Raw genomic sequence first — 57671 nt, 5'->3', positions numbered from 1 at the left:
GCGGTCGTGGATCTGCTGACCGGTCGGCTCGCCCCGCAGAACGTCGAAAGGCTCGAGTAACATCATGGCTTCTCTGCCGCCAGACCGCGTCGTCGTCATCAACGATCGCTCCACCAAGGTCGGTGGCGCCACGAATATCGCCATCCTGTCGGCAGAACTGCTTCAGCAGCGCGGTATACCGGTGACATTCTTTGCCGGCGACGGCGCGCCAGCCAACAAGCCGGCAGCCGATACGATCAACCTCGGCGCCGTTCCCCTGCTGGAGCGGCGGCGAAGCGACGCGCTGCGGCTCGGCCTTTACGACCCGCCCGTCTATGAGAGACTGAGCGGGTTAATCTCCAGCCGTGACACGCCGTCGACGATCTACCATGTCCATGGCTGGTCGAAGATCCTGTCGCCGGCGATCTTTCGGGCGCTCGCGCCCGTGCGGGATCGCGTCGTTCTCCACGCTCACGATTACTTCCTGGCCTGCCCCAATGGTGGTTTCGTCAATTTCCAGACCCATCGTGTCTGCGAGTTGAAGCCGATGTCGGGTCGTTGCCTGACGACTCAATGCGACAAACGCGGCCTGCACGAGAAGGCCTGGCGCACCGCGCGGCACATGCTGCGGGAGCAGTTCTTTCCAACCAAGCGAATGGCGGCAAACATCGTCGTCGTGCACGAGAGGATGCGGACTTACTTCGAGCGTGCCGGCATAGACGGCACCCGGATCGAAACGATCCGCAATCCAGTCCTTCCCTTTGTCGCCCCAGGGCTCCAGCCCTGGACCAACCGCAACTTCGTGTTCGTCGGCCGGCTGGAACCCGAAAAGGGCTTCGAGGATGCGGCGAAGGCGGCGAAGCTGGCCGGGTTGCCACTTCACTTCGTCGGCGACGGTGCCGGGCGCGCGCTCATCGAAACACGGTTTCCCGACGCAACGGTTCACGGTTGGAAGACCAAGGACGAGATGCGGGATATCATTCGCAGCGCACGCGCCGTCGTGGTTTCCTCGCGTGTGCCGGAACCGTTCGGGCTCGCTGCGCTCGAAGCCGTTTCATGCGGAATACCGGTCATCCTGCCTGACGCGGCATTGCTCGCCGACGAGATCGTCGCGCTGGGGTGTGGGCTCAAGTTCCGGATCGCCGATGTGGAGCATCTCGCAACCGCGATGCGGTCCATCGCCGCCGACGACGCATTGGTGCACAGGATGAGCGACAACTGCCTGAGAGAGGCAGCCGGGCTAGCGCATTCACCGGAAAGCTGGGCGGACGAACTGATCGCTCTCTATGGCCGCGTGCTGCAACGCGCCAACCGGAGCCCGAGCGATGTCGTGCGACGGCGCCTGGCAACAGTTGGGACCGCACACGATCTGCACGATGGAGGCGTTCGATGAAACGGCATCGGTCGTCACTGCAAACCATCGGTCGGCAAGGGACACGCTCAGCCGGTGATACCGGCGGGCATACGGTCCCGCGATTAGCAGGTTTACCCGGCTGCGCTTTAATCCTGCCCGGCGCGTACCTCCATTGGACTAGGCCTTGCCCATCAGGATCGATTGTAAATCCGAGCGCCCACTGGCAGCCTGTTAGAGGCAAACGGTGTTGGGAGGGGTGAGAGATATGCTGTCTGTTTCCGATGGCGCTGCACGCCAAGGACACCCCGCGCGCGGAACCATCGCAGCACGACGCGGCAGCAGGTCCAAGCGATTGATCGACGTGACCGTATCGGTCCTGGCGCTCGTCTTCCTTGGGCCGGCACTCGCATTGATAGCGATAGCCCTTGTCATGGTCGATGGCCGGCCGATCATTTTCCGACAAGCCCGCGTCGGTGCGCAGGGCAAAATGTTCGAGTGCCTCAAGTTCAGAACCATGCGCCGCGATGCGGCGGAAAGGCTTGCCGAACTTCTGGCCACCGATCCCGAACGAAACCGGGAGTGGATGGAAAAACGCAAACTCGTCGGCGACCCGCGCGTCCATTGGCTCGGCAAGATCCTCAGGATGACCTGTCTCGACGAGTTGCCGCAGTTCTACAACGTGCTGCGCGGCGACATGAGCCTTGTCGGACCTCGCCCGATCTCGCTGGAAGAAACGGAAAAATACGGCCCGAACCTGCACTACTACACCAGCCTGAAGCCGGGCATCACCGGCATGTGGCAGGTGCGAAGACGGCCGGAGACCACCTATGACGAGCGGGTTCAGTTCGACATCGACTACTATCAGTCCCGGTCCATCTACCTCGACATCGTGATCATCGTAAAAACGGTGGGCGTCGTCCTCTTTGCAACAAACGAGATCTGACGGGGGCGTTTACCAGATGAAAAAGATCACGGTCGCCCAGAAGACAAGGCACAGCACGACCACGGACCAGCGAATGGCCAGCTTCGTGTTCCATGAAGACCGATTGGTCATGGCGCCCTCTTTGTCCAACGAGATCCGTCTTAACATCGACTGCGAGCCCCCCTTTCCCGCACGTACCCCCGACTTATCCGCGTCTGCAACACGCCGTCGAATTCAGGCGAACGGCGGGCGCCAAAGTCCGTGCCATAGCGCACCCTACCGTAAAAACCGGGCAAAACCCGAATCACGGTTTCAACGCACACCATACCGTACGAGTTTCGAATTTTCAGCCAACCGGGGTTTTTTCCCGAAAGTCGGCAGGCAAACATTCGCCCGCCCGATCGGACCGCCCACGCCCGCACCTCCTCCTCAATGTCGCTTACCCCCAGTCGTGGTGCAATGATGCCCCGCTGGTTCGAGACCGCAACCCTCCCATTGCGACGGGTGTCCTCCGCCTTCCCCAGTTCATTGCGCTTACCGCATCTGATCGGCGACGGCTTTGCCGCCCTGTGCGCCAAAGTCATCTCACAGGCCGCACAACTATCGATCTTCATCGTTGCGGCGCATGTGCTTGCGGCCGCCGAATTCGGCTTCTTTGCCTTCGCATCCTCCTTCGCCATTTTCGTTCTTGTCGTCGCCGAGGGTGGATGGGGAGAGTTCATCATGAAGGGCGGCGCCGACAAGACGGACGTCGATCAGCTTGCAACCCTGTCGCTGCTATCCGGGCTTTTAGCCACGATCCTCGGCCTTTCCACCGCTGCAGCCATGTTCATGCTGGGGCACGGTTGGAACGCGCTGCTGGTCGCCCTCTTCAGTTCCTGGTACCTGCCGGCGTCGCTGTCGACGGTTTACGACGGCATTCTCATTTCGCAAGGGCGCCTGAAGAGCCAATCCATCATCCGGATTGCGGCCGAGATCATCGGGCTGTTCGTGGCGATCGGCGGGCTTTCGCTGGGGTGGAACATCGTGGCGCTCATCTGCGGGCGATTGGCGCAACAACTGACGATCCTTGCCGCCTCGATGATCATGCTACGGTGGCTGCCACGCCTGCGCCTGCACCGCGCATATGCCGCACAAGTGCTGGAGTTTTCCCGCCATATCGTCGCCAACCGGCTTGTGGTGTTCTTTCGCTCCTACGCCGGCACGCTGGTGGTCGGCAGCTTCCTCGGCCTGGCCGAGGCGGGCTACTACCGCGCCGCCGAACGGATCGTTGCCGCCTTCTCAGAGCTCATGGGCGAACCGGCCCGGATGCTCGCCTGGATCCTCTTCGGCCGCGCCGCGGGCAAGGACAAGGACAAGGGCGATGCCGACCGGGCGGCGATCGGGACGACGGCCACGACCTTCATGACGGTGCTGATGGCGATCTCGACGCCGATCTACCTCGGTCTCGCGCTGATTTCGGCAGAACTCATCGACGTCGTCCTGGGCGACAAATGGGCGCCTGCAGCGATCCTCGTCGCAATTCTCGCCGCAAAACAGACACTTCTGATCCCGGGCTATGTGACCGAGCCGTTGTTGTCGCTGAGCGGCAACATTCACAGGATGCCGAAAGCCGTCATGTTGAACGGCGCGATCTCCGTCGGGCTGATCATTCTGCTGACGCCGTTCGGCGCGGTTGCGACAGCGCTGGGGCAATGCGTCGCCGCGGTGTTCTCGTTCAACATTTCGATGCGGCTGCAGTCACGCGAGGGTGGGCTTGCCTGGAACCGCGTCCTTCGCGACTGCGGCCTGGTAGCAATCGCCGTCTGCGCCATGGCGGCCGCCGTCTTTCTGTTCGGCCGGATAGCCGAAGCGTCGTCGCTGAGGCAGATGTCGACGATCGCCCTGCAAGTGTTCGCCGGCGCGGCAATCTATGTGGCGGCACTCGCCATCCTGCAGCGATGGAGCGATGCCTTGCGGCCCATCTTCGCGTTCGGCCGTCACGGATGAGGGACAAACCAAACAACACAAGCGCGACAATCAGGGGAGATGCATCGTGCTGACCAGCGACATCAAGAACACCGCGTATCCACTTTTGCGCAGCGCCGTGCGCAGCCTCAACAAGTCTCTGACGCCGTTGAAGGCGGCGAGCGGGCGGCTGCGCTATCTCTCACCTTTTCCGCAGCGCTTTACCGGCGCCTATGGATCGTTCGAAGACGCAATCGCTGTGGCCCGCTCCAATGGGCTGGCCGGCTATGACCACGAAGAAATCGCTGAGGTCGCCTTCGAAAAGATGTGCCAGGTGGCGCCCTGGGACTACCCGGTGCTCTTCTGGATGCGGCAGGTGATGGGTGAGGTTGACGGTCTCGTCGATGCCGGCGGACATATGGGCACGAAATACCGGGCGTTCCGCGACCTTCTCTCCCTCGAAGGGTCTTTCCGCTGGGTGGTCTACGATCTACCGGCCATCGTGCAAGCGGGCCGGCGCAGGGCCGAGCAGGACAAGCTCGACAATCTGCATTTCGTTGACCGTATCGCCGATGCCGGCCCTGTGCCGTTGTTTCTGGGCTCCGGACTGCTGCAATATCTCGATATTCAGCTGTCAGACCTCCTGGGGCGGATGCCCGCCCTGCCCCGCCACCTCCTGCTCAACAAGGTGGCGCTGCGAAAGGGGAGCCCCGTCGTGACGCTGGAGCGCATCGGCAAGGCGATCGTGCCCTACCAGATGCGCAACGAAGATGTCTTTTGCAGTGACGTCGAAAGGCTCGGCTATCGCCTTGTCGACCGCTGGTCGATCCCGTCACTCGCACATGTGATCGAGACACATCCCGAGTTGGGGCCGAGCGAAAGCGCCGGCTTCTATTTCCGGCTGCAATGACGATCGGGCAGCTTTGCTGCCGAAGTCCTCAAGCTGGATTCGATTTAACGAATTATGCAGCAAATTTAACGCGTTACAGCGCTTCGCGTCATATATTCCGAGCGGCACTGTCGCCGAAGGGGTCTGGCGTCACGCTCCGGAGGCGGCAGCTGCTTCCTCAGTAACCACACGCGGCGTCGCGGCAGGAACCGAACGCCTTTCCAATCGCGTCTTCAGATGGTCGGCAAGACGCATCGCCAGGCCAAGCATCATCAAGGTCGGGTTGGCGTGACCTGGCGTGGAAAAGACAGAGCTTCCGGCAACAAAGAGCCCATCGACACCATGCACCATCGCATCCGGATCGACGACGCTTGTGGCCGGATCGCTGCCCATGCGTGTGGTGCAGGACGGGTGCGCCATGTCTGTGAACGCAGCTCTGTCGTCTTCGTCCCAGGCAATCCAGTCAACCAGGTGCGGTTGGGGAAGCGCATTGCGTCCGAATTCGGAGACGAGTGCACGCGCCAATCGCTTGACGCTCCGGACCTCCGTCGAGCCAATTTTCCAGGCGACGCGGGGCATCGGCACACCGTACCGGTCAAGCCGATCCGACAGGGTCACGCGGCTCTCCGCATCGAGCTTCTGCTCGACCATGACATCGAACCGCAGCTCGTCGGATCTGTGCATCATCCCTCGTTTTTGTATCATCCGCCGGAAAGCGCCCTTTGCCAGAAAGCCGGGAGACCGCGCGACGACGGCAAGATCGCCAGCCAGCCGCGTGTGATCGCCCCGCATCAGCCGTTTGAGCGCGGCCCAGGGGTCGCCGGGCGAATGGATCTGCACGGGATAGGCCGCGCAATTGACGAGCTCTTCCCGTCTTTGCACGGTTGGACCGAGGCGCAGGCCGTGAAGATAGAACTGGGTCCTGCCGTGATCCACGAGACCGTAGAAATTGAAGTGCCTCGCAACGGCATCGATACCCTGCCAGTCGAAGCGCAGAAGTGTCGAGCGCGGGTGATCGGCAAGGTAGCGTCCAACGACACCCCTGGCGTTGCCGACGCCGCCCGCCATCAGCGATCTGGAAGCCAGCAGGAGGCGGGCGTTTTCGATGCCCCCGGCGCAGAGGACGACCGTTTCGGGCCATACCGTTGCGCAACCACCGTCAACGCTGCGCAGATCGAGCGACGCGACGCGCCTGCCGCTCGTATCGAGTTGAATCTGCGTGACCGTGGCATGCGTCAGGATATCGATGTTCGGGGCGACCAGCTCGGCTGCCACATGGGCAAAGCGCATGGGTTCGCCGTGCTGATCACGTTCATGGCTGAACTGCCAGAAGAAAGGGCGAAGCAGATCACGGTCGAAGCCGAGTTCGTCCGGAGGCGAATGCAACCGGCCAAAGAGCCTCTCATCGTAGAGATTGGGGCCGAGATTGAGCAGGCGTGCCGCGCGATCGAGCGCCGGCGCCAGACTTTCGCGGGTCATCGGCCAACCGGAGACCGGCAGCCAGGACCGGCGCTCAAAGTCGATTTCGTCGAAACTTGCGCATTTGCCGATCCAGGTATGTGTGCTGCCGCCGAGCCCCCGATTGCGCAACTCGAAGGGCGCTATATCATTCAGCCATGAGAGGCTGCCGTTATATCCCCTGCCCGGGCTTTCGACGCCATCTCGGGCAATCGGCTCGCCGACATTTTCAACGGCATTCAAGGTCTGCTGCGCTGCCTCGAAGTCGGCACTGCCGCTTTCGATAACGAGCACCCGGCAGCGGCTGTTGGCCAGCTCGCGCGCGATCGTCAGGCCGACGGGACCGCCGCCGACGATGGCCACATCAGGACGAAACTCGGTGCCCGTGGGGGCTGATCGGAGATCACGGATCGGCATGAAAAGAACTCCCGCGTGCTACATACCGGTCGTAGCACCAGCGCTTTCGCACCGAAATCTCCCAATATGCATAGGGGAGTAGGGCAACTACTGATTTCGGCTAGTTGCAGCCTGCACACTTTGTTCAGCAGCTGGCCGGATGTCCATTTTGAAACGGTGCCGCGAGGCGACTAGGCTTAATCATTGGGGCCGGTACCCAGCAGGCGATTTGTCCTTATCCCCGGACGCCGATGGTCGGCGAGCGCGGAGAGCCGGCAAGGATCGGAGACTGAGGCATGGCGCGTGTAGGTATGAGAGAATGGCTGGCACTTGCTCCTGTATTTGCATCGGGCAAGCTGGCCCGCTTCAGCAGCGACGGCAACGGGCCACTCACGCGTTTCGAAGCGGATTTTTCCGCCAAGTTCGGCGTCGAACATGTCCTGACGGTCAGCAGTGGCACAGGCGCGCTCATAGCAGCGCTTGCGGCAGCCGGCGTCGGACCGGGCGATGAGGTGCTGGTGCCCGCCTACACCTGGATTGCAACGGCGGGCGCGGCACTTGCCGTCGGTGCGGTCCCCATCATCGTCGACATCGACGAGACCCTGACGATGGATCCGGCAGATATCCTGCGAAAGATAACCCCCTATACGCGCGCCATCGTTCCCGTGCACATGGCCAACATGGTGTGCGACATGGAGCGCATCATGCAGATCGCCCGCGACCACGGGCTCATCGTCGTCGAGGACGCCTGCCAGGCGGTCGGCCTACCTTACAAGGGCGTGCGCGTCGGCACGATCGGCGACGCCGGCGCCTTCAGCTTCAACCAGTTCAAGAACATCAACATCGGCGAAGGCGGCGCAGTCGTGACCAACGATGCCAGGCTCTTTGCCAGGGCGCGCATGTATCACGATATCGGCGCGCTGTTTCGCGGCCACCTCGACAATGCCAACGAGCCGCCCATGCTCGGCATCAATCTCAAGGCCAGCCAGATCCAGGGCGCCATGCTCAACGTGCAGCTGAAGAAGCTGGATCCGATGATCCGCCGCATGCGTCGTCGCTACGACGCGATTGCCGAAATCCTGTCGTCCAGCAACGCGATGCGCATCGGTCCGCACAACGATCAGGACAATGCCGCCGGCCTGCATGTCATCTTCGACACGGCCGAGGAGGCGCAGGCCTTTTCCGCCGAGAACAAGCGCGGCGTCTACCGCCTCTACGATTCCAGCCGCCACGTCTACAGCAACTGGCTGCCGGTGCTCGAACAGCGCACGGCAAATCCCAAGATGAACCCTTATGCCTGGACCTCCCGCAAGATCGAATACGCGCCGGATATGTGCCCGCGGTCGCTCGATATTCTCAAGAGGACATGCCGCATCGGGCTCGGCGAGAACTATCCCCTGCCGCTCATGACCTATTTCGCCCGACGCATGGCGCGCCAGCGACCGGCCGCCAAAGGGAGCCTCGTCTATGCGACCTAGTCTGGACCGGATCGGCCCCAACTTCATCGATATCTGGCGCTGGGACCTCGACCAGACCGAGCGGGAAATCGATCGCCTGTTCCCGATATTGAGCGGCGAGGAAAGGGCGCGAGCCTCGCGTTTCGTCTATCCGCAACATCGACAACGCTTCATTGCCGGCCGCGCCGGCCTGCGCCTGGTGCTCGGCCACTACCTCCACCTTCCGCCGCACCGCATCGGTCTCGCCTGCAACGTCTTCGGCAAGCCGCGCATCGCCGGCGCATCGGAATTGCTGCAGTTCAATCTCAGCCACAGCGCCGACGTGGCGATGCTGGCGATTTCCGACCATTACCCTGTCGGCATCGATGTCGAAGCGATCAAGCCACTGAAGGAGGATATTGCCGGGCATTTCTTCTCGAAGCGCGAGTGCGACGCTCTGGCCGCATTTGACGGCGACGACTATATGCACGCGTTTTATCGCTGCTGGACGCGCAAGGAAGCCTTCGTGAAGGCCCATGGCGCAGGGTTGTCGCTACCACTCGCGTCCTTCGACGTCACCGTCGACGCGGCCTCCCGTCCAAAGCTCGAATCGCTCGATGGAGATCGGGACGCGCCGCTGAACTGGAGTCTGTTCGACCTCGCGACGCCGCCCAGTTTCGCCGGCACGTTGGCGGCGCTCACCCTCGGCAACGCCGTGCATCTTCGATATTGGAATGACGATGTGCTTGCGCTCAAAGCGTCAGTCGCGCATCCAGCACATAACGATCCCCGGCCGCGTCAAAGTGGTGGCAACCGAGCAAGCCCGGCTTGAAATCGGGCTTGATCGTCCTGATGCACCGTTCGCGGTAGTTCTCCAGGTCCAGTTGCTCGATCTCCATGATGTTCAGCCCATAGCCGTAGATCCCGTGCGCATTGTGCTGAGACGGGCGGAAGACACGTCCTTCCCGCGCGAAAATACGGCCGGCATTGCGTGCAACCGTGCTCCCGAGGACCACCGGATTGCGCTTGTGCGGTGTGATGCGTGCGAGCCCCGGGCCATCGACTTCAAAGACGTGGAGTTCGCTGCAATGGTCCTCGTAGGCGTGAAACTCCGACAGGTTCGTAAACAGCCACCACCGCCCCTCGTGACGTGTCAGTATGCTGTCAGCGGCGGACAAACCGTTGAGTGCCGTTGCGTGCAGCTCCCACTTCAACGGAAATTCGACGCAGCGCCAGATCTCGATGCGCTTGGATTGATGCGTCTCGGGCATCATGAAGATGTCGTCGCCATCGCGAAAAACGAACGGATAGGACAGATGGTAGTCGCAATTCAGCGCCACGCCCACCGGCTCGAGCCGGTCGCCGTCAAAACGACCGACCGCGATATGCGCCTTGCGGTCGCCATCGGCATAAGCTTCGTAGAACAGGTAGCATTGGTCCTCATGCTGGAGCAGAAACGGGTCCGCCTTGATATCCGTCGCCGTCGGTGGGATCTCGACGGAACCGCCCGGCTCGAAATCGTCGATCCGGCCGCTGCCGGTAAAGAGTGTCCAGACGGCAGCCCCTGTCCCGGCCTTGTGCTGCACGGCCTTCTTCACCCGTGCGACAAGGTGACCACTCAGGATGCCGAGATATCGAGCCAATTCGTCGATCGACGGCGGCGAGGCTTGGCTGCGCGCCGGCAGTGGCGTGGTGATCAGCTCGCCTGTATCGGCCAACCGCGAGAGTTCGCGCAATAGAAGGGTAGCCGCACGCTCCTTGACGAAGTTGATGTTCCTGACCGCGCTGAACTTGATGTTGAAGGACGACGACGCAATCGCAACGGACGAGGCAGACACGCCGAGCCGAACATAGAGCGCCAGGTCGACGGACGGCGCGCCGGTTGCCACCTCGAGGTAGCTGAACCACTCACCAGCTCCCGATTTCTGATCGGAGAAGGACAGTGCCCATTCGCCATAGGGCAACTCGCGCACGGCGTCGTCAGGCAGACCATTCGGCGTCATGCGGATCACCAGATCGAGACCAAGCTCCGCCACTTGCGCCTGCGCCGCACCAGGTTCCGCCGATGCCAATGGCACGATGCGTTGCTTATGCGCATCGAAGTTGCACGGATTGTACGCCGCCTGGCGGCCGAACGCCGTCTGCTCCAGCCGATGAGCAAGCTTGAAGAACACGGAACTCCGACCGGCCCCATAGGGCGCGGGATGAACGAGCAAGGCAGTCAGGGCATATCTTGGATCCGCAACGATCCGGTCAAAGACCATCAGTTGCCAATTCTCGAAGCTCTCGTTCTGCTCGACCAGGATGCCGATACGCAATGGGAGGCTTGTGACACGCATGGATGTTGCCTTCGTACGCCGCGTTCAGCTCTCTTGATGAGAGCGGAATCTGTTGATGACAATCGTCGCCAGGGCCTGAATGCTGTTGCTGTTCAGGCTATCCTCATGCCAGCCCTCAAGGTCGAAGACCTCGCTGTCTTCAGCGATTGCACCACCCCAGCCGAAGAGCAGCTTGCGGGCCCGGCGGTGGGTGGCTTCGCTTCTAAACAGCAGAACGGACTTATCGTTCGTCGCTGCCGGGCGGTAGCGACGGGCTGCGTTGACCAGCAGATCGGTAACATCGGCATTGACGGCTTCTTCGGGAGAATGGGTGCCGGCCGGTAGCCCCAGGCGCTGGAGGAAGGCAAGCGTGAAGCTGAACTCCCTGAGATAGTCGACAAAACCGAGGCGGCCGGAAAAGAGCTTGCGGGTGAAGTAGCCGATGCGCTTCAGGCGGCGCTCACCGTTCCAACGCAGGCGCCGCAGCCGGGACTGCGACCTGACATAGCCCGGCGCCCAGGCATCGATGACGGCCGTGAAACGAAGATCTGCACCGCGCTGGCGCAGCTGACGGGCAATTTCGACCGCCAGCACGCCGTTGACGCAAAGCCCCATGACGCCAACCGGCCCTTTAAGAATGTCTGCGCCCATGCTGTCGACGGCGTGCCCGGCGATCTCCTCAAGTGACATCGAGGCGAGATCGCCGGTGAGGTCCGCATGGAACATGTTGGCGTTGTAGACCGACACGGTATCGCCGAGGTCGGTGGCAAGTCTGTAGTAGAGGAACGGATGGTTGAGGGTGTAGAGCGTATAGGGCGCATCGGTGCGCCCGCAGGCACTGACGGACCAGGGGCTTGCACTCGGGCCTTCCAGTTCCGTCCCTCTCGGTTCCGTTTCGCCGAACAGCGCCTTGGCAAAGCCGCCAAATGTCGGCTCCTTGAAGAGCAGCTCCAGGTCGGCCTTCGCACCAAGCTTCGATCGGGCGCCGGAGAGCATGCGCAATGCCAGAAGCGAGTGGCCGCCCAGCGCGAAGAAGTTATCGTCCGGCGCGATCGTCGGGACGCCGAGCACCTCTGCCCAGATCGCCGCAAGAGCCTTGGTCTGGTCGGGTTGCGCCGGGGCCGGCACCGGAGTGTTCGCCGGATCGAGGCGGTCGGCGACCACCGTGGCAACAGCGGTCGGCGGTACGGGAATGCGCAACGCGGTGCGATCGACGGTACCGCTGGCATCGCGCGGGAAATTGAGGAGTACGCTGATGCCGCCGGGCATGGCGGATTGGGACAGTTGCCTGCCCAGATAGTCCATCAGATGCTCCGGCAGGCGATCGAGCGGTTCCGTGGTCGTCGGGGCCGGTGTGACGAAGGCATGGGCGCGTTTTCCATCCTCTTCGAGCAGGACCACAGCCGAACCAACAGATGGATTGGCGGCTAGCATCTGTTCGATCGCCGTCGCACGCCCCGTCTCGACCGGCTGCGTCTTGATCTCCCGCGGGGGGATGGTCAGGGCAGAGAGCGCAGCCGTGGGCTGCTCCAGCGCCATTTCATAGGCTTCCTGCCAGAGCCGCAGCAGGGATTCGATCGTCGCCTTTTCGAACAGGTCGGCATTGTATTCGATGGACATGCGCCATCCGCTCGGCCTGCCGATCATGATGAAGCTCAGATCGTAGATGACGCCAGGGGATTGCGACGGCGCGCTGAGCAACTCGAAACCGCCGTACTGATGGTCTTCCAGGAAGGCCTTCTGCAGGTTGAAGTTCACTGAGATCAGCGGATTGCGCGAGGGGTCGCGGACCGGATTGACCAGTTCCACCAGCTTGTTGAACGGCATTCTGTGGTGGTTGAGCGCAGCGGTCACCGTTGCGCCTGCCGATCGCACATGCTCGGCAAAGGTGATGTCGCTGCCCATGTCGAAGCGCAGAACGACATTGTTGATGAAGACTCCGATGAGGTTCTCCAGGTCCGTCTCGTCACGCCCGGCGACCTGCGAGCCGAACATGACGGTATTCTTCCCGGTGTAACGCTGCAGCAAGGCGCTGACGACGGCGGCACCGAAGCTGTAGAGCGACACCCGGTGAGCGCGTGCCGCAGCATCGATCCGCTCGCTGAAATCGCCTGTGTTGTTGACAGAGAGGATGTTGCCGCGACTGGTCTTGACCGGCCCTCGCGGCGTATCCGGAACAACCTCGAAATATGGTGCGCCGGTCAACTGCTCGCGCCAGAACGACTTCTCGGTCTCGAAACCATAGCTGCCCAGATACTCCTGCTGCCACAGCGAGAAGTCGCCGTATTGCAACGGCAGTTCGGGTACGGTCGGCTGCCGTCCGGCATCAAGCGCCGATGCGATCTCACCGACCTCGCGGCCCAGCACGCGGATCGACCAACCGTCGAAGCAGCTCTGGTGGGCGGTGATCAGCAGAAAGCCCCGCTCGTTCTCCACCATCAGCAGCGAGACGCGGAAGAGATAGGGGCTGCTGAGGTCGAACGGCGCGCGCGCGGTTTCCTCGCCAATCGACAGGATGCGCTGATCGCGCTGATCGACGGGCACATTGCGCAGGTCGATCACCGACATCCTGAAGTCGACCTGATCGACGACCTGCTGGCAGGGCCTGCCGCCCACCTCGACGAACCGGGTGCGCAGGATCTCATGGCGCTGGATCACCGTGCGAAACGCAGCCTCCAGTGTCGAAGATCGGAAGGCGCCACGGATCTCCCAGCGGACCGCGACGTTGAGCGCCGGATTGCCCGGCTTCAATTGGTCGAGGATCCAGCAGCGCAACTGGGTCTGGGAACAGGGGAACTCCGCAATCACGGTGGGTTCGGCGGCAGGTGCAGTGTTGTTGGTCTCTTTCATGCTCTTGATACCTGCTCAAACCGGCGCCGCGCGCCATTGCGGAAATCTCTCAGCGAAGGAACTTGCGGCTGGGTGCCATTCAGTTCGCCGTCGTCGCGGGTCTCGGCAAAGGTGGCGAGTTCCGCGATGGAGGGATGCATCATCAGGTGTTTGGCCTCCAGCTGCAGGCCACTGTCCAGCATGCGGGCAGCGATGCGGAAGATGATCAAAGAATCTGCACCAAGCGCGTAGAGATTGTCCTCGACGCCGATCTCCTGCGCGTTCAGCACGTCGCGCCAGATCTCGCAGAGCCGTGTTTCCATGGCAGTGCGCGGCGGCACCCGGATGGCCGCGACCTCCCGTTGCGGCAGGCCACGCTGTTCGAGGGTCTTGCGGTCCAGCTTGCCGTTGGCCGTCTGGGGAAGAGCCTCTTCCAGCACCCAGAAACTGGGAACCATATGCGCCGGCAGGTTGGCCTCAGCATGGGCCGCGAGCATGGATGTCGTCGGCTTGCTGTTCTCGTTTTCCGGGATCACGTAGCAGACGAGCTGTTTGTCGCCGTTGCTGTTTTCGGCAGCGACGACGGCACATTGGCGAACGCCTTCTGCGCTGGAGATCGCAGCCTCGATGTCGCCAAGCTCGATGCGGAAGCCACGCAGCTTGATCTGCTGATCGCGCCGGCCGAGCAATTGCAGCGAACCATCGGCGAGCCGCCGGCCGACGTCGCCGGTCTTGTAGAGACGCTGAACCGCTCCCGTGCCGATGTCGAGATCGACGAAGGCGTTCTCGGTCAGGTCAGGCCTGGCGAAATAGCCGTTGGCGAGACCCTCGCCACCGATATGCAGCTCACCGGTGACGCCGATGGCGGCAACGCGGTTGGCCCTATCGAGGATGAGAAGTTGCGTGTTGGCGATGGGATGGCCGATGGTGATCGGCTTTTCGCCATCCTCGATCCGCTGGACGGACGACCAGATCGTCGTCTCGGTCGGGCCATACATGTTCCACAACTCGCCGCCGAGGCCGAGCAACGAAGATGCGAGTGCCTTGGGGAGCGGCTCGCCACCGCACAGCATCTTGAGGCCCGGGCGGCTGAGACCAGCCTCGACCAGCATCTGCCAGAGTGTCGGCGTCGCCTGAAGCACCGTCGCACCGCAGCTTTCGATGAGCCTGACGAGGGCGAAACCGTCGCGCACCGTGTGCCGGCCGGCAAGCACGACCTTCGCGCCTGTGACCAGCGGCAGGTAGAGTTCGAGGCCAGCGATGTCGAAGGAGATCGTCGTTACCGCGACGATGGTGTCGCGATCGGTGAGCCCGGGCTCCCGCGCCATCGACGTGAGGAAGTTGACGAGCGCACGATGAGAAACCTCGACCCCCTTCGGTGCTCCGGTCGATCCCGAGGTGAAGATGATATAGGCGGGCGTCGCCGCGTCCGTCGGCACTTTCGGTAGCGCCGTTGCCGGGCCGGCCGCACCCTGTTCGCCGTCGATGCGGATGATGGCGACGTCCTTGCCGGCCAGAGCTTCTGCACCGTCGCTGTCGCAGATCATGCCGGCAACGCTTGCAACCGCCAGTGTCTGGGACAGCCGCGTCTCCGGGTGGGCCGGGTCGAGCGGCACGTAGGCGTGTCCCGATTTCATGATCGCCAGAAGAGCGACCACCATTTCAAGCGACCGTTCGACCAGAAGGGCGATGCGCTGCCCTGGTTCCGGGACGGCCTTCTGGATCCGGCAGGCCAGCTGATTGGATCGTGTCTCGAGCGCGGCATAGGTCATCGTCTGGCCGTCGAGTTCGACGGCAATCGCCGTCGGCTGCTCGGAAGCCTTGCGGCTAAACAGCGAGAAGACGAACGCGTCGCGATCGTAGTCGGCGGTCGTGTCGTTCAGTTCCTCTGCAAGCCAGGTCTGTTCGGCTGCAGACAGAAGCGGCAGATCGTGGATCGGTCGGGTTATATCGGCGGCCAGCGCCGCGACCAGTGTCGCGAAGTGGCCAATCCAGCGTTCGATCGTGCTGCGTTCGAAGACTTCCGCATTGTAGTCGACGTCGATGCGAACGCCCGCAGGGCTTTCGGTCAGGTTGAAGAACATGTCGAAGTTGGAGAAGGCCTTGGCGTTCGAGGAAATTCTGGTCTGCAAGCCGCCGAAATCCAGATTGTCCGGCACCCGCTCCAGGTTGAACTGGATCTCGGTCAGCGGCAGGCGATGCGTGTCGCGCTTGACGCCCAGTTTGCGCACCAGCGTGCCGTACGTGTAGTCCTGGTGCTCGAAAGCGCCGAGCACGAGCTGCTGCGTGGCCTTGAGATGCTCGTCAAAGCGTCTGTCAGACGCAACCGTCTGGCGAAGCGGCAAGAGATTGACGCAGTGGCCAACGAGCGTCTGTCCGTCGAGCAGGCTCTGCCCGGCCGAAGGCACGGCAACGACGATGTCATCCTGGCCGGAGAGGCGTGAGATCATGATCTGCAGTGCCGCCAGCAAGGTGGAGAACAACGTCGCGCCGGACTTTGCACCCGCCTTCTTCAGCGCTTTGTAGGTTTCCGCCTCGATGTTTCCGGTCACGGTTCCGCCGGCAAAGCTGCGACGTTCCGACCTCGGTCGATCCAGCGGCATTTCCGGCAAATCGGGAACATCCTTGTATTGGTCGAGCCAGAACTGTTCGGTCGCGCCCGATATCTCCGCATTGGGCGCCAGATCGGTCGCGTAGGTGGCAAAGGACAGTGGTGACGCAAGGTCGACCTCGGCGTTACGTGCATAGGCCGAATAGATCGCGGCGAGCTCTTCGATCACGACATTCACCGACCAGCCATCGCAGATGATGTGGTGCGCCGTGAAGACCAGGCGGTGGCTGTCGGGAGCCATCCTGATGATGGAAGCCCTGACGAGCGGCCCGTTGGCAAGGTCGAAGGGGCTCCGCGCATCCTCATCGATCAACTGCCGGAACAACGCCTCGCCATCGCTCTCGCCGGCAAGGTCGATATCGGCGACATCGAGTTCGAAATCGGCAATGAATTCGAAATGATCGCCTGCCCGGCCGAACCGGATCTGCAATGCGTCGTGCCTCGCAACGACGGCATCGAGTGCCCGGCCAAGGCGCTCCCGATCGAGCGGCCCTTCCAAGACCATCGTGAAGGACTCATTGAAGGAGCAAGAGGCTTCATCGCCAGCCTGGGCGGCAAGCCAGATCTCCTTTTGCGCTTCCGTCAGCGGCGCCGTCGACGGCCGGGCAAATTTTACGCCGGCGGACGCTGGCGCGATTTCCTCTGGCTGGCTTTGCGTGCCGAGAATTCCGACAGATTGAAGTGCATCGAGGCTGGTGCGGAAGGCGGCGGCAATCGCCTGGAAATCCGCTTCGCTGTGGGCGGTCGTCAGGAAGCAGGGATAGCCGTCCTGAATATGGACGCCTTGCATGCGCATCTTGGCATAGAGAAGTGAGCCAAGCGGATCGTCGCTGCCAAACTCGGTGAAGAACCAGCTCTTGTAGCCGTTGACGGACCTGGCGATCCCGCGCCGGGCGAGATCCGCGTTGATCTCGGCGACCAGAGCCTGCGTGCGCTCGGCGACCGCGCCGTAGAGCGCCGCCCCCTCACCCTTGATGTGTTGGAGAACGGCACGCGCCGCAGCCAGCACCAGCGGATGGCGCACGAATGTCCCGGCAAAGAAGGTCGGCGCCGTCATCGGAACGCTATCGTCGCCGTAGTTCCAGCAGCCGCCGTCGAGCGCGTCCATGAAGCGGCTGTCGCCAACCAGGACGCCGATCGGCATGCCGCCGCCGATGACCTTGCCATAGGTCGCCATATCGCCCTTGATGCCCCAGATCGCCTGCATGCCGCCGGGATCGACGCGGAAGCCGGTGACGACCTCGTCGAAGACCAGAGCGAACTCGGACTTCGTTGCGATATCACGCAGCGCGCGCACGAACTCGACCGGCCGCAACTCCGGATGACGGCTCTGAACCGGCTCGATGATAACAGCGGCGATATCGCCGGCATTGGCTTTGATCCAGTCAAGGCTCTCGGGATCGCCGTAGCGAAGCACCGTCATGTTGGCGACGGAGGCGGATGGAATCCCTGCGGCAACGGGTATCGCCACCGGCGCGCCTGCCCGGTTCCGGCCCTTGACCAGAACCTCGTCGAACTGTCCGTGGTAATCATTGCCGAAAATCACGATCCGGTCCCGGCCGGTGACCGTGCGCGCCACGCGCATAGCCGCCATCACCGCTTCTGAACCGGTGTTGCAGAAGGTCACGCGCTCGTGGCCGGTCATCTCCGCGATCATTTCCGCGACCTCGCCGGCAAGCGGCGTTTGCGGGCCGATGGCAAAGCCGGCGTCCGCCTGCGCCTTCACCGCCTCCACGACGAAGTCCGGCGCATGTCCGAAGGCCGTCTGGCCCATGCCATTGACGAGATCGATATACTCGTTGCCATCGACATCCCAGATGCGCGACCCCTTCGACCGATCGGAAACGACGGGGAAGACGATCTCCTTCCAGTCTTGACGGAAGCCGGCAGCAGTGCGCGGATCGGCGAGCCACTTCCGGTTCTGGCCGGTGAAGCTCTTCGACTTTCCGTTCCGTGCCTCGTAGGCTGCAATCAGGTTGGCGACGAACGTCTGTTTTTCCGGGGTCATCTCGGGCGCGAGGCTCTTGGCGCCCGGACGATAGAGCTTGATACGGCCCGCTCCGATTTCGCCGCCGGCCGTGGGATCGGCCGCATCCTTCGGCACCTGCTGGGGCGCGCTCGTCGCCGTCGGATTGGCTATCGCTGCCGCCGCAACGGTCGCCGTCGCAACTGTGGTCGTAGTGGACGGCGCGGCGACGGAGCCCGTTGCCTGAAGCACCTGGAGCTGCTGCGAAACGACCGCCTGCAGCATCTGCAGTTGCGACTGCAGGACGGCCTCGATGCCGGCTGCAGGCGCGGCCATTGTGACGGGGGCAACCGGAAGAAGCGGGAGAACCTGTGCGGCGACGGGCGGGGCGGCTGCGGTCGGGAGCGGCAGGGTGACTTCAGCTGCGGCAGCCACTGACGCCGGCGCCGGCTGCGGCTCAGGCGGCAGCTGCCGATCGAGGTGTGCAGCCAGATCCTGGATGGTCGGAATGTTGCTGAGCAGTTCCCGGAACGAGAGCTTGATCTTGTAATCCTTCTCGATCCTCTGGGCGAACTGGCCGATGAAGAGCGAGTCGAAGCCGAGTTCGAGGAACGTCGCACCCGCTTCGCCCGGTCCAAGCGCCTCTCCCGACATGTCGCTGAGCAAGGTGATGAGCGAGGTTTGCAATGCAGGGATACGGCTTGCGGCAACGGCTGGTGTAGCAACATTCATGATTTTCATCCCGTCAAACGGTTGCGCTTGAGTGTCGGTGGAAGACGGCTCGGCGGCAGGGAGCTGCTCGATCGACGATGCCGGCCGGCTTTCGCCGCGCCGCGCCGAGGCAGGCGCGTCGATCCAGTGGCGCTGCCGCTGGAACGGATAGGTGGGCAGAATGAGGGGCGCGCTGCGGGCTGCCGCCGACGCCGGCCAGTTGAGGTCGCAGCCCGCCATCCAGAGCTTGCCATGGGCTTCGGCGAGCGTGTTGCCGGCGGCATGCGCACGGTCATGTTCCGGCAGCGACTGGACGACGGCGCTGACCGCATCGCGGCCGAGCGTCTGTGCGGCGAAGACCGACAGGGTGCGGCCCGGCCCAACCTCCAGCAAGACAGGTTTCCGCCCATCGCAAAGGGTCGCCAGTCCATCGGAAAACCGGACGGCGGCACGGCAATGTTTCGCCCAATAGTCGGGCGACATGCCTTGCTCGCCCGTCTGCCAGGCGCCGGTGACGCAGGAGATGTAAGGCGTAATCGCCGTGCCGTAGGTGACCTTTGCCGTCTCCTCGCGCAGGGCATCGGTGACGCCGTCCATCATTGCCGAATGAAATGCATGCGAGGTGTGAAGCCGGCTGAAGGCGACACCTGCGCGCTCCATCGCAGCGCACGTCGCATCGACGGCATCGAAAGTTCCGGAAATCACGCAGAGTTTCGGCGCGTTCACTGCGGCGACCTCGACCCCGTCGCCGAGATAAGCTGAGACGGTCTGCACATCGGCACGCACGGATACCATCGCGCCCTGAGGCTGCGACTGCATCAAACGTCCGCGCGCAGCGACGAGCCGCAATCCGTCCTCGAACGAGATGACATTGGCCAATGTCGCGGCGACGAATTCGCCAACGCTGTGGCCGATCATCGCGTCGGGTTTCAAGCCGCGGCTCATCCACAGGCGCGCCAGCGCGAATTCGACGAGGTAGAGGCAAGGCTGGGCGATGCGGGTTTCGCGCTGCTCGTCGGCCATGGCCTGGCTGACGGTGCCACTGTGGCAGATGAAATCGCGCAGGTCCGTCTTCAGCGGTGCCCGGAGCAGATCGGCGCCCCGATCGATCCAGCGGGTGAATTCCGGTTCGCGGCTGTAGAGCGCTGCTCCCATGCCGACATATTGCGAGCCCTGGCCGGGGAACATGAAGGCGAGCGGCGGACGGTCGGTCACAACGGCGCTCGCCACCCGTTCATCCCCGAGGCGCTCGATCGCCTGCTCGATATCGTTGACGGCAATCGCGGTGCGATGGCTGAAGGCGCGCCTTCCGGTTTGCAGCGTGTGCGCGACCTGCGCCAGCGGCAATGCCGGGTTGGCCTGCAGGTGATCGCGCAGGTTCGCCCGCATGGCTGCAAGTGCTGCCTCGTTGCGGGCGGACAATGGCAGGATAAACGGTCCCCGCGCCTGAGGGTCTGCATCACCCCGCGATGCCGGCGCCTGCTCCAGCACGAGGTGCACATTGGTACCTCCGACGCCGAACGAGCTGATGCCGGCGCGGCGCGGACCCTCGGTAACCGGCCAGTCGGTGGTGCTGGCAGGAATGTAGAAAGGACTGTCATCGAGATTGATGCGCGGGTTTGGCCGTTGATAATTCGCCATTCCCGGTATTTTGGCGTGATAGAGCGCCAGCGTCGTCTTGATCAACCCGCAGACACCGGCGGCGGCATCGAGGTGACCGACATTGCCCTTGACCGAGCCCAATGCGCAATGCTGCCGCATGTCGCCAACATCGGCAAAGGCGGCGCGCAATCCGCCGAACTCGATGGGGTCGCCGAGCGGGGTCGCGGTGCCGTGGCATTCGACATAACCGATCGTCTGGGGATCGACGCCGGAATTTGCCAACGCCGACGATATCGCATCCGCCTGCCCCTCGACGCTCGGCGCCGTAAACCCGATCTTGTCCGAACCGTCGTTGTTGATGCCGTAGCCGCGGATGACCGCGAAGATCCGGTCTCCATCCTCAAGGGCGTCTTCCAGCCGTTTCAGCAGCACGATGCCGGCACCGCTGCCGAAAACGGTTCCGGCCGCCTGCTCGTCGAACGGCCGGCAGATGCCATCGGGCGAGACCATGCCGCCCTCCTGGTAGATGTAGCCACGCCGCTGCGGAATGGTGATCGACACCCCGCCCGCAAGCGCCATATCGCAGCTATAGGTCAGAAGGTTCTGGCAGGCCTGGGACACCGCCAGAAGCGACGTCGAGCAGGCTGACTGGATCGCGATTGCCGGTCCGCGCAGATTGAACTTGTAGGCGATCCTTGTCGCCAGCACGTCCGTCAGTGAACCGACGATCTGCTGAAAGCAGCCGATCTGGTAGTTGGAGGTGAACTCCTCGGCTTTTGCCCGTTCGCCCAGGACATTGTTGATGAGATAGGTCGGCATCGACGCGCCGGCGAAAACGCCGATCAGACCCGGATAACGGTGGGGATCATACCCGGCCCGCTCCAGCGCTTCCCAGCAGACCTCGAGGAAGACCCTGTGCTGCGGGTCGGTCACCGCCGCCTCGCGCGGGAACATGCCGAAGAACTCGGCGTCGAACATGTCGATATCAGGAAGCTGCGGTCGCGCCGGGACATAGTTCGCCGCAGCGCGTTCCTCGTCAGTAAAGGCGTCCTCGATTTCGTCCGGTCTCAGTTTCGAAAATGCGTGCCGCCCCTCGCACACCAGATCCCAGAGAGCCTCGACCGACGGGGCGCCCGGAAAACGACCGGACATGCCGATGATCGCAATGCCGGTCACGTCCTGGTCGTTGCGATCGGAACCGCGCGCGTCGTCCGCACCATTGAAAACCGTCATGAGGCGCTCCTGCGGAAGTGGGACATGTTCTTTTTCTGGCGCGCCGCACGTTCGGCCGCCGTCATCGCGCGGGCACTGGCAGACGACTTTCCGTCAAGAAAATCAGCCAGTTCGCGAACGGTCGTATGCTTGAACAGCGCGACCACATCGATCGGTCGGGCAAGCTTTGCCTCCAGCGCCGCGTGCACCCGCATCAGCTGCAGCGATGTGCCGCCGAAATCGAAGAAGTTGCGATCAAACTCCACGGCCTGAAGGCCAAGGACGCTGCACCAGAGTTTTTGCAAGACCGCCTCGGTTCGGCTGGCGACGGGCGCGTTTTCGGCGGGCAACGCATCCACCGGCAGCGGCAGCCTGGCACGGTCGACCTTGCCCGACTGGTGCAGCGGCAATTGATCGAGCACGATCACTGCACTCGGGATCATGTAGGCGGGAAGACTGTTGCGCAGCCTCTCCATCACGCCACGGATCAGCTCGGCATCATCTGCCCGCGTGCCCTCGCGCGGGCACAGGTAACCGACGATGCGCTTGTGCGACTGATCCAGATGCTGGCAGATGACGACGCCATCGGCGAGCCGGGGATCGCGCCGCAAGGCGGCTTCGATCTCGTCAAGCTCGATGCGTTTTCCATTCAACTTGATCTGCCGGTCCCGCCGGCCCCGAAAGAGGAGGATGCCGTCGTTGCCGAGCACGGAGAGATCGCCCGTCAGATAGCCGCGCACATCGCCCTCATCGGTGCGGATCGTCACGAACCGCTCCGCCGTCAGTTCGGGACGCCGGAAGTAACCGATGGCGACCCCTTCGCCGGTGAGAACAAGCTCCCCCTCCATGCCGCGCCCGACCGGGCGATGGTCCTCGTCGACAATCAATATTCCGGTGTGGCTGACGGCGCGGCCAATCGGCACATCCTTGCCGTCGAACGCGGCGGGGATGTCGAAGGCGGTGGCGATGACAGTGATTTCCGTCGGGCCGTAGCCGTTGGTCAGGCGGCACTCCGGATGCGCCTTCTGAAAACGTTTGACATGTTCGGCCGAGGCGACTTCGCCGCCGAACATCAGGTGCCGCAGCGTCGGCAGCTCGCCGCAGGAGAAATCGGCGAGCAGGTTGAACAGACCCGTGGTGATCAGGGAGACGGTGACGCCATTGTCGCGGATGACGTCCCGAAGCCGGCCGATGGAGAAATTTCCGTCCGGCAAACCGGCAATGGTGCCGCCATTCGTCAACGTGCCCCAGACCTCGAAGGTGGCGATGTCGAACGCGATGGTGGCCGCATGCAGCACGACATCGCCGCTGCCGAGCTCGACATAGTTCTGATCGAGCGCGAGCCGGGTGATGCCGCGATGCGGAATGGCGACGCCCTTCGGTCGGCCGGTCGAACCCGACGTGTACATGACGTAGGCCATGTCGCCGCCGGCGACAGCCACGGGTTCGAACGGCTTCGCCTGAGCGCGGGAGAGATCGGCAACGAGGGCATGGAGGTCGGCGATCGTGCCTTTGACGCTCGGAACCTGGCGCATCGTAACAAGGGTGCAGGTATCGACAAAGACCACCTTCGGCTCGCAGTCGCCGACGACGTAGTCGAGGTGGTCGACAGGAAAGGTCGTGTCCAGCGGCAGATAGGCAGCGCCTGCCTTCAGGATGGCCAGCATGGCGACGATCGTCTCAAGGGACCGCGGAACGAAAAGACAGACGATGTCGCCCTTTGTCACGCCCTGGTCGGTCAGGTAAGCGGCGAGCGCATCGGACAGAGTGTCAAGTTCGCCATAGGTGATCGAGTAATCGTCGAAGATGATTGCCGTTGCCTGCGGCGCCGCCTGGGCCTGCTGATGAACGATGGCATGAACCGAGCGCTCCGGATCGTAGGACACGGTTTCCTGGGAGCGACCCGTCGCGCGCCCGGACATCGCCGCCGAACCGTCGCCTCCGGAAAATTGGAACTCAGCCATACTTCGCCTCCTGTTCCTCTCGCTTCACCGCCTGGCGGAAAGACCCAGACGTCCTCCCGGCAACAGACGGCCGGCGAAATTTGCTGCAATGCCGTCGTCTGCCAGAATTCCATGGTGGCGAAAAATGAACAGCTGATCATTGGGATAGCCGCATCGATACCCGGCGATCAAAAGGGTTAGCTCCCCTTAGTCCTTAGGGGGATGCGACCCGGGGAGATATGCGGACAACCCGTCATGCCATGCAGACAGAACCGTTTGTTTTCGCTTTGTTTTCATGCGCTTCCAGATGCGCCCGCGGCACTGGACCTTGAGGATCGGGCGGGGCTAAGACGATCGACCGCGCCGCGCGTCCTGTCAGACGGACAAAGGCAGCTGCAGCACCTCGAATTGCGGGATGCTCTCATCCTTGAACCGGATGGAATTTGAGGAAACATGCAGTCCCCGCACGACCTATGGAAGGTCGTAGGCCCGGACATAATCGATGAACATGTGGGAGGGATCAGGCGCCTGGTCCGCCGTCTTTTCGACCAGAGCGAGGTTGAGCAGCACATACATCGGCTGCCGGTGCTCGGGCCGCGTCTCTGCCTTCCAGACGAGTTTCCGGTCGAAATACATCCGGATGAACTCGGAATCGATCTTCACCCCATAGGTGTGAAAGTCCCGGGGATCGGCATCGTCAAACACCTCGATCCGGCTGAATTGGGAATCGTTCTTGTCGTCGCGATGCCAGACATGGATGACCGAGGAGTAACCGTCCGGCTTGTCGCCGTAAAATTCCATCACGTCTATTTCCGCCGTCGACGTCGAGCGATCCTTGCCGATCAACCAGAAGGCGGGCCATACCCCAGGGCCGACCGGCAGCTGGGCACGCATTTCGAAATAGCCGTATTGCTGGGCAAAGCCGTTGCCCTTCGTATCCACCGACGCAAGCAGCCCGGACTGCCAGTCCCCCTCCGGATCACGCTTTGCTTCGATCCTCAAGATGCCGTTCTCGGTCTTGAATGGTGTGCGCTCGCCGGGATTGGCGAAGCGGGCACCTCCGAAATCCCCGGACCACGGCGTGTGCGCGATCCATCGGGTGCCGGGCCCCCAGGCCGATACGCTCAGATCGTCAAAGTTCTCGTCGAAGGTCAGACGCATATCGTCGACGGGGAGCGCGTCGCCTGTGTCCCCGCCTGTGTATCCGTCAGCCGAGGCGCCAGATGCGAGCATCAAGATCCACAGACAACCGATGACAGGCCGGACGAAGCGCCGAACTGAAGAGCGGCGGGCCAAGCAACGGCGCGGTTCGCGAACAGATGGGGTCATGGCGGGAAACTAACGCGGCAGCCCGTCCGGGGTCCATTACCGATTCAGGCCGGGGCGCTATGCGAAAGGCTTAGCCGCAGGCGTAAATACGCGGCATGCCCCCTTTGATAGGATCGTTTCATGAACTGGAAATGGTGGCATGAGCTTTGAACTGATCGGCTTCGTTACCGTACTTGTGGGGTTGGGCGTGCTCATGGCGCCCATCCATTGGGCTTTGACGTTCATGGTCGTATCCACCACGCTCGGCTCGGCGGCTGCAATCGACCTTCCGGCCCTTGGCGGCGCATCCATCCTTGTTCCCAATGTCTTCCTGCTGTTTTTCGGCGTCAGGATCCTGATGGCTTATGGCGAAGGTCCGGTGCTGGCGGCCTTCGCGCCGGCCGGCTCCGGCTTCTGGCTGATGGTGCTCACGCTTTTCGGCGTGCTGACCGCGATCCTGTCGCCTCGCGTGTTCCAGGGAGCCGTCGATGTGATGACGGTCGAACGATCGGTCGGTGCGAGAAGTTTCATAGCGCTGTCGCCGCTCAGGTCTTCATCCAACAACATAACGCAGGCCGTCTACGCGCTCGGGGGGCTTGCCTGTTTCGGATTCTGCCACGCCTATCTGCGTCGCCCGGCGGCTCCGTCGCACCTCGTCAGCGCCATCCTCATTGCGGCAGCGGTCAATCTCGCCTTCGCCGCCGCCGACATCGTCACCTACTTCTCCGGCACCGAGTATCTTCTGAGCGTGGTGCGAACGGCAAACTACGCCCTTCTGACAGCGGCGGAAAAAGGCGGGCTGAAACGGATTTCTGGATCGTTCCCCGAAGCATCGGCCTTTGCCGACTACACCCTGGTCCTGTTCGCCGCGACGGCCAGCCTCTGGCTCGACCGGGTGCGCTCGCGCGTGACGGCAGCGTTGGCCCTTGCCTCGCTCGCCGGCCTGGTGTTTTCGACGTCTGCGACAGCGCTGCTCGGGTTGGCCGCCGTCTTCCCGTTTCTCTGGATACGGTCGATCGTGACGGTCTTCCAACGGAAAAATCCCGGACGCCCCGTGTTTCTCGCCGCCCTTTTCCTGATCGTGCCGCTCGTCCTGCTCACGGTCGTCAACATGTTTCCGGAGCTGGTGTCGACCGTTTACGACTTTCTCGATGAGATGCTCCTGTCAAAGGTCGACAGCCAGTCTGGCCGCGAGCGCGCAATGTGGAACGCGGCCGCCTATGAGGCCTTCGTCAACACTTTCGGCATGGGCGCGGGTCTGGGAAGCGCGCGCGCATCCAGCTATCTGCTGGTCCTCCTGTCGAATGTCGGTGTCCTGGGGCTGGTCATCTTCTGCATCTTTGTCGCAACCATCCTTTGCGCTCGCGTGCCGTCGGCCGCTCAGCAGCGTGTGGAAGGTCTTGCAGCGCTACGGGCAGCGAAAGCCGGATTTGTCGCCGCGCTCAGCACGTCTCTCGTTTCCGGCACCGTCTATGACCTGGGCCTGCTTTTCTACATCCTTGCCGGTAGCGTGTCGGCGCTGACATGCCTGCAGATCACCGAGGCGGCAGCACGCCGACCACGACTTGTCGGTGCGGCTAGCCCACGCCGCATGGGAGGCTCCTGATGAAGGTCGTCGTCTTCAACGTCAAATACAGCGAGAACCTCGGTGACGGCATTCTTGCGCAGTGCCTTGAGACCGCGCTCTCGCGCGGGACGAAAGGGCTGGAGGTCAAGACGATCGATCTCGCCGGCCGGACGGCTTTCGGCACAGGCGGTGGCGGGCGTCGCCGGCAATTGCTGAAGGTGCTGCAGGCGCTGCCCGCGTTCGCGCGCCGGCGGGTCGTCAAGCAGGCGCTCGCCCCGACACTGCGCCGATTGCAGATCGAATGGCAAAAAGAGATCGAGGCTGCCGATGCCGTCGTGATCGGCGGGGGAAACCTGTTTCAGGACGACGACCTGAACTTCCCGCTGAAGGTGGGAGCCGCGCTCGATTGCGTCAAACGCAGCGGCAAGCCGCTCGCTATCTATGCCGTCGGCACCAGCCGGGACTGGTCGCCACAGGCAAGACAGCTCTTCGGCAGGCTCGAGGAAAGCCAACTGGTCCATGTCTCGGTCCGCGATACGATCGCCAGCCGCAACTGGTTCGGCCATTTTCCAGCCGGCCCGCACGCCCGGATACTGCCCGACCCCGGATTGCTCGTTCGGGAGATCGTTTCGAGCCACGCGCTCGAGCCACTGAAGGCAGAGGACCGGGCGATCGGCATCTGTGTCACCGACCCGCTGATCCTGCGGCGTCATTCGGGCCACGGGTCGCAAGGAATTCCGTTTCGGCATATCGAAGACTATCATCGATTGCTGAGCATGATGCTCGAAGCCGGATACAGGATCTGTCTCTTCACCAATGGCGCGCAGGAAGACCAGACCTTTGCGCGGCGCATTCTCAGCGGTGACGGTCTCGCGGGGCAGATTGACAGCGGCAATCTCTATCTCGCCCCCCGCCCAAAAACGCCCGAGGAACTGATCCACATTATCGCATCGACGCAGGTTATCCTGGCGCATCGTCTGCACGCCTGTATCGCCGCCTATTCCCTCGGCGTGCCGCAGGTCGGACTCGGTTGGGATCCGAAGGTCGACGGCTTCTTCCAGTTCGTCGGCCGGTCGGAGTATTTTGCCGGTGTAGCCGACGTCTCCGCACAACACGTCGCCTCCTTGCTTGAGGAAGCGGCCCGCCGGGGCATCGATCCCGAGACCCACGCCTCCATCCTCAATCAGGCCCGCGACGGCATCTCGCAGCTGCGAGAATGCCTGGAGAAGCACCAGAACCACGGCGCGAACCGGAAGCCCCATCCTGCGGTTGTGTCGAATGAACAAGGCTTAGCCGGCTACGCCTGGTCGAACGGTCTCTGACGGTTGGGGGTTACGTACTCCCCGGCGTGAGGCAATTGGTACTACCCACACCCAAAGCCCAGGCGTTTCAGCCCCTTACCGTCCTACCCACCCGGCCGGATTAAGCTGATATCGATGTGATTTCCCACCATTACTAACCATCTTGGGTGATATTCCTAACCACCGGTTGTTTGCTATATACTTAAGTACAATCGAAAAGACCGAAGAGAGAGTGCGCCTTTATGGTGGGGCAACTTGGGGCATTTATAGGGTCGCAACAGCGCGGTGAAACGTCGAGTTTCGACACAAACCAACACAGGCCGGAACTCACCGTTGCGCGAAAGCGGGTGTTCCCGGCGGGCTCCATTCTGTTCGAGCCCGAGGGGAGGTCGTGCGTTCTGTTCTTCATCTCCGGCTGGAGTGTCAGTCGCAAGATTCTGGCGAACGGCACGCGGATCGTCGTCGAATTCATGCTGCGCGGAGACATGGTTTGGACCTTGTCTTCCGAGTTGACGCAAGAAACCATCCAGGCACTCTCGGACGTGACCGTCTATGAATTTGCCGTGCCCCCCGGCGCCAGTGGCCCCAATCTTTCGACGAGGATCCAAGAGAATTTCGTGCACGAGATGCTCAAGCGCCAGGTGCGAATGACCGAGCGGCTGGCAAGCATCGCGCGGCGCGACGCGCTGGAGCGCACCGGCCATCTGCTGCTCGAGCTGGCGGTGCGAGCCGGCAAACCGAGCAGATCAGGATTCGACGGTTTCGAATGCCCCCTGACGCAGTCAGACATCGGCGACGCTGTCGGGCTTTCGTCCGTACATATCAACCGCGTTTTGAAGGAGATGAGGTTGAAGGGGTTGTTATCTTTCAGGAATGGCATCGTCGAATTTCTCGATCGCCGACGATTGGCGGAATTGGTTGATTTCGACCCCGGCTATCTCCGCACGGACCTCGGTTGATTGATTGCGAATACGTTAACCTACGTTAATGCAGAGCAACAATATATGTGATCTGATTAGCAATATATAACAACAAAATCATGAGAGGAACCCGAAGGTATATTAATACTTATACTTGTATCTAGAATATTTACACCTGACAAAATAAGAATAAAAAGGAGAAATTTCAATGGATATTCGTACAGCGACAATTGCAAGAAACTCCACGACGCGACCGACATCCTTCCCAAGCGCATTGGAACAGCCCCTCCCCCAAGGCTTGAGCGGTTCGGACATGACGGATCAGGAAGAGGATTTCGACTACATCCTGCTCATCGACCCTCGCGCCCTCGACCGGGAATGCCTGTCGAAAAGCCTGACCGGATACGATCCAGGGCTGACGATCGTTACCGTCGGATCCTTTGACGAGTGGCGCAGCCGAAAGTTGCAGACCGACCCCTCGGCGGTTCTTCTGATCGTCGGCGGCGGCAAAGTGGGTGACCTTGCAGTCTGCGAAAAAATCGAAACGCTGGTTGAGAAGTTCAAATACAGCCCGGTGATCGTGGTCGCCGAAACGGACGAACTCGGCCAGATTCTCAAAGCGCTGGAATGCGGTGCCCGTGGCTACATTCCAAGCAATGTCGGGATCAATGTCGCTGCCGAAGCGATCGCGCTTGCGCGCGCCGGCGGCGTCTTCGTTCCGGCGAGCAGCATCCTGACGATGAGGGAGGCAATCAACTCGGTCGTGAACGGCGCCCGATGCTCTGACAGCCTGTTCACGCCCAGGGAAATCGAGGTTGCCGAAGCCTTGCGCCGTGGAAAGGCCAACAAGATCATCGCCTACGAGATGGATCTGTGTGAAAGCACCGTGAAGGTTCACATCAGAAACATCATGAAGAAGCTGAACGCGACCAACCGCACCGAGGTTGCCTACAAGATCCGCGAATTCATGAAGTAGGCTGGCGACAGCAGACACGCCGGCAGGTGTGTCTTGATGGCTGCCCGCTGAATAGGAACGAGATCGGCTGACATGTCTCCTGTATCCGGCAATTCGGCCGGTATGGGACGACATCAGCTGTATGGCGATGCCGCCATCGTGCGTCTTATCCGCCTCGGCAGGAACGTGTCGGGGAGGCTCCGTTGCGGCACACGCACCGGCGCATTCCGCTTGGACGTGCCTTGCCAAGGGCGCGGCGTGGTCCGTTATGCGCAAGCCTCCGTCAACGGCTTCCGGCACCATTGACGAGTTTGAGGATGAGCTGGTGAATATTGCCACCATCGCTGAGTTCGACGCGGTCGAAGTCCCGGCTTCTCTGGCGCTGGGCTACGGACAGTTCGCCGAGCCGCCTTGTCAGTTCGGCCCTGATCTTGCGGCAGTTGGGATCAGCGTCAACCGAGAGCCCCACCGATGTCATTTCGATTGCCTTCACCAGATCCTTGATGAAATCGCCGTGCACCAGTTCGTGGCTGCGAACGCCTGAGATAAAGGTTTCCCAGTTCTGCGCCATGGCGCCTTGCAGCGGCTTCGACGGCTTCGGCAGCGTGTAGGTGATGATGAGTTTCGGCTTGGCCGTAACAAGCGTGCAGGCGTTGTTGGCTTGCGGCTCGTATTTCCTGGTCCAGGTCAGCTTGAAATCCGTGTGGGCGATGGCGCGAACCAGTCCGCCGACCTTTGGGCCCCGCTCGCCGATCGATGCGTAGAGCTCAGCCCCGGTCTGGCCGGAGATCGCATAGGTGCGGGTCTTTTCCACCGCCTGCCACTCCGCATGCGCCATGGATGGCAACAAGAATGTGCAGAGCATCATGCTACACAAGAGAACGTCTAATTTCACCCGAATCCCCCGGAAGGCACTTCAATTCGGGCGACCCTACTGCATAATTCACTGATCGGCATCGGCTTAAGGAGAAAAGGGTATGCCGGCGTCGCGCGTTGCAAGCCACCTCCTTCGACCGGCATCTTGCAGGGCGGCCGGGCTTGCGCGGCATCCGGCCGACCTCCTCGCCGGTCACTGTCGTCCCATCGCCCTCGGGCACCTCGGGCTGGCCACAGCGACCAGCTCCTTAAGACATAGTCATCGCTATTCGGCCGCAACGGCTGGCGGATAGATCATCACCGCTGCGGGTTCGGCATCGTCCGCTTCAATGGTTTCCAGCTCGGTTTCCTGCCGCTTCGGCTCCCGGCCGAAGAACAGTGCGTAGCCGGCCGGCAGCACCAGGATCGTCAGAACGGTGGCGACAAGGATGCCGCCCATCATCGCATAGGCCAAAGGCCCCCAGAAGACGCCGCGCGAGATCGGGATCAACGCCAGAACCGCGGTCAGTGCCGTCAGCATGATCGGACGGAACCTGCGCACGGCCGAGCCGATGATGGCTTCGGAGCGATCCATGCCGGCGGCAATGTCCTGGTCGATCTGGTCCACGAGGATGATCGAGTTGCGCATGATGATGCCGAGCAGCGCGATAACCCCGAGAATGGCAACGAACCCGAAGGGCGCGCCGCTGATCAACAAGGCTGCCGCAGCCCCGATAATGCCAAGCGGACCGGTTGCCAGAACCAGCATCGCCTTGCCGAAATGCTGGAGCTGGATCATCAGCAGCACGACGATGACCGCCAGCATGATCGGCGCCTTGGCAGCGATCGAGCCCTGGCTTTCGGCGGCATCTTCCGCCCCACCCTGGATGTTGACGCTATAGCCGGGGGCAAGGCTGTCGCGCAGCGTCTGCATCTCGCCATACATCTTCAACGCCACGTCATTCGGCTGAACACCATCGGGCAAGGTGCCGCGAACGGTGATCGTCGGCAGGCGATCCCTGCGCCATTCGATGCCCTGCTCGAGCACGGGCACGACCTTGGCCACCTGCGACAGCGGAACGAAGCTGCCGAAATCGGTCGGAATGTAGATGGATTCCACCGACGACAGCAGCGCGCGGGTCGCATCCGGCTCGCGGGCGACGATCGACACGGTTTCTTCGCCATCGCGGAAATTGTCGAGCGGCACCCCGGACATGGTCGCCTGCAGCATCTGCCGGACGCGTTGCGAGGTGACGCCGAGCGCGCGGGCGCGATCCTGGTCGATCACCAGCTTCATCGCCGTCACCGGCTCCAGCCAGTCGTCATGCACCGCACCGAGTTGCGGGTTTTCCGCGAACTTCGCCTTCACCTGGTCGGCGATGCGGCGCACCTCCTGGCGGTCCGGTCCCATGACGCGCATCTGCACCGGCCAGCCGGTCGGAGGGCCGAGGAAGAGACGATCGACCTTGGAGCGGATCGAGGGAAAATCCTCGGCCAGGATCTTGCGCAGCTTGACGATCAGCCGCTCGCGCGCCGGCTCGTCATTGGCCATGATCAGCAGCTGGGCGAAGTTCGGATTGCGCAACTGCTGGTCGAGCGGCAGGAAGAAGCGTGGCGCGCCTTCCCCGATATAGGTTGCGATAAAGCGCTTGTCCGCATCGTCCATCATCCGCGCCTCGAGCGCCTTGGCTTGGGTCTCGACCTCCTTGATGCTCGTGCCTTCCGGCAGCCACAGATCGACGAGGATTTCCGGGCGGGACGACTGTGGGAAGAAGTTCTTCGGAATGAACTGGAACGCCCACAGGCTGATGAAGAAGGCGACGAGCGTCATCGACAGCACGATGACGCGGTGATGGACCGCCCAGGACACCGTCGAGCGCAGGCGGCGGTAGAAGCGGGTGTCGAAGACATCGTGATGACCGCCTGCGTGGGCGCGCTGCTTCAGGATCATGTTGCCGAGCCACGGCGTGAAGTAGACGGCAACGAACCACGAAACCACCAGGGCAATGCCAACGACATAAAACAGCGAGCGCACATATTCGCCCGCCGTCGAGGCGGCGAAACCGACCGGAATGAAGCCGGCGGTGGTGATGAGCGTGCCCGTCAGCATCGGGAAGGCCGTCGAAGAATAGGCAAAGCTGGCAGCCTCGACCTTGACGAGCCCCTCCTCCAGCTTGCGCTCCATCATTTCGACAACGATCATCGCGTCGTCGACCAGAAGCCCGAGCGCGATGATGAGCGCGCCAAGCGAGATGCGCTGCAGGTCGATGCCAAGTTCGTACATGATGGCAAAGGTGGCAGCCAGCACGAGCGGAATGGTGATGGCAATCACCAGGCCGGAGCGCCAGCCGATCGACAGGAACGAGACGACAAGCACGATCACCAGCGCCTCGCCGAGTGCCTTCATGAATTCGCCGACGGCTTCGGTGACGACTTCAGGCTGGTTGGCGATCTGGTCCACGGTAACGCCATAGGGCAGAGCCGCTTCGAAACGCTTGTAGGTTTCCTCGACGGCCGCGCCGACGTCGGTGACATTGAAGCCCTTGGCCATCACTACGCCGATCTGCACGCTGTCCTGGCCGTTGAAGCGGAACTTGCGTGAATAGGGTTCTTCCAGCCCAGAAGAAACGGTGGCGATATCGCCAAGGCGGGTCACCTGCCCGCCGGCCGAAAGGCTCAGGTTCCTGAGATCTTCGACCTTGTCGAGGCCCCCCTCGACGGCAATGCGCACCGAGCGCGAGCCGGTGTCGACCGAACCTGCCGGATCGACATTGTTCTGGCCGGCGATGGTGTTTCTGAGATCGTTGAGCGTCAGCCCACGCGCGGCCAGCACGTTCGAGGAGACGTCGATGTAGATCTTCTCGGGCTGGTCGCCGAGAATGACCGCCTTCTCGACGCCTGGCGTCGTCAAGAGCATGTCGCGCGCCTGGATCGCGAACTTCTTCAGTTCGGGATAGCTGTAACCGTCGCCGCTCAGCGAGTTGAGCGTGATGAAGGTGTCGCCGAACTCGTCATTGAAATATGGCCCAAGGAGCCCTTCCGGCAATTCGTTGGCGATATCGCCGACTTTCTTGCGGACCTGATAGAACGCGTCGGCCACCTCTTGGGCATCGGTGTCGCCCTCCACCTGCAGCGTGATGATCGCGCTTCCGGCGCGCGTGTAGGAGCGGACGAAATCAAGATGCGGGGTCTCCTGCAGCTTGCGTTCGATCTTGTTGACGACCTGGTCCTCCATCTCCTGGATAGAGGCGCCCGGCCAGAAAGCCTGCACCACCATGACGCGGAAGGTGAAGTCGGGGTCCTCCTTCTGCCCCATGCGCATCAGACCGAGCACACCGGTGATGATGATCAGGCCGAACAGGAACCGCGCGATGCTGGGATGGGCGATCGCCCAGCGCGAAAGATTGAAAGGCCGCTTTTCTTCGGTGGACTGGGACATCGGCTTCATTCCGCGGTTGGGTTGGTTCAGCGCGCGATTTCGGCGGCTGCGGTCTTGTCGTTTTCGGCGGACTGGCGGACGACATCGCCCGAAATCGCGACCTTGAGGTTTTCGGTCATGAACTGCGTGCCGGCTGCCACGACGAGGTCGCCGGGCTGCAGCCCGTCAATCACGCGTACGCCCTCGCCGGTAAAGTCCGCGACTGTGATCGTCCGGCTCTTCACGGTCTGGCTGTCGCGATCGACGACCCACACGGTTGTCCCGCTATCCTTTTGAGCCAGAGCGCTCAGGGGCACAGACATGCGGCGGTCGGCGTCGTCAGCCGAGGCCAGGATCGTTGCGGTCATGCCGAGCAGGACGCGCGGATCGTTGGGCAGGCTAACACGCACCGCAAAGGTTCGCGACGGCTGTTCGGCACTGCCGGCCACCTCGCGCACCTTGCCACCGAGTATCAAGCCCTGGTCCGACCAGAAGCCAGCCTTGACCGCCATGCCCGGCTTGAAATTGGCAACATCGATCTCCGGGACGGCGATCAGCACTTCCTTTTCGCCATCGACGGCGACGGTGGCGACAGGCGTGCCGGAGCCGACCACCTGGCCGACATCGGCGGCGATGGACGCGACGATGCCGCCGCGATCGGCCACCAGCTCGGTATAGGTCACCTGGTTTTTCGCCTGCGAGAGCGCCGAGCTTGCGGCGTCACGCGTGGCAACCGCCTGGTTATGGCCGAGTGTCGCCTGGTCCAGTTGTGCCTTGGAGGCGACATTCCTGGCAAAGAGCTGTTCGGCGCGCGCGCGGACCAATGCAGTCGTCTCGACCTGACGCTCGGCGGCCTCGAGGTTTGCGGCCGCGCTCTTGACCGAAAGGTCATAGTCCGTCGCATCAATGCGGGCGAGCGGATCGCCTGATTTCACCCGATCGCCGACATTGACCAACCGCTCGGTGATCTTGCCGTTGACGCGAAAGCCGAGATTCATCTCTGTACGAGCGCGTACAATACCGGAATAGCTCATCTGGCGCGATTGACCGGCATCGCCGATTTCGAGCACCTTGACCGGACGCACGACCGGCTTGGCTTCTTCAGCTTCCTCGGAGCAGGCCGCAAGCACGAGGGAGATCGCGGCAAGAAGGACGATCCTTCCGCTCCATGCGAAACGGCGATGGGTTTGAACGGGCAAAGGCATTTCCGCACTCCTAGGGTGGCAGCAGCCATACGGGTCACATCAGGGCCGTACGCAGTTTCGTCAGTTTTTCAGTGCCTTGATCGCAAACTCGATCAATTGCTCGGGCGTCGCCCGATTGGCCTTCGAGAGACATTGCGCCACCATCTGCGGGTGACAGAGGGTCACTGTCGCTGCCCCGAAACATCTGGAGGCGATGTCCGCGTCCTGCTCCGGGAATTCACCCGCCGCAATCCCCTCGCGGATCACCGCGGCGAAAAGGGCATGCAGACGATCGATGTGCATGTCGATCACGTGCCAGTCGCGCTCCATGGCGATCACGACCATTTCGTGCACCTTCTGGTCGTCGAGCATGACCTCGACCGTCAGCTGGTATTGCGCACGCAGATATTGCCGCAAACGCTCTGTTGCACTCAGCGGCAAACCACAGATGTCCTGAGCCTGCTGGTAGCTCGCATCCAGCAGGCGTCCGCAGATCGCCTGATGGATCTCGGCCTTGGAGGCGAAGAAGCGGTAGATATTGGCCGGCGACATGCCGAGATCGCGGGCGATATCGGCCACATTGGTCTTGGAATATCCGAAATGTCGAAACAGCCGCTCGGCCGCTTCCAGGATCCGAGAGACGTTTTCCTGATGCGCGACATTCAAATGATCGATGCTGTCGTCCATAGAGTTTTGCTTTCGATTTACGACTGACGATTTTCGTATTTCGTCAGTCGTAAATCGAAATTCGTCAAACGTCAATGAAGGAGATGCCCGTTTCACCTCACGAAGTGGTGTTCGAAACCGGCGGTCTGGGCATGTCGTTGACTCGACACGCTACGGTGGTTACTGCCGAACGCTTGAGGAGCAACCGCTCGAACCGAATTTCAGCACAAAGGCTTAGCGTTCCATGGCCACTGGTCTCATTGCCCTGCTCGACGATATCGCGGCCATCGCCAAAATGGCGGCTGCCTCGCTCGACGACGTCGCCGCGCAGACCGCAAAGGCTGGCGCCAAGGCGGCGGGCGTAGTGATCGACGATGCCGCAGTGACGCCGCGCTATGTCGTCGGGCTGACGCCGGAACGCGAACTGCCGATCATCGGCCGCATTGCGCTCGGCTCGCTGAAGAACAAGCTCCTGTTCCTTTTGCCCGGCGCGCTGCTGCTCGGCTATTTCGCCCCCTGGGCGATCACGCCCTTGCTGATGCTGGGCGGCATCTATCTGTGTTACGAGGGCGCCGAGAAACTCTATGGCGTCTTCTTTCCGCACGCTGCCCACGAACACGAAAATGCCGTGCTCGGGCACAAGACCGACCCGGTCGCGCTCGAAAACGAGAAGGTCGCCGGCGCCGTGCGCACCGATTTCATCCTGTCGGCCGAGATCATGGCGCTGACGCTTTCAACCGTCGCCGATGCGGGCATCTACATGCAGGGTGCCGTGCTTGCCGCGGTCGGCATCGCTATCACGTTTGCCGTCTATGGCGTCGTCGGTCTGATCGTCAAAGCCGACGATGCGGGGGTCGCGCTCGCCAAAACCTCCGTTTCGGCGCTACGCGCCATCGGTCGCGGCCTGGTCATCGGCATGCCGGTCTTTCTGAAAATTCTTGCGGCCATCGGCACTGCGGCAATGCTCTGGGTCGGCGGCAGCATTCTCGTCCATGGCCTTGCCCAGATGGGATATGCCGGCCCGGAACACGTCATCCACGACATTTCCGAAGTCGTGACCCACGCAGTGGCTGTTGCCCCGGGCCTTGTCGGCTGGTTCGCCACATCGGCGCAGCAGGCACTGCTTGCTATCGTCGTCGGTGCCGTGACCATTGCCGTCATGGGCAACATCGTCGGCCCGATCTGGAGCCGCCTGAGACCCGCAAAGCACTGATCGCGCCAGGTGCCCGCGACTTGCACATGCCACACGGCAAGACTGTGCAAGCTCGCCGTTCCTTCAAGTTTTCATATTTTCACGTCTTCACCCATGACCGAAATCACGCAAACCTTTCGCCCGGCGGGAACGCATCTGCTGCTCGACTTCTGGGGAGCCAAAGAGCTGGCCGATCAGAAAGGCATCGATGAAGCCCTTCGGGAAGCCGCCCAGGCATGTGGCGCGACACTGATCGAAACCAAGCTGCACCAGTTCGGTGATAGGGGCGGCGTGACAGGAGTTGCGCTGCTCGCGGAATCACACATCAGCATTCATACGTGGCCAGAAAGCGGCTATGCGGCGCTCGATATATTCGTATGCGGCAATTGCGATCCTCGGAAAGCGATCGCGCCGCTGAGGCGACATTCTGCAAGCCAACAAGCAAGCCTTCGACCTCATCATTGCCGATCTGCCCGATCCGAACAACAGCGGGTTGGCTCGGCTCTACAGCAAGCAGTTTTACAGCCTGGTGCGCGACAATCTCCTGCCCGGTGGTCTCTTCGTGACGCAGGCGACAAGCCCTTACTTTGCCCCACAGGCCTACAAGAGCATAGAGAAGACCGTCGGGGCTTCGGGATTCGCCAACCTCTACCCGTATCATGTCAATGTGCCGTCGTTCGGCGATTGGGGCTTTGTCCTGGCCAGCGATGCCAAGCTCAACATGACAAAGCCGATCCTTGCAGTTGAAACGCGCTATCTCGATGAGAAAAACATCGGGAAGCACTTCTCGCTGGACAAGGATACTGCGGCTGGCGACGTCGGGGTGAATACGCTCGATCGTCCAGTCTTGCTCGATTACTATCTCGCAGGCTGGCAAAACTATCGCTAGCTTCCATCTTCAGCCTCCGCCTTGACCGCGACCAGCCGTTCTTGCCGCCGTCGACAGTTGCTCCTGCGGCCCCTCTTTCGGGCTGGGCGCATTCGCGATATCCGTGTGCATCTCCGGCCCTGACGAAGCGGACCAGAGATGCACGCGTTCACTTGAGTGGCACTCGGATGAGTTGCAATCAGCTCGTGGCGAGATGCGCCTTCGAAGGATCGGGGATAACGACGATCGGGCTGCCGTCGCGGACCTGATCATGCAGATAGACCACATCCTGGTTGAGCATGCGGATACAGCCGGACGACACAGCCTTGCCGATCGAGCGCGCCTCGGGACTGCCGTGGATGCGGTAAAGCGTGTCCTTGCCGCCCTGGTGGATATAGAGCGCCCGTGCGCCGAGCGGGTTCTTCAGGCCCGGCCCCATGCCGCCATTCTTGATGCTGTAAGGCTCGAGCTTCGGTTGCCGCGCAACCATTTCGTCGGGCGGCGTCCAGCGCGGCCATTTGCGTTTGTAGGCGACGATGGCCCGCCCTGACCAGGCGAAGCCCTCGCGGCCGACGCCGATGCCATAGCGCATGGCGCGCTGGCCGGGCAGCACGTGATAGAGGTACTTCGCCGGCGTATCGACGATGATCGTGCCCGGGCGCTCCTGCGTCGGATAGTCGACCTCCTGGCGCCAGAACTTAGGATCGACCTCGGAGATATTCACCTCCGGAATGGGAAACGGCTCGTTCGGCATCGCTGAGTACATCGGCGGAACGGCGCCCTTGGGCGGTGGCGTCATCTCGACCACCGCCGGCTTTGGTGTCGGGCGCACAGTCGCCGCGCAACCGGACAGCAGGATCGCGGTTGCGCCGACGAAAAGACTGCGGCGCGTCAGTGTACCGCCGGCCCGCAAATCGGGTAAGGCAGATGGCAGTTGGTTCGGTTCATCTCTAACGGGCATTCATCGACTCGGGGACTTGTTGCAATAGCCCCAAAGGGAGGCGCTACCTTAAGGCTGCCTTAAGGGAGGTGATAAACAACCTCGGCCAATCGTTTGGTGGAGATCTGAGTGCGGGTACTGATTGTCGAAGACGATGACATTTTGCGTGACGGGCTGAAGGTCGGGCTGGCACTTTCAGGTTTTACCACCGATGCCGTCGCCACGCGCGAGAGCGCCGATGCGGCGCTGGCCGCCGGCAGCTTCGACGCGGTCGTGCTTGATCTCATGCTGCCGGATGGTTCCGGCACAGACGTCTTGAAAAAACTGCGCGACGCGCGCAACGATACGCCGGTGCTGCTGCTGACGGCCCGCGATACGGTCGCCGATCGCGTCAGCGGGCTCGACATGGGCGCCGACGACTATCTCGGCAAGCCCTTCGATCTCGATGAAGTGGCCGCACGGCTGCGGGCGCTTGCCCGCCGTTCCGCCGGCCGCTCGACCGCCGTTATCGAATGGGCGACGATCCGGCTCGATCCGGCCCGGCAATCCGTCGAAAAGGCCGGCATCCCGGTACGGCTCTCACGCCGTGAATACTCGATCCTGCATGCGCTGATGTCGCAGCCGGGCGCGATCTTTTCCAAGGCGACGCTGGAGGACAAGCTCTACGGCTGGCAGGAAGAGGTGGAAAGCAACGCCGTCGAAGTGCATATCCACCATTTGCGCAACAAGCTCGGCCCCGGCCTGATCGAAACCGTCAGGGGCATCGGTTACCGTCTCGGCGGCGACAGCTGATGCGATCGATCCGCGCGCGCCTCTTCTTCATCCTGCTTCTCACCACCGGGCTCATGTGGCTTTCGGCCACGCTGTGGATCTTCTTCAGCACCCGCGCCGAGGTCGAACAGGTGCTCGACGCCCGGCTGATGGAGGCGGCGAAGATGGTAAGCTCGCTGGTGGTCAACCAGGAGATCGACCCGGACAGACCGGCGCAGACGAAGGCGAAGATCCCGGTGCTCGACCATCCGCATTACGACCGGCAGCTCTCCTGCCAGATCTGGTCGCTGGACGGCACGCTGATCGGCAAGTCGGAAAGTGCGCCGGAGACGACGCTGTCGGCGCATGCGACCGGGCTTTCCGAGACGGTGATCAACGGCGAAACCTGGCGGGTTTATGCGGTCGAAAACGCCGAGCTTGGCGTGCGCGTGCTGGTCGGCGACAACTTGCGCATCCGCGACAGGCTGGTCAACGATGTGGTCAAGGGCCTGCTCGTTCCGGCCCTGCTGATCATACCGCTGCTGGCAAGCCTGATCTGGCTGAGCGTCGGGCGTGGGCTGGCGCCGCTCAGAAAACTGGCGGGCGATCTCACTGCCCGCGACGCCTCCGACCTGCATCCGATCGCAGAGACTGCGACGCCAAGCGAGATCAGCCCGGTGCTTCGCGCACTCAACGGCCTTTTTGGCCGCGTCGCCGGCGCGCGCCAGCGCGAGCAGAATTTTATTGCCTTTGCCGCCCATGAACTGAGAACGCCGCTGGCCGGGCTGAAGACCCAGGCCCAGGTGGCGCTGGCGAGCAGCAACGCCGAGATCCGCGAAAAGGCCCTTGGTCAGATCGTAGCTGGCGTCGACCGAACGGGACGGCTCGTCAGGCAATTGCTCGACATCGCCTCGGTCGAAGCCTCGGAAACGGCGCGTGGCGCTGTCGAGGTCAATCCCGGCGATGTGCTGGCATCGCTCAGAAACGAACTGCTCGGTCACACGCGCAGTGCTGCCACCGTTGTGATCGATCCCGGCCTCGACCAGCTTCAGGTCAGGATCAATGCGGATCTGCTGCGGCTTGCCGCCCGCAATCTGATGGAAAACGCACTGCATCATTCACCGGCTGGCGGCACGGTCCATTGCCGGCTTGTCCGGAATGACGGCACCGTAACGATCACTATCGATGACGATGGTCCTGGCATCCCGCCGGAAGAATTGCCCCACGTCACCGAGCGCTTCTTCCGCGGCCGGTTCAAGGCCGCAGTCGGCAGCGGCCTCGGCCTCAGCATCGCCGAGCTCGCGCTCGAACACGCCGGTGCGGGGTTGGCGTTGCAAAATCGAGCCGAGGGAGGACTGTCCGCAAGGATCGTGCTGCCCAATGACCTCATCGCATGACCTGAAGCGAAACCGGCCATCGGTACAGTGCAGGACCGACGCCCTCGCGCGGCGCAGCCGGCCGTGCTCAGATGCCTTTATGTCCACCCTCTTAACGTGTATCGAAGTGCTACGATCGCGGACGGATTTCGCCGGGTTCCGGCGCGGCACGGTTGTCTGTCGCCCGGCTGGCCACCCGGGCGAGACGGTGCGAAAACTCTGACCTTGGCTTTCGAATGACGGCATCTGCTCGCTACACGGAACTTCCCGAACTTGCCGACCATGCGAGCGGGTTCGAAGCCGTGTGGGTTTCGACCAGCGATCGCAACGGTCCGTACCGTGTTTTGCCTGATGGGCGTTGCGACATCATTCTCAGGTTTGATGCCAGACTGACGCCGATCACGGCAATCACGGTCGTGGTGACCGGGCCGACGACACGGTTTTATGACATCGCGCTGCAGCCAGGCATGGGATTTGTCGGCATTCGCATGCGCCCCGGTTTCTTCGAAAAAATTCTCGGTTTCGAGCCGAGCGGGTTGGCCGACGGCAACTTGACCGGAGGCGATGCGCTCGCAGCCCTGCCCGATTTCGAAACGCTTTGTGCGCCAGCCCTCGATCATGACGAATTGGCGGCACGTCTTGCCGCATTCGTCCGCCAGCGTAGTCTCTCCAGCCGCTTCGCTCCCGCCCCGATCAGCGCGAGCGTAATCAGCGCCTTCCATGCGGCCGGAGGCCGTCTGCGCGTCGGCGAGGTGGCGGCCATGCATGGCATCAGCGAGCGCACCGTTCAACGCGTTCTCATCAAGGCGATCGGTCTCAAACCCAAGGCTTTCGCAAGCATCCTGCAGTTCCACCGCGCCTTGCGTCTCCTGCGTGACCACCGGCTGAGCCCGGCAGATGCGGCACTGGAGGCCGGCTATGCGGATCAGGCACACATGAACCGCGTCTTTCGCCGAATGGGCGGCTTCTCGCCGGCCCGTCTCCCCGACGTCACACTCGTGACGCTCGGCGAGTAATGTCCGAATTGTCCAAGATTGAACTCAGGAGAACACCTATCTGATCCCTGCCCCCCTTCCGTGGCGGTGCAGTCCATCGAGGGAACAGATATGACGCCAAGCTTTGGGTACTCGATTGTCTACGTCGCCGATGTGGTGGCGACCGTTTCCTTCTATGAGGCCGCGTTTGGTCTCAGGCGCAAGTTCGTCCACGACAGCAATCTTTATGCCGAGATGGAGACCGGTCAGACGACGCTCGCCTTTGCCGGCGAGGCGATGGCCGAGATGAACGGGTTCGCCATTCGTGCCAACCGCAGGACCGATCTGGCTGCCGGATTTGAGTTGGCACTGATCTTCGCTGATCCTCATGACGCCTATCGCAGGGCCGTCGCTGCGGGCGCGAGCCCGTTGAAGCCACCGGAAGAAAAGCCCTGGCGCCAGATCGTCGGATATGTCCGCGACATCAATGGCTGCCTGATCGAAATCGCCTCGGCCGTAACCGCCTGAGCCGTTTACTGGAACGCAGACGCTTCATGAGCCACGACGAATTGGAGAAACGATGCGCCCCATGACCGCCTCCCCCTGCATCACGACGCAGCGGATCGACGAAACAAGACACTTCTACACGAACCACCTCGGCGCGAAGGTTGTCTTTGACTGTGACTGGTACATCAGCCTTGAATTCGAGGGCGGGCAGTCCCTGCAGTTCATGGAGCCGCAGCAGGGGCAGGCTTTGTGCGATCCAGCCGGCCTGACCTACAATTTTCGCGTCGCCGATGTCGACACGGATTATGCCGAGATCACGGCATCGGGACTGCAACCGAGTGCTGCCATCGAGGATCATCCGTGGGGCGACCGCGGCTTTGCCATTCAGGATCCGAATGGCATCACCCTCTACATCTATTCCGACCGGGAACCGGCGCCGGAATTCAAATCATTCTACAAGGCGTGAGGCGGCCACGATGGAAAAGCGTATCGAAGCGTTTCTGGCCGATATCCGCGAACGTGGCGATAATCAGCTCGCGATCGTTTCAGCGCTGCGCGAGATCGTGCTGGCCTCCGGCCCTGATATTTCGGAAGAGATCAAATATGGCGGCCTGCTGTTTGCCGCTGGCCGGCCTTTCTGCGGCATCTTTCCCTATTCTGCGCATGTCACTCTGGAGTTCAGCGAAGGCGCCGCACTGCCGGACGCGCATGGTCTGCTGATGGGTAAAGGCAAGGGGCGCCGCCACATCAAGATGCAATCTCTGTCCGATATCGCGGAGAAGCATATCGCAGCCTATGTCCACTTGGCGTTAGCGGCCGCCAGTTGATCAAGATGGGGCACCGCTTCAGCGGATTGCGCCATTCGATGGCATGCTGACCTTCTCGACATAGTAGCGCGGAATACCGGTGCGCTCGCGATCGCGATAAAAGTCGATGCAGAATTCGACAAACGCCCGGAAGCGCTTCGAAACGTGCCGGCGACGCGAATAGATGAGGTTGATCGCCGTTTTCGGCGAAGACCACTCGGCCAGCACCGGCTGCAGCAATCCCGCCTGCCGCTCCGTCTCCACGAAGAATTCCGGCAGGTAGGCGATCCCCTCGCCGGCAACCGCGAAATATTTGATCGTCCAGTAGTCGTTGGTGGTGCAGGTCGCCGCCGGCAGCAGGTCGATCTCGGCAGCTCCCTCACGCGTCAGATACCAGGACTGCAGCCGCGTCGGCTGGCGAAAGACGAGGCCGCGGTGGCCGGCGAGTTCGTCGGGCGTCGAGGGCTGGCCGTGCCGGTCAATGTAATCGGCGCTGGCAAAGAGGCCATAGGACGAGACCGAAAGCCGCCGGCTGATGTAGTCGACATCAGACGGTTCCCCCCAGTGAAAGATGCCGTCGAGCGCCTGTTCGGTGACGTCGGAGAACGGCTGGCGCGAACTCAAGAAGACGACATCCAGATTGACCTGCGGGTATTGCTGCCGAAAGGCGTAGAGCAGTTCAGACGTGATCGTCGTGCCGAACTCTCCGGTCGAGCCGACACGCAATGTGCCCGCCACCTCCTGCCGCATCTCGGCCATCGCCGTTGCCGCATCCTCGCAATTCGACTGGATGAGACGGGCGTAGCGCAGGAACTCGGCTCCGGCGTCGGTCACATGCAGCTGATGGCCCTCGCGAACGAAAAGCTCGATGCCGAACTCGTCCTCCAGCTGGCGGATCTTGTGGCTGAGTGTGGACTTCGGCAGCCTGTGCAGGCGCGAAGCCGCTGAAATCGAACGGGAATCGGCAACTTTTACGAAGCAGTCGAGAAGCGAAAGGTCCATGTTTCGTCCAAAATCTTGGATGATATGTCCGAGAAATACGCCATTTCGGCCCATTGTACAAACGAAACCAAACTGGGACACTTTATCGACGCTAAGGGAGTGGTTTCAGTGAGCAATATCAGAGAATTCATCCGGGCAGCCTCGGGCACCGGCAACAAGGCCACTTTGGCGATCCGCGGCGGCCGCTTGGTCAACGTCGTTTCGGAAGAGATCTATCAGGCCGATGTCGCGATTTATGGCGAGCGGATCATCGCCGTCGGCGACATCTCCGACTATGTCGGACCGGACACGAAGATCATCAACGCCACCGGCAAATACCTGGCGCCGGGCATGATCGACGGCCATTTGCACGTCGAATGCTCAAAGATGTCCTTGACCAGCTTTGCCAAGGCAGTGGTTCCGCTCGGCACGACGTCGATCGTCACCGGCCTCGACCAGATCATCGTCGTCGGCGGGCCGGCCGCCGCACGCGAATTCCTCGACGAGGCCAAGGAGACGCCGCTCAAGGTGTTCTGGGGCGCACCGTGCAAGACGCCCTACACCATGCCACGCTCCACCGTCGGGCACTACTTCAGCCCGGCCGATCATCAGGCCACCCATCACTGGCCGGAATGCGTCGGTATCTGGGAAACCGTGCGCGAGTTCATCCAGGAGGAAGACCCCGACGTGCTGGCAGCACTGGAGCTTGCCGAAAAGAGCCGGCTGCCGGTGCTCGGCTGCTGCCCGATGACGCGCGGCGCGCGGCTCAACGGATACCAGCAGTCCGGCGTGCGCGCCGACCACGAAAGCTATTCGCCGGAGGAAATGCTGGAGAAGCTCAGGGCCGGCATGCATGTCGTCGTGCGCGAATCCTCGATCTCCCATTTCCTCTCCGACAATCTGCGCATCGTCACCGAAATGGGCGTCAAGGCCCTGCGCCGCATCAGCTTCTGCACCGACGACGTCGTTGCCAGCGACATCCTCAAGCGCGGGCACCTCGACAACATGGTGCGGATGGCGATCGCCATGGGCATCTCGCCGATGGCCGCCATCCAGATGGCGACGATCAACGGCGCCGACGCGCTTCGCATCGACGACAAGGTCGGCTCGATCTCGCCGGGTCGCGCCGCCGACATCCTGCTCGTCAACGACCTGCGCGAGTTCCGGATCGTTGCCGTCATCGCCAAGGGCGAGGAAGTCGCGCGCGATGGTCGCATGGCGATCGAACTCGTGCCGCCGCCGCGCAGCGCCGCGCTGCTCACCTCGATGAAGGTCGCACCGATCGAGCTCGACGATCTGAAAGTGCGTTATGATGGAGCTGGTGACAGTGCTGCAGCCATGGCGATCGCCGTCACGCCGGAGAAGATCTTCGTGCGCACACGCCGCGATGTCACCCTGCCGGTGAAAGACGGCTGCGTGCTCGCCGACCTGGCCCAGGACATCCAATACGTCACCGTGGTCGAGCGCTACGGCAAGACGAAAAACCGCCCGGTTGCCTTCACCTCTGGCTTTGGATTGCGCGAAGGCGCCATCGCCAGCTCGACCGCGCCCGACGACAACAACATCATCTGCATCGGCGCCAACCCTGAAGACATGCAGGTCGCCATCAACCACCTCATCGCCAACCATGGCGGCCAGGTGGTGGTGAGGGACGGCAAGGTCGTCTCCTTCCTGCATCTTCCGATCGGCGGCATCGTCTCTGACATCGAACCATCGGAAATGGCGGCGCTGGAGGAGGAACTGGACGACGCGGCACGGGCGCTCGGCTGCACGCTGCCATGGCCGTTCATGTATATGTTCGTGCTTCAAATCACGGCGATCCCGGAATATGCCATCACCGATCTCGGGGTCGTCGATTGCGTTCGGTTGAAAGTCATCTCGCCGCTTCATGGGAACGGTGGCGAGGAAGAGCGCGCCGCAGCAGCGGAATAAAGCCTTGGAAGGGGTCGGCATCGCCGGCCCCTTCCTCACTTCAAAAAAAGGGGAACAAAATGAACTACCAACCCAAGGCCGTGGAGCCGGCCTCCGGCACAGCGCAAGCCTCCTGGCTCGCCAGCCTGCTCGATCGCTATTTCCAGATTTCGAAATTCGGTTCGACCATCCGCACCGAAATCCTTGCCGGGCTGACGACCTTTCTTGCCGCCTCCTACGTGATCGTCGTCAATCCTTCGATCCTGTCCCATGCCGGCATTCCGTTTTCGGCGGGCGTCACGGCGACCGTGCTCGTCAGTTTCATCGGCAGCTGCGCCATGGGGCTCTATGCGCGAAGCCCGATCCTCGTCGCGCCGGGCATGGGCATCAATGCGCTCTTTGCCTACACGATGGTGGTCGGTGCCAAGGTACCGCTCGAAATTGCGCTGGGCTGCGTCTTCTGGGCCGGCGTGCTCTTCACTGTCATGGCCTTCTTCAACCTGCGCCAGACGATCATCGAGGCGATCCCGGTCGATCTGCGCTACGGCATCGCCTGCGGCATCGGCCTGTTCATCGCGCTGATCGGCTTCGAAAACGCCAAGTTCATCGTCGCCAATCCGGACACGATCGTCGGGTTGACGACGTTCAACCCTGTTACCCTTACCTTCATTGCCGGCTTCATCCTGACCGTTGGCCTGGTGGTTCGCAGGGTCCCTGGTGCGATGATGGCCGGCATGATCCTCACCACCATCCTGTCGATCCCGATCGGTCGCTGGTGGGGCGACGGCAGCGCGTTTTGGCCGGAGACGCCCGACGTGCACACGCTGGTCAACTGGAGCGGCTTTTCCGCCGCACCCGACTTCAGCTTCGTCGGCCAGATCGATCTCGTCGGTGCCCTGAGCCTGATCTACGTGCCGTTCATCTTCGTCTTCCTGTTCACCAACTTCATCGAGGCGCTCTCGACCTTCCTCGGCCTTGCCGAAGCCGCCGACCTCAAGGACGAGCAGGGATTGCCGCGCAACATCAAGCAGTCGATGCATGTCGATGCCGTCGCTGCGCTGATCTCGGCCCCGCTCGGCACCAGCCCCGCCACCGTCTATCTGGAATCGGGTGCCGGCATTGCCCAGGGTGGTCGAACCGGGCTTGTCGCCCTTGTGGCCGGCCTGCTGTTCGTGCCGTTCCTGTTCCTGTCGCCGCTCCTGTCGCTGGTGCCGGCCGTGGCAACCGCGCCGGTGCTGATCCTTACCGGCCTCTTCATGTCCGAGCCGATGAGCAAGATCCGCTGGACCGACCTCGACGAGGCGATCCCCGCCTTCCTCGCCATCGTGCTGATCCCGCTGACATTCTCGATCACGCTCGGCCTGTCGCTTGCCATCATCGCCTATGTGCTGATCAAGCTGGTCTGCGGGCGGGCGGGTGATGTAAAGCCGGTCATGTGGTTCGTCGCCTTGCTCGCGGCAGCGCTCGTCGCTCAGACCCAGTAACGTCTCCCGGCGCCCCTTTTCTCCGGACGGGAAAAAGGGCGCCGGCATCGTCTCCATTCGAAGGAACCTGTCATGCTTCAATCATGGTCGAGGACTGCACCCGAGCTCGTCGACGTCGCCATGGGCCGCACACCGGCGGACCTCGTGATCCGCAACGGCAAGTGGGTCAACGTCTATTCCGGCGAGATCATCCCGCACACCGACATCGCCGTCAAAGCCGGGCGCTTCGCCTATGTCGGCGCCGACGCCAGCCATGCGATCGGCGAAGGTACCAGGGTTGTCGATGCTGGCGGCCGCTATCTCGTGCCGGGGCTCTGCGATGCGCACATGCATGTGGAAAGCGGCCTCGTCACCGTCACCGAATTTGCCCGTGCCGTCATCCCGCACGGCACGACGACGATGTTCATCGACCCGCACGAAATCGCCAACGTACTCGGTCTTGCCGGCGTCAAGTTGATGAACGACGAGGCGCAGAGCCTGCCGATCAACGTCTATGTGCAGGTGCCGAGCTGCGTGCCGAGCGCCCCTGGGCTCGAAACCGCCGGCGCCGAACTCTCGGCCAAGGATGTAGCCGAAGCCTTGAGCTGGCCGAATATCATCGGGCTTGGCGAGATGATGAATTTCCCGGGTGTCGCCTTCAACGATCAAAAGATGGTCGCCGAGATCGCGGCAACGCAGGACGCTGGGCTCACCGTCGGCGGGCACTATGCCTCGCCGCATCTCGGCCGCGAGTTTCACGCCTATGCGGCCGGCGGCCCGGCCGACGACCATGAGGGTACGACGGTCGAGGACGCGATCGCCCGCGTCCGGCAGGGCATGCGCGCCATGCTCCGGCTCGGCTCCGCCTGGTTCGACGTTGCGGCCCAGGTCAAGGCGATCACCGAGGCAGGCGTCGATCCGCGCAATTTCCTGCTCTGCACCGACGACAGCCACTCCGGCACGCTTGTGCATGACGGCCATATGAACCGGGTGGTTCGCCACGCCATTGCCCAAGGGCTGAAGCCGATCACCGCCATCCAGATGGCGACACTCAACACCGCGCAACACTTCGGCGTCGAGCGCGAACTCGGCTCGATCGCGCCCGGCCGTCGCGCCGACCTGATCATCACCTCTGATCTTGCCGCCCTGCCGATCGAGATGGTGTTTGCGCACGGCGAGCTGCTGGCGGAATCCGGCGCTTTGGTGCGTGACATCCCACCGTTCGTCTATCCGGAAAGCGCCCGCAACACCGTGCATCTCGGCAAGACGCTCCAGGCCGGCGATTTCGACATCGGCCTCAACTCCACCGAAAATCGCGCGCGCGTCCGGGTGATCGGCGTCGTCGAGAACCAGGCGCCGACACGGGCGCTGGAAGCGGAACTTTCCGCCGCAGGCGGCATCATCGAGATGGACCGCGCCCAGGACGTCTGCCAGATCGCACTGGTGGAACGCCATCGCGGCACCGGCGACGTCGTCAATGCCTTCGTTTCCGGTTTCGGCTACGACAGCGATTGCGCCGTTGCCAGCACCGTCGCCCATGACAGCCACCACATGATCGTCGTCGGCACCAGTAAGGCCGACATGGCGCAGGCGGCAAACCGCCTGAACGACGTCGGCGGTGGCATCGTCGTGATCAAGGACGGCAAGGAGCTTGCTCTGGTCGAGCTGCCGGTGGCGGGGCTGATGTCAGACCAGCGCGCCGAGATCGTCGCCGACAAGGCCGCGGCACTCGTCGAGGCGATGCGCACCTGCGGCTGCCGACTGAACAACGCCTACATGCAGCACTCGCTGCTGGCGCTCGTCGTCATTCCCGAACTGCGCATCTCCGACAAGGGGCTGATCGATGTGCGAACCTTCGAGAAGGTCGACGTCGTCATTTCGTAGCCATCCCAGCCAAAACACTCGACCGCCCGGACGGGCGGTCGAGATTAGAGGTCGAAACATGCTGCCGGCAGGTTCTCGGCAAGCCTAGTCGTCCAGGATGATACCGATCGCCCGGTCGAGGACCTCATGCAGACCGCTGGCGTAGAATGACATGCGGTAGCCCGAACCGACATTGCTGGTCATCGCGATCGTCAGGCCCGAAATCGGCTCGTGCTGCATGACGGTGACATAGCCGGGAATGCTGCCCTGGTGGCCATAGACGAGCCGACCGGCATAGCTGCTCTGGAACAGGCCAGCGCCCGTTTCGCGCATCCGCGTGCCGGGAAAGCTGACGGTGACGCGGCCTTCGCTCATCTCCCTGAACATACCGTCCGCCAAAAGCCTGCCGCCGAACAGTGCCCGCATGAAGGCGACCATGTCACTGGGCGTCGAGACCATGTCGCCACAGGCATAGGCGGCGGTGAAAGGAAACGAATCCGAGGAATCCTGAAGCGCGTCGGAATAGGGAAGCACGCCGTCCATGCGCCACATCTCGGCGCCGGCAGCGATGCACGCCCCGGCATCGGCCGCCGGTGGCGGCCGATGGTAATAGCCGCGCACCATGCGCTCTTCCGGGAAGCTTTCAGTCGCGGGCGACCAAGTGTTTTCGAGGGCGAGCGGTTCGAGCACTTCGCGGCGGACATAGGCACCAAGCGACTGGCCGGTCAGTTGTTCGATCAGCATACCGGCCAGCACATAGCCGGTGTTGTTGTAAACGGCAGGACCGCCGGGCACCGTCTGTCCGCCGACCTGAAAGGCGAGATCCACGAGTTCCGCCGGCGTCCAGATACGATCCGGCGTCATCGGAATGTCGTACTCGAACTCCGGCAGTCCGCCGCGGTGGTTGATGAGCTGACGCACGGAAATTGCGGTTGCTCCGGGCAAATCCGGAAACCAGCGCGAGATCGGCGCGCCAAGATCCACCGCTCCTTTTTCGGCGAGCTTCAGCAAAGCTGCGACGGTGAACGTCTTGGTACAACTGCCGATCTTGAACAGCTGCGTCGGCGAAACCGGCAAACCCCGCGCCCGATCGGAGAGCCCCGACGTCACGGCGACGGTTTCGCCATCGCGCTGCGAAAAAGCAAGGGAAACGCCGACGGCGCCATCGTTGATGTAGCCTCCAAGCAGCCGACTGAGATCGTCAACCCTATTGCCATCGTGACCTGTCATCCCATCCATCCTGATCACTCCGTGATATCAACGCTGGCGAAATTCTGGCGGCCAAATGCGTCGAGCACATAGTTCGTGACGCTCTTGCGCACCGGGATCGACACCACGGAATGGGCGATAGGCGCAACCGGAACTTCGGCCTTGAGGATCGCCTGCGCCTTTCCATAAAGCGCGGCGCGCTCCTTGGGGTCGGCGGCAACACGTGCATCCTGAAGCAGCTTCTCGAAATCGGCGTTGCACCAGCGCGCCCGGTTGGAGCCGCCCTGCACACCGTCGCAGCTCAGCAGATAGCTGAGCATATTGTCAGGGTCGCCGTTGTCGCTGCTGCCGCCGAGCAGGAATACGTCATGCTCGCCCTTGGCGGTGCGGCTCAGATACTCTGCCCATTCGAAGCTGACGATCTCGGATTTGACGCCGATGGCGTTCCAGTCGGCCTGGATCATCTCCGCCATGCGGCGGGCATTCGGATTGTATGGGCGCGACACCGGCATCGCCCAGAGCGCGACCGAAATGTCACCCTCGTGGCCCGCCTCCTTCAGCAGCGCCTTGGCGCCCTCCGGATCGTAATCGATACCCGCGTCTTTGGCGGCACCGAGCTGGGCCGGCGGCACGACGCTGCCAGCCACGCTGCCGGCACCCTGATACACCGCTTCCACGATCGCCTGCCGGTTGACTGCCTTGGCAAGCGCCAGCCGGATACGCGCATCGCCAAGCGGCTTGTGCTCGACGTTGAAGCCGAGAACGCCGATGTTCTGGCCCTCGAGATTGTAGACCGTCACTTCGGGATCGTTGCGGAGTTCGGCGACGGTGCCCGGAGGTGGCGGTGCTGCGACCTGGCATTCGTTCGCCTTGAGGCGAGCCACGCGCACGGTCGGCTCAGGCGTGATCGCGAAGACCAGGGTGTCGATCTTCGGCGCGCCGTTCCAGTAGTCCTTGTTAGCCGAGTAGCGGATCTGGCTATCCTGCGCATAGGCTTCGAGCACGAACGGCCCGGTGCCGACAGGCGCCTGGTCGATCAGTTCCGGCGTGCCGGCCGCCACCATCTTCTCGGTCTGCTCCAGAGACAGAACCGAGAGATAGTCGAGCGCAATGCTCGGCAGGAACGTGACGTTTGCCGAGGTCAGGGTAAAGCGCACCGTATGGTCGTCCAGCTTCTCGATCTTCTCGATCAGCGGCCCGAGCCCAAGCGCGCTGAAATATTCGTAAGAGGCGTTCGACAGCTTGTGGTACGGGTTGTCTGTATTGCGCTGGCGGTCGAAGGTGTAGAGCACGTCGTCGGCATTGAACTCGCGCGTCGGCGTGAACTGCGCATTGGCATGAAACTTGACGCCGTGTCGCAGATGGAAGGTGTAGACCTTGCCGTCCTCGGACACGTCCCAGCTTTCGGCGAGCGCCGGTCCCACTTCCGTCGTGCCCGGTTTGAATTCCACCAGCCGGTTGAAGATCGGCTTGGCAGCCGCATCCATGGTGGAATCGGCCGTTCCGATCATCGGATTGAACGTCTCAGGGCTCGCCTCCGAGCAGTAGACCAGCGTCTTGGCATAGGCCTGCCCGCCAAGCAGAATTGTCGACGCGACGAGCGCGGTGCGCAGGATCAGACGGGTTGATTTCATAGCAAACGCTCCTGATTGCCTTGGTGTTGACGTCGCCGCGCGGTTCTCCTTACCGCATCGACGACGTTTCGATCTTGATGGTCTGCCCGTTCATTGAGCGACCGGGGAAAGTGATGGCGTGCGGGCCTTCTCTATGAACCGCTCGGGCGTAAGCGCACCGAAATCGACACCGAGGGAGGCGACATCCTCCGGCATCGCGGCACCGCGCAGCAGCGCCGAGGCGATCCGCGCCAGGGTTAGCGACACCTGGAAACCATAGCCGCCCTGGCCGCCGAGCCAGAAGAAGCCCGGCAGACGCGGATCGAAGCCGACGACGGGCGTGCGATCGGGCGAGAAGGTGCGCAAGCCGGCCCAGGGTCGCTGCGGACGGCCGATGCGAAGCGCCGTCGCCTGCTCGATCCGGTCGACGGCGATGGCAACGTCGATATCCTCAGGATATGCGTCGCAAGGTGGCGAGTCCGTTTCGTCCGCCAGCGAGCCGATCAGTTTTCCCGCATCCGGCTTGAAATAGAAGCGCTCGTGCAAATCGACAGCCAGCGGCCACTGACGCGCGTCGAGCCCCACGGGCGGATCGAACATGAACGCAGTGCGTCGCTTGGGCGCGAAGCCGAGCCCCGCCAGCCCTGCCCGCTCGGCGATCACATCGACCCAGGCGCCCGCCGCGTTGACGACCATATCGGCCACGTGGGAGCCCGACGAAGTCACCACTTGAAAACCGCCGGAAATACCGGCGATCTCCAGCACTTCCTCGCCCGAAATGATAGTCCCGCCAAGCACCTTCAGCGCGGCGGCCGAGGCTTGCACCATCTTGCCGGTGTCGATATCGAGAGCGCCGGGCTCGTAGACCCCGCCGCAGGTGGTATCAGTGCGGATGACGGGGATAAAGCCATTGACTTCGTCTGCCGAAATCCTCCGGACGCTGGGCACGAGCGCCTGATACTTCTGCGCCAGCTCATCGACCATCGCATCGTCATCGCGCCCACCGAAATGCAAGGCGCCGCGCACATGCTCGGCAAAGCCGCCGTCGACAATGGCCGGGCGGCTGGCAACGGAAAGCGCCCGGACCACCGTGTTGCCGTAGGTTTCGGCAAACAGCGCCGCCGAGCGGCCGCTCGCATGATAGCCGAGATGCGCTTCGCGCTCGATGAGCGTGACCGAAGCCCATTTTTGGATGGCCGCCGCCGCCGAGAGGCCGGCGATACCGCCGCCAATGACAATCACTTTGGGAGAAGAAGATCCTGAGTGCATAGCCATTGGTAAAATCATTTTCCTATACGGTCAATATTTAGTGTATAGGAAAATTCTTGTTGCGAGGCGACCGGAGTTTAACTAGCTAGTGAAAGGTCGCTTGCGGGAGAAAACCATGTCGGAACAGCCAAACCTCGGCGATTGCCTTCGAAACCTGAGGAAACATCACGGCTGGACACTTCAGGATGTCAACCACCTCACCGGCGTCGCCGTCTCCACACTATCCAAGGTCGAGAACGACCAGATGTCGCTGACCTACGACAAGCTGCTGCAGATCTGCGCCGGCCTCGGCGTGCATGTCACCGAACTGCTCAGCGGCGACAGCAAGCAGCCGGCCGCCCGCACGCGCCGCTCTGTAACCTCGGCAACCACGACGCTGCGGCAACTGACGCGCAACTACGATTATCACTATCTCGCCACCGATCTGGTGCGAAAGCGCATGGTGCCGATCCTCGCCCATGCCCGGGCGCACACTTTGGAGGAGTTCGGCCCGATGACACGGCACGCCGGCGAAGAGTTCCTGATCGTGCTCAAAGGCGAGATCGAACTGCATACGGATCAATATGCCCCGGTGCGGCTGAAGGCCGGTGAGAGCGTTTACATCGATTCGACCATGGGCCACGCCTATCTCTCGGTCGGTGAAGGCGAGGCGGAAATGCTGTGTGTCTGCTCCGGCGACGAGCCGGACATGGAAAAGACCCTGCTCAGCATTACCGATGGCCAGGCCACCGATCGCTAGCAGATTGATAGCGACATCGGAGCCGCCGTCGGGTTCTCACACATTTGCCGGCGTGCAGGACCGTCAGGAGACGCACCGGCATCGCCGTCCACCTCGTCACGCCCGATCGCGGACCGTCGGGTCTGCGTCTGTCGAGTGGCAGGCCTTGACCATGACCGGTCCCTAAACGCGGCATGGTGCGGACCGCCCTGTTTGCCGCTTTCGCGCGACCGCCTGCCGCCGCCACTTGCGCAATTCGATCCGACCGCCTTTGGACCTGTCGATGCGCTGGGCTATCACCGCGCCGGATATCCGATCTTCGGCCAGTGACGGAAGCCAAAGCTTGGCGCGACCTCACCCGTCGCGCAGTCTGTCCGCGACGGCGCGCGATCAAGCGGGAACGTACGTCAACCTCACCACGTCCTCGCCAACGCGATCGGTGGCAACATGGCGGAGTGGCGGCCGCGGCCCGGCGAAGAATGGCTTGCCGTGACCAAGCACGACGGGATGGAAGTACAGCCGATACTCATCGATAAGGCCGAGATCGGTCAGGCTTCTTGCCAGCTCTGGCCCGGAAACCGCAATCTCCCCGGCGAGCCGTGCCTTCAGCTCACGGATCACCGCCCCGACATCCCCCACGACAAGCGTGGCGTTGGGACCGACCGACTTCAAGGAGCGCGACACGACCCACTTCGGTTGGCGCCGCCACACCGTCGCAAATTCGCGCAGCTCCGCGCTCCACTCCGGGCGATCTTCGTCCCAATAACGCATGGTATCGTACATGCGGCGGCCGTACACACTGCCCGTCAGCCCGCCCACATGTTCTATCCAGTGACGAAAGAGCGCCGGGCCTGTCTGCATTTCCGTGTGATCGACGAAACCATCCAGAGACTGGTTCATTCCAAAGACGAGCTTCGCCATGCTGCAAAATCTCCAACGCCGGGTGTCCAGAATAGCTTGAGGCGGCATTCCGCAAAAGTGAGATTGAGCATCAGCCAAGCGCCGCCCTGGTCAGAGTGACGGATAAGCACGGGCCGCCCCTCCTGCCACATCGGACTTTCTGCTTTCGGGCTGGGTCCTAACGCGTTTCCACGACCGGACCGGAGGTTTCTCGACGGGTGCCACTTGTCAGTTTCTACCCGCCGGCATTTTGGCCCTTCCGGCGTGAGCCGCCGCTGGCGCCTTGCGCCAGCCGCCGCTGGCGCCTTGCGCCGTTCGGCACAGCGTCTTCACGAAAAATGGCGCGCTCCAGGACGTGCGGCCAGTGCCCGACACTCTCCCGCACCGGCAACGCCGATCGTGCTGACCCCTGGCACGACCGGTTGACAGCATCAACATCCAAGCGTACTCATCAAATCATCTGATGACTTGATGAGTTTAGCATGCAGCCCGTCAACCGAACCAATCTTGCCGAGAGTGCGGCCGAAAGCCTGCGCGCCGAAATCGTCGGCGGCCGTTGGGGCATCGGCGACCGCATCCCCAACGAAGCCGCTCTGACCGAGCTGCTGTCCGTCAGCCGCGGCACAGTGCGTGAGGCTGTGCGCGTACTGGTCTCGCAAGGCCTGCTCGACACCCGCCAAGGCTCTGGCACCTACGTGCGCTCGACGGTCGATCCGGCAGGCGCGCTCGACCGTGTCAAACGCGCCGGACTGCGCGACCAGTGGGAGGCACGCGCTGCCCTCGATGTCGAAGCTGCAAGGCTTGCCGCTATCCGCCATACGCCTGCCGACCTCGAACGCATGACCCGGCTGCTCAAGGCACGCGGCACGATTGCCGATGGCGGCCATGAGGCCTTCGGCCAGCGCGACATCGCCTTTCACAAATCGATCGTCGAGGCCTCCGGCAACCGCGCCATCGTCGGCCTCTACGATTTTTTCACCTCATCGATCCTCGAAACCATTCATTCGACGCTACAAGGCGACGTCCCGGAACCGGATGAAGAGGCCCATGCAGCAATCGTCGCGGCCATCGCCACCGGCGATCCCGACCGTGCCGCCGCCTCGGTCCGCGCCTTCATGGCGCCGGTGTTGCGCGAACTCGACAGGCTGCTTTCCCAATGAACCAGACTTTCCGTGACCCCAATTCCTCGGCTCATCAGATCGCAGCCATCAACGGCCTCGAAGACCAGCTCATCGACGCCGAAGCCGACAGCGTGCCCGAACCGCAGCCGCCGGTTTTACCGCGGGGTGCGGCGCGCTTCGTGCTCGGCGCCAGCCTCGTCCTGATCGCCTTCAACCTGCGCCCGCTGTTTTCCAGCCTCTCGGTGCTGCTGCCTGAGGTAATGCGCGACACCGGCCTGTCGACATCAGGCGCCAGCCTGCTGACGACGCTGCCGGTGCTCTGCCTCGGGCTGTTTGCGCCGCTCGCCCCGAAGCTCGCCCAGCGCTTTGGCGCCGAACGCACCTTGCTCGGCGCCTTGGCACTGCTGGCTCTCGGGACAGTGCTGCGCGGATTCGGATCCGTGCCGGTGCTCTTCCTTTCGACATTCGCCGCCGGGGGGGCGATTGCCATCGGCAACGTTCTGCTTCCCGGCCTCGTCAAGCGCGACTTTGCCGACAAGGCGGCGATCATGACCGGGCTCTATACCATGGCGCTCTGCGCCGGGGCCGCCGGCGCGGCGGGCCTCACCCTGCCGCTCGAACACGGCGTCACCGGCTCCTGGGCCGGCGCGCTCGCCATCTGGGCGCTCCCGGCTTTCATCGTCTTGTTGATCTGGGCGCCGCAAGCGCTCGGTAGCAAGGCGCAGGTCCGGCACACCGGTTTCCGTGTCGTCGGCCTCTTGCGCGACCGGCTGGCCTGGCAGGTCACGCTGTTCATGGGCCTGCAGTCGGCGCTCGCCTACTGCATCTTCGGCTGGCTCGCCCCGATCCTCCGTGAGCGCGGCTTCGACCCGGCGACGGCAGGTGCCATCGTTTCGGTCTCGATCATGACCCAGGTCGTCACCTGCCTGCTGGTTCCGTCCTTTGCCATCAGGCGCAAAGACCAGCGCGGCATCAACGTCGCGCTCGTGCTTGCGGCGGTCATCGCGCTCCTCGGCATTCTCTTCGCGCCGCCGTCGACCGTGATCTTCTGGGCCATTCTGCAAGGATTCGGACAGGGCGGTCTGATTGCCGTCGCAATGACGCTGATCGTGCTGCGATCGCCCGATTCTCACGTCGCCGCCCATCTCTCGGGCATGGCGCAAGGGGTTGGCTACGTGCTGGCCGCCATCGGCCCGCTGCTCGTCGGCCTGATCCGCGACTGGACGGGAAGCTTTGATGCCGCCGCGATCCTGTTCGTGGCACTCGGCCTCGGCGCAGCGACCATGGGCCTTGGTGCCGGCCGGGCACTGCATGTCGGCGCACGAACGATCAAGGTCGACGGCTGAATTCTATCCGCTCAGCCGCCGATCTTATCCTTGCTCAGGAGGCCCGTTCCATTTCCGGCAGAGCTTCGAACAGGTCGGCGACGAGGCCGTAGTCGGCGACCTGGAAGATCGGTGCCT

General features: G+C 62.5%; 41 protein-coding genes and 2 pseudogenes (1 of these 43 running past the window's edge). 26 read left to right on the top strand and 17 right to left on the bottom strand.

Annotated elements, in window-relative coordinates:
* From BLJAPNOD_RS22085 to BLJAPNOD_RS22065, 5 genes are all read left to right on the top strand, one after another.
* A protein-coding gene (locus BLJAPNOD_RS22085; RefSeq protein WP_244611044.1) for a glycosyltransferase crosses the window boundary here: on the top strand, positions 1 to 60 show its 3' end. The gene continues 879 nt to the left of window position 1, outside the view; 60 of the gene's 939 nt are visible here — the last part of the coding sequence; its start codon lies off the left edge, out of view; it ends in the stop codon at positions 58 to 60.
* A gap of 4 nt (positions 61 to 64) precedes the next feature.
* A complete protein-coding gene (locus tag BLJAPNOD_RS22080) occupies positions 65 to 1372 on the top strand; it encodes a glycosyltransferase family 4 protein (RefSeq protein WP_115421501.1) in 1308 nt (435 codons plus the stop codon).
* A gap of 226 nt (positions 1373 to 1598) precedes the next feature.
* Positions 1599 to 2276, top strand: a complete 678-nt coding sequence (locus BLJAPNOD_RS22075; protein ID WP_115421500.1) for a sugar transferase — start codon at positions 1599 to 1601, stop codon at positions 2274 to 2276.
* A 441-nt stretch (positions 2277 to 2717) separates the two neighbouring features.
* On the top strand, positions 2718 to 4244 hold the full coding sequence (locus BLJAPNOD_RS22070) for an oligosaccharide flippase family protein (RefSeq protein ID WP_158556151.1): 1527 nt from the start codon (positions 2718 to 2720) through the stop codon (positions 4242 to 4244).
* Between the two features lie 46 nt (positions 4245 to 4290).
* A complete protein-coding gene (locus BLJAPNOD_RS22065; RefSeq protein ID WP_244611043.1) occupies positions 4291 to 5112 on the top strand; it encodes a methyltransferase, TIGR04325 family in 822 nt (273 codons plus the stop codon).
* A 129-nt stretch (positions 5113 to 5241) separates the two neighbouring features.
* On the opposite strand, the gene BLJAPNOD_RS22060 is transcribed toward BLJAPNOD_RS22065, so the two are convergent.
* Positions 5242 to 6966 carry a GMC family oxidoreductase gene (locus BLJAPNOD_RS22060; RefSeq protein WP_115421497.1) on the bottom strand — a complete coding sequence of 575 codons (1725 nt, stop codon included), beginning with the start codon at positions 6964 to 6966 and terminating at the stop codon, positions 5242 to 5244.
* A 275-nt stretch (positions 6967 to 7241) separates the two neighbouring features.
* On the opposite strand from BLJAPNOD_RS22060, the gene BLJAPNOD_RS22055 reads away from it, so the two are divergent.
* Positions 7242 to 8423: an aminotransferase class I/II-fold pyridoxal phosphate-dependent enzyme gene (locus tag BLJAPNOD_RS22055; protein ID WP_077502577.1), complete on the top strand. Its 1182-nt coding sequence runs from the start codon at positions 7242 to 7244 to the stop codon at positions 8421 to 8423.
* Positions 8413 to 9213, top strand: coding sequence for a 4'-phosphopantetheinyl transferase superfamily protein (locus BLJAPNOD_RS22050; protein ID WP_244611042.1), 801 nt, complete (start codon positions 8413 to 8415; stop codon positions 9211 to 9213). Before BLJAPNOD_RS22055 ends, BLJAPNOD_RS22050 begins: the two co-directional genes overlap by 11 nt.
* On the opposite strand, the gene BLJAPNOD_RS22045 is transcribed toward BLJAPNOD_RS22050, so the two are convergent.
* From BLJAPNOD_RS22045 to BLJAPNOD_RS22025, 5 genes are all read right to left on the bottom strand, one after another.
* Positions 9134 to 10720, bottom strand: coding sequence for a hypothetical protein (locus BLJAPNOD_RS22045; RefSeq protein ID WP_077502578.1), 1587 nt, complete (start codon positions 10718 to 10720; stop codon positions 9134 to 9136). The two genes, BLJAPNOD_RS22050 and BLJAPNOD_RS22045, sit on opposite strands and share 80 nt — an antisense overlap.
* A gap of 24 nt (positions 10721 to 10744) precedes the next feature.
* On the bottom strand, positions 10745 to 13549 hold the full coding sequence (locus tag BLJAPNOD_RS22040; RefSeq protein ID WP_115421496.1) for a condensation domain-containing protein: 2805 nt from the start codon (positions 13547 to 13549) through the stop codon (positions 10745 to 10747).
* A complete protein-coding gene (locus BLJAPNOD_RS22035; RefSeq protein WP_115421495.1) occupies positions 13546 to 21651 on the bottom strand; it encodes a non-ribosomal peptide synthetase/type I polyketide synthase in 8106 nt (2701 codons plus the stop codon). The genes BLJAPNOD_RS22040 and BLJAPNOD_RS22035 overlap by 4 nt, the downstream gene beginning before the upstream one ends.
* Complete coding sequence (locus BLJAPNOD_RS22030) at positions 21648 to 23594, bottom strand: non-ribosomal peptide synthetase (RefSeq protein WP_115421494.1); 1947 nt, start codon at positions 23592 to 23594, stop codon at positions 21648 to 21650. Before BLJAPNOD_RS22030 ends, BLJAPNOD_RS22035 begins: the two co-directional genes overlap by 4 nt.
* A gap of 450 nt (positions 23595 to 24044) precedes the next feature.
* Positions 24045 to 24806, bottom strand: a complete 762-nt coding sequence (locus BLJAPNOD_RS22025) for a glycoside hydrolase family 16 protein (RefSeq protein ID WP_077502582.1) — start codon at positions 24804 to 24806, stop codon at positions 24045 to 24047.
* A 235-nt stretch (positions 24807 to 25041) separates the two neighbouring features.
* On the opposite strand from BLJAPNOD_RS22025, the gene BLJAPNOD_RS22020 reads away from it, so the two are divergent.
* From BLJAPNOD_RS22020 to BLJAPNOD_RS22005, 4 genes are all read left to right on the top strand, one after another.
* Complete coding sequence (locus tag BLJAPNOD_RS22020; RefSeq protein WP_244611041.1) at positions 25042 to 26487, top strand: hypothetical protein; 1446 nt, start codon at positions 25042 to 25044, stop codon at positions 26485 to 26487.
* On the top strand, positions 26487 to 27770 hold the full coding sequence (locus BLJAPNOD_RS22015; RefSeq protein WP_115421493.1) for a polysaccharide pyruvyl transferase family protein: 1284 nt from the start codon (positions 26487 to 26489) through the stop codon (positions 27768 to 27770). The genes BLJAPNOD_RS22020 and BLJAPNOD_RS22015 overlap by 1 nt, the downstream gene beginning before the upstream one ends.
* A gap of 221 nt (positions 27771 to 27991) precedes the next feature.
* On the top strand, positions 27992 to 28708 hold the full coding sequence (locus BLJAPNOD_RS22010; protein ID WP_077502584.1) for a Crp/Fnr family transcriptional regulator: 717 nt from the start codon (positions 27992 to 27994) through the stop codon (positions 28706 to 28708).
* A gap of 274 nt (positions 28709 to 28982) precedes the next feature.
* Complete coding sequence (locus BLJAPNOD_RS22005) at positions 28983 to 29645, top strand: response regulator transcription factor (RefSeq protein WP_173423293.1); 663 nt, start codon at positions 28983 to 28985, stop codon at positions 29643 to 29645.
* A 262-nt stretch (positions 29646 to 29907) separates the two neighbouring features.
* Here BLJAPNOD_RS22005 and BLJAPNOD_RS22000 read toward each other — a convergent pair whose 3' ends face one another.
* From BLJAPNOD_RS22000 to BLJAPNOD_RS21985, 4 genes are all read right to left on the bottom strand, one after another.
* Positions 29908 to 30492: a DUF922 domain-containing protein gene (locus BLJAPNOD_RS22000; protein ID WP_244611088.1), complete on the bottom strand. Its 585-nt coding sequence runs from the start codon at positions 30490 to 30492 to the stop codon at positions 29908 to 29910.
* Between the two features lie 273 nt (positions 30493 to 30765).
* Positions 30766 to 33918, bottom strand: coding sequence for an efflux RND transporter permease subunit (locus BLJAPNOD_RS21995; RefSeq protein ID WP_115421858.1), 3153 nt, complete (start codon positions 33916 to 33918; stop codon positions 30766 to 30768).
* A gap of 26 nt (positions 33919 to 33944) precedes the next feature.
* The gene (locus tag BLJAPNOD_RS21990) at positions 33945 to 35102 is read right to left on the bottom strand and encodes an efflux RND transporter periplasmic adaptor subunit (RefSeq protein ID WP_115421492.1); all 1158 of its coding nucleotides are present in this window, start codon (positions 35100 to 35102) and stop codon (positions 33945 to 33947) included.
* A gap of 60 nt (positions 35103 to 35162) precedes the next feature.
* Entirely contained in the window at positions 35163 to 35768 is a 606-nt protein-coding gene (locus tag BLJAPNOD_RS21985) for a TetR family transcriptional regulator (RefSeq protein WP_077502587.1), read from the bottom strand.
* A gap of 223 nt (positions 35769 to 35991) precedes the next feature.
* On the opposite strand from BLJAPNOD_RS21985, the gene BLJAPNOD_RS21980 reads away from it, so the two are divergent.
* The 3 genes and pseudogenes from BLJAPNOD_RS21980 (at position 35992) to BLJAPNOD_RS36075 (ending at position 37828) form a co-directional block, all read left to right on the top strand.
* On the top strand, positions 35992 to 36960 hold the full coding sequence (locus BLJAPNOD_RS21980; RefSeq protein WP_077502588.1) for a DUF808 domain-containing protein: 969 nt from the start codon (positions 35992 to 35994) through the stop codon (positions 36958 to 36960).
* A 93-nt stretch (positions 36961 to 37053) separates the two neighbouring features.
* Positions 37054 to 37374, top strand: a pseudogene (speD, locus tag BLJAPNOD_RS36080) (adenosylmethionine decarboxylase); the annotation flags it as partial.
* Positions 37364 to 37828, top strand: coding sequence for a hypothetical protein (locus BLJAPNOD_RS36075; RefSeq protein WP_343215824.1), 465 nt, complete (start codon positions 37364 to 37366; stop codon positions 37826 to 37828). The pseudogene speD and the gene BLJAPNOD_RS36075, both read left to right, overlap by 11 nt.
* A gap of 178 nt (positions 37829 to 38006) precedes the next feature.
* On the opposite strand, the gene BLJAPNOD_RS21970 is transcribed toward BLJAPNOD_RS36075, so the two are convergent.
* Entirely contained in the window at positions 38007 to 38768 is a 762-nt protein-coding gene (locus BLJAPNOD_RS21970) for a L,D-transpeptidase (protein ID WP_077502589.1), read from the bottom strand.
* A gap of 108 nt (positions 38769 to 38876) precedes the next feature.
* On the opposite strand from BLJAPNOD_RS21970, the gene BLJAPNOD_RS21965 reads away from it, so the two are divergent.
* The 6 genes from BLJAPNOD_RS21965 (at position 38877) to BLJAPNOD_RS21940 (ending at position 43181) form a co-directional block, all read left to right on the top strand.
* Complete coding sequence (locus tag BLJAPNOD_RS21965) at positions 38877 to 39539, top strand: response regulator transcription factor (protein ID WP_077502590.1); 663 nt, start codon at positions 38877 to 38879, stop codon at positions 39537 to 39539.
* Positions 39539 to 40894 (top strand): ATP-binding protein, encoded by a 1356-nt coding sequence (locus tag BLJAPNOD_RS21960; protein ID WP_077502591.1) that lies wholly within the window; start codon positions 39539 to 39541, stop codon positions 40892 to 40894. Before BLJAPNOD_RS21965 ends, BLJAPNOD_RS21960 begins: the two co-directional genes overlap by 1 nt.
* Before the next feature lie 215 nt (positions 40895 to 41109).
* Entirely contained in the window at positions 41110 to 41889 is a 780-nt protein-coding gene (locus tag BLJAPNOD_RS21955) for an AraC family transcriptional regulator (RefSeq protein WP_115421491.1), read from the top strand.
* A 90-nt stretch (positions 41890 to 41979) separates the two neighbouring features.
* Positions 41980 to 42375 (top strand): VOC family protein, encoded by a 396-nt coding sequence (locus BLJAPNOD_RS21950; RefSeq protein WP_077502593.1) that lies wholly within the window; start codon positions 41980 to 41982, stop codon positions 42373 to 42375.
* Positions 42376 to 42427: 52 nt separating this feature from the next.
* On the top strand, positions 42428 to 42820 hold the full coding sequence (locus BLJAPNOD_RS21945; RefSeq protein WP_115421490.1) for a VOC family protein: 393 nt from the start codon (positions 42428 to 42430) through the stop codon (positions 42818 to 42820).
* A 10-nt stretch (positions 42821 to 42830) separates the two neighbouring features.
* A complete protein-coding gene (locus tag BLJAPNOD_RS21940) occupies positions 42831 to 43181 on the top strand; it encodes a DUF1801 domain-containing protein (protein WP_199566013.1) in 351 nt (116 codons plus the stop codon).
* An 18-nt stretch (positions 43182 to 43199) separates the two neighbouring features.
* Here BLJAPNOD_RS21940 and BLJAPNOD_RS21935 read toward each other — a convergent pair whose 3' ends face one another.
* The gene (locus BLJAPNOD_RS21935; protein ID WP_077502596.1) at positions 43200 to 44162 is read right to left on the bottom strand and encodes a LysR family transcriptional regulator; all 963 of its coding nucleotides are present in this window, start codon (positions 44160 to 44162) and stop codon (positions 43200 to 43202) included.
* Between the two features lie 108 nt (positions 44163 to 44270).
* Here BLJAPNOD_RS21935 and BLJAPNOD_RS21930 point away from each other — a divergent pair, with 108 nt between their 5' ends.
* From BLJAPNOD_RS21930 to ade, 3 genes are all read left to right on the top strand, one after another.
* On the top strand, positions 44271 to 46073 hold the full coding sequence (locus tag BLJAPNOD_RS21930) for an adenine deaminase (RefSeq protein WP_115421488.1): 1803 nt from the start codon (positions 44271 to 44273) through the stop codon (positions 46071 to 46073).
* A 59-nt stretch (positions 46074 to 46132) separates the two neighbouring features.
* Positions 46133 to 47536 (top strand): NCS2 family permease, encoded by a 1404-nt coding sequence (locus tag BLJAPNOD_RS21925; RefSeq protein ID WP_115421487.1) that lies wholly within the window; start codon positions 46133 to 46135, stop codon positions 47534 to 47536.
* 72 nt (positions 47537 to 47608) lie between these two features.
* Positions 47609 to 49399, top strand: coding sequence for an adenine deaminase (gene ade / locus BLJAPNOD_RS21920; protein ID WP_115421486.1), 1791 nt, complete (start codon positions 47609 to 47611; stop codon positions 49397 to 49399).
* Between the two features lie 84 nt (positions 49400 to 49483).
* On the opposite strand, the gene BLJAPNOD_RS21915 is transcribed toward ade, so the two are convergent.
* From BLJAPNOD_RS21915 to BLJAPNOD_RS21905, 3 genes are all read right to left on the bottom strand, one after another.
* Positions 49484 to 50608, bottom strand: coding sequence for a serine hydrolase domain-containing protein (locus tag BLJAPNOD_RS21915; RefSeq protein WP_115421485.1), 1125 nt, complete (start codon positions 50606 to 50608; stop codon positions 49484 to 49486).
* A gap of 14 nt (positions 50609 to 50622) precedes the next feature.
* On the bottom strand, positions 50623 to 52221 hold the full coding sequence (locus BLJAPNOD_RS21910) for an ABC transporter substrate-binding protein (protein ID WP_115421484.1): 1599 nt from the start codon (positions 52219 to 52221) through the stop codon (positions 50623 to 50625).
* Positions 52222 to 52311: 90 nt separating this feature from the next.
* On the bottom strand, positions 52312 to 53475 hold the full coding sequence (locus tag BLJAPNOD_RS21905; RefSeq protein ID WP_244611040.1) for an FAD-binding oxidoreductase: 1164 nt from the start codon (positions 53473 to 53475) through the stop codon (positions 52312 to 52314).
* 109 nt (positions 53476 to 53584) lie between these two features.
* Here BLJAPNOD_RS21905 and BLJAPNOD_RS21900 point away from each other — a divergent pair, with 109 nt between their 5' ends.
* Positions 53585 to 54208, top strand: a complete 624-nt coding sequence (locus BLJAPNOD_RS21900) for an XRE family transcriptional regulator (protein ID WP_115421482.1) — start codon at positions 53585 to 53587, stop codon at positions 54206 to 54208.
* 369 nt (positions 54209 to 54577) lie between these two features.
* On the opposite strand, the gene BLJAPNOD_RS21895 is transcribed toward BLJAPNOD_RS21900, so the two are convergent.
* Positions 54578 to 55108 carry a dihydrofolate reductase family protein gene (locus BLJAPNOD_RS21895; protein ID WP_115421481.1) on the bottom strand — a complete coding sequence of 177 codons (531 nt, stop codon included), beginning with the start codon at positions 55106 to 55108 and terminating at the stop codon, positions 54578 to 54580.
* A gap of 461 nt (positions 55109 to 55569) precedes the next feature.
* On the opposite strand from BLJAPNOD_RS21895, the gene BLJAPNOD_RS21890 reads away from it, so the two are divergent.
* A complete protein-coding gene (locus tag BLJAPNOD_RS21890; RefSeq protein WP_115421480.1) occupies positions 55570 to 56247 on the top strand; it encodes an FCD domain-containing protein in 678 nt (225 codons plus the stop codon).
* Complete coding sequence (locus BLJAPNOD_RS21885) at positions 56244 to 57554, top strand: MFS transporter (protein WP_115421479.1); 1311 nt, start codon at positions 56244 to 56246, stop codon at positions 57552 to 57554. The genes BLJAPNOD_RS21890 and BLJAPNOD_RS21885 overlap by 4 nt, the downstream gene beginning before the upstream one ends.
* Before the next feature lie 34 nt (positions 57555 to 57588).
* On the opposite strand, the pseudogene BLJAPNOD_RS35670 reads toward BLJAPNOD_RS21885, so the two are convergent.
* Positions 57589 to 57671 (bottom strand): annotated as a pseudogene (locus BLJAPNOD_RS35670) (electron transfer flavoprotein subunit alpha/FixB family protein); the annotation flags it as partial.

This window comes from Ensifer sp. M14 (assembly GCF_003355565.1).
Classification (GTDB): domain Bacteria; phylum Pseudomonadota; class Alphaproteobacteria; order Rhizobiales; family Rhizobiaceae; genus Ensifer.
The sequence above is the reverse complement of the archived record's forward strand: the minus strand, read 5'-3'. Positions and strand labels throughout refer to the sequence as shown.

Excerpts from the sequence above, each read along its gene's own strand:
- BLJAPNOD_RS21890 (WP_115421480.1), top strand. The coding sequence starts at position 55,570 with ATGCAGCCCGTCAACCGAACCAATCTTGCCGAGAGTGCGGCCGAAAGC.
- BLJAPNOD_RS21895 (WP_115421481.1), bottom strand. The coding sequence starts at position 55,108 with ATGGCGAAGCTCGTCTTTGGAATGAACCAGTCTCTGGATGGTTTCGTC.
- BLJAPNOD_RS22035 (WP_115421495.1), bottom strand. The coding sequence starts at position 21,651 with ATGACGGTTTTCAATGGTGCGGACGACGCGCGCGGTTCCGATCGCAAC.
- BLJAPNOD_RS22070 (WP_158556151.1), top strand. The coding sequence starts at position 2,718 with ATGCCCCGCTGGTTCGAGACCGCAACCCTCCCATTGCGACGGGTGTCC.
- BLJAPNOD_RS21985 (WP_077502587.1), bottom strand. The coding sequence starts at position 35,768 with ATGGACGACAGCATCGATCATTTGAATGTCGCGCATCAGGAAAACGTC.
- BLJAPNOD_RS21935 (WP_077502596.1), bottom strand. The coding sequence starts at position 44,162 with ATGGACCTTTCGCTTCTCGACTGCTTCGTAAAAGTTGCCGATTCCCGT.
- BLJAPNOD_RS22055 (WP_077502577.1), top strand. The coding sequence starts at position 7,242 with ATGGCGCGTGTAGGTATGAGAGAATGGCTGGCACTTGCTCCTGTATTT.
- BLJAPNOD_RS21925 (WP_115421487.1), top strand. The coding sequence starts at position 46,133 with ATGAACTACCAACCCAAGGCCGTGGAGCCGGCCTCCGGCACAGCGCAA.
- BLJAPNOD_RS22020 (WP_244611041.1), top strand. The coding sequence starts at position 25,042 with ATGAGCTTTGAACTGATCGGCTTCGTTACCGTACTTGTGGGGTTGGGC.
- BLJAPNOD_RS21915 (WP_115421485.1), bottom strand. The coding sequence starts at position 50,608 with ATGACAGGTCACGATGGCAATAGGGTTGACGATCTCAGTCGGCTGCTT.
- BLJAPNOD_RS21990 (WP_115421492.1), bottom strand. The coding sequence starts at position 35,102 with ATGCCTTTGCCCGTTCAAACCCATCGCCGTTTCGCATGGAGCGGAAGG.
- BLJAPNOD_RS22000 (WP_244611088.1), bottom strand. The coding sequence starts at position 30,492 with ATGATGCTCTGCACATTCTTGTTGCCATCCATGGCGCATGCGGAGTGG.
- BLJAPNOD_RS22060 (WP_115421497.1), bottom strand. The coding sequence starts at position 6,966 with ATGCCGATCCGTGATCTCCGATCAGCCCCCACGGGCACCGAGTTTCGT.
- BLJAPNOD_RS21960 (WP_077502591.1), top strand. The coding sequence starts at position 39,539 with ATGCGATCGATCCGCGCGCGCCTCTTCTTCATCCTGCTTCTCACCACC.
- BLJAPNOD_RS22040 (WP_115421496.1), bottom strand. The coding sequence starts at position 13,549 with ATGAAAGAGACCAACAACACTGCACCTGCCGCCGAACCCACCGTGATT.
- BLJAPNOD_RS22030 (WP_115421494.1), bottom strand. The coding sequence starts at position 23,594 with ATGGCTGAGTTCCAATTTTCCGGAGGCGACGGTTCGGCGGCGATGTCC.
- BLJAPNOD_RS22010 (WP_077502584.1), top strand. The coding sequence starts at position 27,992 with ATGGTGGGGCAACTTGGGGCATTTATAGGGTCGCAACAGCGCGGTGAA.
- BLJAPNOD_RS22015 (WP_115421493.1), top strand. The coding sequence starts at position 26,487 with ATGAAGGTCGTCGTCTTCAACGTCAAATACAGCGAGAACCTCGGTGAC.
- BLJAPNOD_RS21995 (WP_115421858.1), bottom strand. The coding sequence starts at position 33,918 with ATGTCCCAGTCCACCGAAGAAAAGCGGCCTTTCAATCTTTCGCGCTGG.
- BLJAPNOD_RS21885 (WP_115421479.1), top strand. The coding sequence starts at position 56,244 with ATGAACCAGACTTTCCGTGACCCCAATTCCTCGGCTCATCAGATCGCA.
- BLJAPNOD_RS21910 (WP_115421484.1), bottom strand. The coding sequence starts at position 52,221 with ATGAAATCAACCCGTCTGATCCTGCGCACCGCGCTCGTCGCGTCGACA.
- BLJAPNOD_RS21940 (WP_199566013.1), top strand. The coding sequence starts at position 42,831 with ATGGAAAAGCGTATCGAAGCGTTTCTGGCCGATATCCGCGAACGTGGC.
- BLJAPNOD_RS21900 (WP_115421482.1), top strand. The coding sequence starts at position 53,585 with ATGTCGGAACAGCCAAACCTCGGCGATTGCCTTCGAAACCTGAGGAAA.
- BLJAPNOD_RS22075 (WP_115421500.1), top strand. The coding sequence starts at position 1,599 with ATGCTGTCTGTTTCCGATGGCGCTGCACGCCAAGGACACCCCGCGCGC.
- BLJAPNOD_RS22025 (WP_077502582.1), bottom strand. The coding sequence starts at position 24,806 with ATGCTCGCATCTGGCGCCTCGGCTGACGGATACACAGGCGGGGACACA.
- BLJAPNOD_RS21980 (WP_077502588.1), top strand. The coding sequence starts at position 35,992 with ATGGCCACTGGTCTCATTGCCCTGCTCGACGATATCGCGGCCATCGCC.
- BLJAPNOD_RS22045 (WP_077502578.1), bottom strand. The coding sequence starts at position 10,720 with ATGCGTGTCACAAGCCTCCCATTGCGTATCGGCATCCTGGTCGAGCAG.
- BLJAPNOD_RS21905 (WP_244611040.1), bottom strand. The coding sequence starts at position 53,475 with ATGGCTATGCACTCAGGATCTTCTTCTCCCAAAGTGATTGTCATTGGC.
- BLJAPNOD_RS21945 (WP_115421490.1), top strand. The coding sequence starts at position 42,428 with ATGCGCCCCATGACCGCCTCCCCCTGCATCACGACGCAGCGGATCGAC.
- BLJAPNOD_RS21970 (WP_077502589.1), bottom strand. The coding sequence starts at position 38,768 with ATGCCCGTTAGAGATGAACCGAACCAACTGCCATCTGCCTTACCCGAT.
- BLJAPNOD_RS21950 (WP_077502593.1), top strand. The coding sequence starts at position 41,980 with ATGACGCCAAGCTTTGGGTACTCGATTGTCTACGTCGCCGATGTGGTG.
- BLJAPNOD_RS21955 (WP_115421491.1), top strand. The coding sequence starts at position 41,110 with ATGACGGCATCTGCTCGCTACACGGAACTTCCCGAACTTGCCGACCAT.
- BLJAPNOD_RS22050 (WP_244611042.1), top strand. The coding sequence starts at position 8,413 with ATGCGACCTAGTCTGGACCGGATCGGCCCCAACTTCATCGATATCTGG.
- ade (WP_115421486.1), top strand. The coding sequence starts at position 47,609 with ATGCTTCAATCATGGTCGAGGACTGCACCCGAGCTCGTCGACGTCGCC.
- BLJAPNOD_RS22080 (WP_115421501.1), top strand. The coding sequence starts at position 65 with ATGGCTTCTCTGCCGCCAGACCGCGTCGTCGTCATCAACGATCGCTCC.
- BLJAPNOD_RS22005 (WP_173423293.1), top strand. The coding sequence starts at position 28,983 with ATGACGGATCAGGAAGAGGATTTCGACTACATCCTGCTCATCGACCCT.